General features: G+C 70.2%; 49 protein-coding genes and 1 pseudogene. 29 read left to right on the forward strand and 21 right to left on the reverse strand.

Translation table 11 applies throughout. The features are described from left to right. The 6 genes and pseudogenes from ACFT4A_RS22520 to ACFT4A_RS22545 form a co-directional block, all read left to right on the forward strand. Positions 1-759, forward strand: a pseudogene (locus ACFT4A_RS22520) (alpha-1,4-glucan--maltose-1-phosphate maltosyltransferase); the annotation flags it as partial. Continuing rightward, entirely contained in the window at positions 756-2,456 is a 1,701-nt protein-coding gene (treS, locus tag ACFT4A_RS22525; protein WP_382832754.1) for a maltose alpha-D-glucosyltransferase, read from the forward strand. The pseudogene ACFT4A_RS22520 and the gene treS, both read left to right, overlap by 4 nt. Before the next feature lie 155 nt (positions 2,457-2,611). Then, a complete protein-coding gene (locus ACFT4A_RS22530; RefSeq protein WP_382832755.1) occupies positions 2,612-4,054 on the forward strand; it encodes a maltokinase in 1,443 nt (480 codons plus the stop codon). Positions 4,055-4,085: 31 nt separating this feature from the next. Next, on the forward strand, positions 4,086-6,845 hold the full coding sequence (glgB, locus tag ACFT4A_RS22535) for a 1,4-alpha-glucan branching enzyme (RefSeq protein ID WP_382832757.1): 2,760 nt from the start codon (positions 4,086-4,088) through the stop codon (positions 6,843-6,845). A gap of 152 nt (positions 6,846-6,997) precedes the next feature. Then, entirely contained in the window at positions 6,998-7,468 is a 471-nt protein-coding gene (locus tag ACFT4A_RS22540; protein WP_382832758.1) for a hypothetical protein, read from the forward strand. Further along, positions 7,465-7,872, forward strand: coding sequence for a hypothetical protein (locus ACFT4A_RS22545; RefSeq protein WP_382832760.1), 408 nt, complete (start codon positions 7,465-7,467; stop codon positions 7,870-7,872). The genes ACFT4A_RS22540 and ACFT4A_RS22545 overlap by 4 nt, the downstream gene beginning before the upstream one ends. A 49-nt stretch (positions 7,873-7,921) precedes the next feature. On the opposite strand, the gene ACFT4A_RS22550 is transcribed toward ACFT4A_RS22545, so the two are convergent. Together ACFT4A_RS22550 and ACFT4A_RS22555 are read right to left on the reverse strand one after the other, a co-directional pair. After that, positions 7,922-10,183 carry a HelD family protein gene (locus ACFT4A_RS22550; RefSeq protein ID WP_382832762.1) on the reverse strand — a complete coding sequence of 754 codons (2,262 nt, stop codon included), beginning with the start codon at positions 10,181-10,183 and terminating at the stop codon, positions 7,922-7,924. 137 nt (positions 10,184-10,320) lie between these two features. Next, complete coding sequence (locus ACFT4A_RS22555) at positions 10,321-10,830, reverse strand: Lrp/AsnC family transcriptional regulator (RefSeq protein ID WP_382832764.1); 510 nt, start codon at positions 10,828-10,830, stop codon at positions 10,321-10,323. A 45-nt stretch (positions 10,831-10,875) separates the two neighbouring features. On the opposite strand from ACFT4A_RS22555, the gene ACFT4A_RS22560 reads away from it, so the two are divergent. Both ACFT4A_RS22560 and ACFT4A_RS22565 read left to right on the forward strand, forming a co-directional pair. After that, a complete protein-coding gene (locus tag ACFT4A_RS22560; RefSeq protein ID WP_382832765.1) occupies positions 10,876-11,790 on the forward strand; it encodes an NAD-dependent epimerase/dehydratase family protein in 915 nt (304 codons plus the stop codon). Between the two features lies 1 nt (position 11,791). Next, the gene (locus ACFT4A_RS22565; protein ID WP_382832767.1) at positions 11,792-12,709 is read left to right on the forward strand and encodes an aldo/keto reductase; all 918 of its coding nucleotides are present in this window, start codon (positions 11,792-11,794) and stop codon (positions 12,707-12,709) included. Here ACFT4A_RS22565 and ACFT4A_RS22570 read toward each other — a convergent pair. Further along, the gene (locus ACFT4A_RS22570; protein WP_382832769.1) at positions 12,706-14,955 is read right to left on the reverse strand and encodes an MMPL family transporter; all 2,250 of its coding nucleotides are present in this window, start codon (positions 14,953-14,955) and stop codon (positions 12,706-12,708) included. The two genes, ACFT4A_RS22565 and ACFT4A_RS22570, sit on opposite strands and share 4 nt — an antisense overlap. A 218-nt stretch (positions 14,956-15,173) precedes the next feature. On the opposite strand from ACFT4A_RS22570, the gene ACFT4A_RS22575 reads away from it, so the two are divergent. From ACFT4A_RS22575 to ACFT4A_RS22590, 4 genes are all read left to right on the forward strand, one after another. Then, positions 15,174-15,704, forward strand: coding sequence for a hypothetical protein (locus ACFT4A_RS22575; protein WP_382832771.1), 531 nt, complete (start codon positions 15,174-15,176; stop codon positions 15,702-15,704). A gap of 112 nt (positions 15,705-15,816) precedes the next feature. Continuing rightward, the gene (locus tag ACFT4A_RS22580) at positions 15,817-16,707 is read left to right on the forward strand and encodes a DUF4097 domain-containing protein (RefSeq protein ID WP_382832772.1); all 891 of its coding nucleotides are present in this window, start codon (positions 15,817-15,819) and stop codon (positions 16,705-16,707) included. Between the two features lie 70 nt (positions 16,708-16,777). Beyond that, positions 16,778-18,019 (forward strand): cytochrome P450, encoded by a 1,242-nt coding sequence (locus tag ACFT4A_RS22585; RefSeq protein WP_382832774.1) that lies wholly within the window; start codon positions 16,778-16,780, stop codon positions 18,017-18,019. Between the two features lie 4 nt (positions 18,020-18,023). After that, positions 18,024-18,266: a ferredoxin gene (locus ACFT4A_RS22590; protein ID WP_382832776.1), complete on the forward strand. Its 243-nt coding sequence runs from the start codon at positions 18,024-18,026 to the stop codon at positions 18,264-18,266. A gap of 98 nt (positions 18,267-18,364) precedes the next feature. On the opposite strand, the gene ACFT4A_RS22595 is transcribed toward ACFT4A_RS22590, so the two are convergent. Beyond that, positions 18,365-19,756, reverse strand: a complete 1,392-nt coding sequence (locus ACFT4A_RS22595) for a cation:dicarboxylate symporter family transporter (protein ID WP_382832778.1) — start codon at positions 19,754-19,756, stop codon at positions 18,365-18,367. Between the two features lie 177 nt (positions 19,757-19,933). Here ACFT4A_RS22595 and ACFT4A_RS22600 point away from each other — a divergent pair, with 177 nt between their 5' ends. The 5 genes from ACFT4A_RS22600 (at position 19,934) to ACFT4A_RS22620 (ending at position 25,571) form a co-directional block, all read left to right on the forward strand. Then, the gene (locus tag ACFT4A_RS22600; protein WP_382832780.1) at positions 19,934-21,604 is read left to right on the forward strand and encodes an ATP-binding protein; all 1,671 of its coding nucleotides are present in this window, start codon (positions 19,934-19,936) and stop codon (positions 21,602-21,604) included. After that, on the forward strand, positions 21,601-22,299 hold the full coding sequence (locus tag ACFT4A_RS22605) for a response regulator (protein ID WP_184590329.1): 699 nt from the start codon (positions 21,601-21,603) through the stop codon (positions 22,297-22,299). Before ACFT4A_RS22600 ends, ACFT4A_RS22605 begins: the two co-directional genes overlap by 4 nt. Before the next feature lie 105 nt (positions 22,300-22,404). Next, positions 22,405-23,796: an extracellular solute-binding protein gene (locus ACFT4A_RS22610; protein WP_382832781.1), complete on the forward strand. Its 1,392-nt coding sequence runs from the start codon at positions 22,405-22,407 to the stop codon at positions 23,794-23,796. 10 nt (positions 23,797-23,806) lie between these two features. Continuing rightward, positions 23,807-24,727: a carbohydrate ABC transporter permease gene (locus tag ACFT4A_RS22615; protein ID WP_382832783.1), complete on the forward strand. Its 921-nt coding sequence runs from the start codon at positions 23,807-23,809 to the stop codon at positions 24,725-24,727. 4 nt (positions 24,728-24,731) lie between these two features. Next, entirely contained in the window at positions 24,732-25,571 is an 840-nt protein-coding gene (locus tag ACFT4A_RS22620; protein ID WP_382832785.1) for a carbohydrate ABC transporter permease, read from the forward strand. A gap of 413 nt (positions 25,572-25,984) precedes the next feature. On the opposite strand, the gene ACFT4A_RS22625 is transcribed toward ACFT4A_RS22620, so the two are convergent. Further along, the gene (locus tag ACFT4A_RS22625; RefSeq protein ID WP_382832787.1) at positions 25,985-27,319 is read right to left on the reverse strand and encodes an enolase C-terminal domain-like protein; all 1,335 of its coding nucleotides are present in this window, start codon (positions 27,317-27,319) and stop codon (positions 25,985-25,987) included. 36 nt (positions 27,320-27,355) lie between these two features. Next, positions 27,356-28,693 (reverse strand): gluconate:H+ symporter, encoded by a 1,338-nt coding sequence (locus ACFT4A_RS22630; protein ID WP_382832789.1) that lies wholly within the window; start codon positions 28,691-28,693, stop codon positions 27,356-27,358. A gap of 170 nt (positions 28,694-28,863) precedes the next feature. On the opposite strand from ACFT4A_RS22630, the gene ACFT4A_RS22635 reads away from it, so the two are divergent. Next, complete coding sequence (locus tag ACFT4A_RS22635) at positions 28,864-29,652, forward strand: IclR family transcriptional regulator (RefSeq protein WP_382832791.1); 789 nt, start codon at positions 28,864-28,866, stop codon at positions 29,650-29,652. Between the two features lie 99 nt (positions 29,653-29,751). Here the strand turns inward: ACFT4A_RS22635 and ACFT4A_RS22640 are convergent, their stop codons facing one another. Next, a complete protein-coding gene (locus ACFT4A_RS22640; RefSeq protein ID WP_382832793.1) occupies positions 29,752-30,210 on the reverse strand; it encodes a PPOX class F420-dependent oxidoreductase in 459 nt (152 codons plus the stop codon). A 178-nt stretch (positions 30,211-30,388) separates the two neighbouring features. Between ACFT4A_RS22640 and ACFT4A_RS22645 the strand changes: the two genes are divergently transcribed. Continuing rightward, entirely contained in the window at positions 30,389-31,129 is a 741-nt protein-coding gene (locus tag ACFT4A_RS22645; RefSeq protein ID WP_382832795.1) for a helix-turn-helix domain-containing protein, read from the forward strand. A 26-nt stretch (positions 31,130-31,155) separates the two neighbouring features. On the opposite strand, the gene ACFT4A_RS22650 is transcribed toward ACFT4A_RS22645, so the two are convergent. Then, a complete protein-coding gene (locus ACFT4A_RS22650) occupies positions 31,156-32,181 on the reverse strand; it encodes an ATP-dependent 6-phosphofructokinase (RefSeq protein WP_382832797.1) in 1,026 nt (341 codons plus the stop codon). A gap of 244 nt (positions 32,182-32,425) precedes the next feature. On the opposite strand from ACFT4A_RS22650, the gene pta reads away from it, so the two are divergent. The 4 genes from pta (at position 32,426) to ACFT4A_RS22670 (ending at position 37,801) form a co-directional block, all read left to right on the forward strand. Then, a complete protein-coding gene (pta, locus tag ACFT4A_RS22655) occupies positions 32,426-34,528 on the forward strand; it encodes a phosphate acetyltransferase (RefSeq protein ID WP_382832799.1) in 2,103 nt (700 codons plus the stop codon). After that, positions 34,525-35,739, forward strand: a complete 1,215-nt coding sequence (locus tag ACFT4A_RS22660) for an acetate kinase (protein ID WP_382832801.1) — start codon at positions 34,525-34,527, stop codon at positions 35,737-35,739. Before pta ends, ACFT4A_RS22660 begins: the two co-directional genes overlap by 4 nt. Before the next feature lie 74 nt (positions 35,740-35,813). Then, the gene (pyk, locus tag ACFT4A_RS22665; RefSeq protein ID WP_382832803.1) at positions 35,814-37,241 is read left to right on the forward strand and encodes a pyruvate kinase; all 1,428 of its coding nucleotides are present in this window, start codon (positions 35,814-35,816) and stop codon (positions 37,239-37,241) included. Positions 37,242-37,390: 149 nt separating this feature from the next. Continuing rightward, on the forward strand, positions 37,391-37,801 hold the full coding sequence (locus tag ACFT4A_RS22670) for a hypothetical protein (protein WP_382832805.1): 411 nt from the start codon (positions 37,391-37,393) through the stop codon (positions 37,799-37,801). A 76-nt stretch (positions 37,802-37,877) separates the two neighbouring features. Here ACFT4A_RS22670 and ACFT4A_RS22675 read toward each other — a convergent pair whose 3' ends face one another. From ACFT4A_RS22675 to ACFT4A_RS22690, 4 genes are all read right to left on the reverse strand, one after another. Beyond that, positions 37,878-39,116 carry a hypothetical protein gene (locus tag ACFT4A_RS22675; protein WP_382832807.1) on the reverse strand — a complete coding sequence of 413 codons (1,239 nt, stop codon included), beginning with the start codon at positions 39,114-39,116 and terminating at the stop codon, positions 37,878-37,880. 91 nt (positions 39,117-39,207) lie between these two features. After that, positions 39,208-39,792 carry a DUF6114 domain-containing protein gene (locus tag ACFT4A_RS22680; protein WP_382832809.1) on the reverse strand — a complete coding sequence of 195 codons (585 nt, stop codon included), beginning with the start codon at positions 39,790-39,792 and terminating at the stop codon, positions 39,208-39,210. 188 nt (positions 39,793-39,980) lie between these two features. Continuing rightward, positions 39,981-40,625 carry a DUF6230 family protein gene (locus ACFT4A_RS22685; RefSeq protein WP_382832811.1) on the reverse strand — a complete coding sequence of 215 codons (645 nt, stop codon included), beginning with the start codon at positions 40,623-40,625 and terminating at the stop codon, positions 39,981-39,983. A gap of 622 nt (positions 40,626-41,247) precedes the next feature. Beyond that, positions 41,248-42,222: a tetratricopeptide repeat protein gene (locus ACFT4A_RS22690; RefSeq protein ID WP_382832813.1), complete on the reverse strand. Its 975-nt coding sequence runs from the start codon at positions 42,220-42,222 to the stop codon at positions 41,248-41,250. Between the two features lie 233 nt (positions 42,223-42,455). Between ACFT4A_RS22690 and ACFT4A_RS22695 the strand changes: the two genes are divergently transcribed. After that, positions 42,456-43,064 (forward strand): TetR/AcrR family transcriptional regulator, encoded by a 609-nt coding sequence (locus ACFT4A_RS22695; RefSeq protein ID WP_382832815.1) that lies wholly within the window; start codon positions 42,456-42,458, stop codon positions 43,062-43,064. Between the two features lie 176 nt (positions 43,065-43,240). Here the strand turns inward: ACFT4A_RS22695 and ACFT4A_RS22700 are convergent, their stop codons facing one another. The 3 genes from ACFT4A_RS22700 to ACFT4A_RS22710 form a co-directional block, all read right to left on the reverse strand. After that, positions 43,241-44,941 (reverse strand): methylmalonyl-CoA mutase, encoded by a 1,701-nt coding sequence (locus tag ACFT4A_RS22700; protein ID WP_382832817.1) that lies wholly within the window; start codon positions 44,939-44,941, stop codon positions 43,241-43,243. Positions 44,942-45,025: 84 nt separating this feature from the next. Continuing rightward, positions 45,026-45,364 (reverse strand): DUF3817 domain-containing protein, encoded by a 339-nt coding sequence (locus tag ACFT4A_RS22705; protein WP_382832819.1) that lies wholly within the window; start codon positions 45,362-45,364, stop codon positions 45,026-45,028. 43 nt (positions 45,365-45,407) lie between these two features. Beyond that, positions 45,408-45,917: a MarR family winged helix-turn-helix transcriptional regulator gene (locus ACFT4A_RS22710; RefSeq protein WP_382832821.1), complete on the reverse strand. Its 510-nt coding sequence runs from the start codon at positions 45,915-45,917 to the stop codon at positions 45,408-45,410. A 182-nt stretch (positions 45,918-46,099) separates the two neighbouring features. Between ACFT4A_RS22710 and ACFT4A_RS22715 the strand changes: the two genes are divergently transcribed. Beyond that, the gene (locus tag ACFT4A_RS22715) at positions 46,100-47,098 is read left to right on the forward strand and encodes a glycoside hydrolase family 6 protein (protein WP_382832823.1); all 999 of its coding nucleotides are present in this window, start codon (positions 46,100-46,102) and stop codon (positions 47,096-47,098) included. Between the two features lie 19 nt (positions 47,099-47,117). Here the strand turns inward: ACFT4A_RS22715 and ACFT4A_RS22720 are convergent, their stop codons facing one another. The 4 genes from ACFT4A_RS22720 to ACFT4A_RS22735 form a co-directional block, all read right to left on the reverse strand. Continuing rightward, the gene (locus ACFT4A_RS22720; RefSeq protein WP_382832825.1) at positions 47,118-49,073 is read right to left on the reverse strand and encodes a galactose oxidase-like domain-containing protein; all 1,956 of its coding nucleotides are present in this window, start codon (positions 49,071-49,073) and stop codon (positions 47,118-47,120) included. A 3-nt stretch (positions 49,074-49,076) separates the two neighbouring features. After that, the gene (locus ACFT4A_RS22725; RefSeq protein WP_382832950.1) at positions 49,077-50,933 is read right to left on the reverse strand and encodes a glycosyltransferase family 2 protein; all 1,857 of its coding nucleotides are present in this window, start codon (positions 50,931-50,933) and stop codon (positions 49,077-49,079) included. A 574-nt stretch (positions 50,934-51,507) separates the two neighbouring features. Then, entirely contained in the window at positions 51,508-51,801 is a 294-nt protein-coding gene (locus tag ACFT4A_RS22730; protein ID WP_382832827.1) for an MTH1187 family thiamine-binding protein, read from the reverse strand. Then, entirely contained in the window at positions 51,798-52,142 is a 345-nt protein-coding gene (locus tag ACFT4A_RS22735) for a DUF3817 domain-containing protein (RefSeq protein WP_382832829.1), read from the reverse strand. The genes ACFT4A_RS22730 and ACFT4A_RS22735 overlap by 4 nt, the downstream gene beginning before the upstream one ends. A 240-nt stretch (positions 52,143-52,382) precedes the next feature. Here ACFT4A_RS22735 and ACFT4A_RS22740 point away from each other — a divergent pair, with 240 nt between their 5' ends. The 4 genes from ACFT4A_RS22740 to ACFT4A_RS22755 all read left to right on the forward strand — a co-directional run bounded on the left by ACFT4A_RS22740 (position 52,383) and on the right by ACFT4A_RS22755 (position 55,057). Then, complete coding sequence (locus tag ACFT4A_RS22740) at positions 52,383-53,015, forward strand: AIM24 family protein (RefSeq protein ID WP_184591833.1); 633 nt, start codon at positions 52,383-52,385, stop codon at positions 53,013-53,015. Position 53,016: 1 nt separating this feature from the next. Beyond that, positions 53,017-53,667 (forward strand): AIM24 family protein, encoded by a 651-nt coding sequence (locus ACFT4A_RS22745; protein WP_382832831.1) that lies wholly within the window; start codon positions 53,017-53,019, stop codon positions 53,665-53,667. After that, positions 53,664-54,464 (forward strand): AIM24 family protein, encoded by an 801-nt coding sequence (locus ACFT4A_RS22750; protein WP_382832833.1) that lies wholly within the window; start codon positions 53,664-53,666, stop codon positions 54,462-54,464. Before ACFT4A_RS22745 ends, ACFT4A_RS22750 begins: the two co-directional genes overlap by 4 nt. A gap of 116 nt (positions 54,465-54,580) precedes the next feature. After that, positions 54,581-55,057, forward strand: a complete 477-nt coding sequence (locus tag ACFT4A_RS22755) for a MarR family winged helix-turn-helix transcriptional regulator (protein WP_184590382.1) — start codon at positions 54,581-54,583, stop codon at positions 55,055-55,057. A 32-nt stretch (positions 55,058-55,089) separates the two neighbouring features. Here ACFT4A_RS22755 and ACFT4A_RS22760 read toward each other — a convergent pair whose 3' ends face one another. Then, positions 55,090-56,499 carry a sensor histidine kinase gene (locus tag ACFT4A_RS22760; RefSeq protein WP_382832835.1) on the reverse strand — a complete coding sequence of 470 codons (1,410 nt, stop codon included), beginning with the start codon at positions 56,497-56,499 and terminating at the stop codon, positions 55,090-55,092. After that, a complete protein-coding gene (locus ACFT4A_RS22765; RefSeq protein WP_382832837.1) occupies positions 56,496-57,164 on the reverse strand; it encodes a response regulator transcription factor in 669 nt (222 codons plus the stop codon). Before ACFT4A_RS22765 ends, ACFT4A_RS22760 begins: the two co-directional genes overlap by 4 nt. Positions 57,165-57,188: the final 24 nt, after the last annotated feature.

The following is a 57,188-nucleotide window of genomic DNA, read 5'->3' on the forward strand; positions in this document are numbered from 1 at the left end:
GCCTTCACCCGCCCGGCGATGATGGCCACCCTGGCCCAGATCGGCTTCCAGCAGTCCTACACGTACTTCACCTGGCGCAACACCAAGCAGGAGCTGACCGACTACCTCACGGAACTCTCCGGCGAGGCCGCGTCCTACATGCGGCCGAACTTCTTCGCCAACACCCCCGACATCCTGCACGCCTACCTCCAGCAGGGCGGACGCCCCGCCTTCGAGGTCCGGGCCGTCCTCGCCGCGACCCTGTCGCCGACCTGGGGCATCTACTCCGGCTACGAACTGTGCGAGAACACCCCGCTCAGGGAAGGCAGCGAGGAGTACCTCCACTCGGAGAAGTACCAGCTCACCCGCCGCGACTGGGAGGCGGCCGAGCGTGAGGGGCGCACCATCACCCGGCTGCTGACCAGGCTCAACACCATCCGGCGGGACAATCCGGCCCTCCAGCAGCTGCGCGATCTCCACTTCCACGACGCGGACCAGGAAGCGGTGATCGCCTACTCGAAGCGGAAGGGTTCGAACACGGTTCTGGTGGTCGCCAACCTCGACCCCCACCACACCCAGGAGGCGACGGTCTCGTTGGACATGCCACAACTCGGCCTGGACTGGCACGAGTCGGTGCCGGTGCGGGACGAGCTCACCGGCGAGACCTATCACTGGGGCAGGTCCAACTACGTGCGTCTCGAACCGGGCCGGAGCCCCGCGCACGTCTTCACGGTGCTGCGACCGTCCACCCCGCAGATCGGAGGGTCACCCACAACATGATCGTCAACGAACCCGTTCCTGACACCTTCGAGGACACTCCTGCCAGGGACCGCGACCCCGAGTGGTTCAAGCGCGCCGTCTTCTACGAGGTGCTCGTCCGCTCGTTCCAGGACAGCAACGGCGACGGTGTCGGTGACCTGAAGGGCATCACCGCCAAGCTCGACTACCTCCAGTGGCTCGGCGTCGACTGCCTGTGGCTGCCGCCGTTCTTCAAGTCCCCGCTCCGCGACGGCGGCTACGACGTCTCCGACTACACGGCCGTGCTCCCTGAGTTCGGCGACCTCGCCGACTTCGTGGAGTTCGTCGACGCCGCCCACCAGCGCGGCATGCGCGTGATCATCGACTTCGTCATGAACCACACCAGCGACCAGCACCCCTGGTTCCAGGAGTCGCGCAAGGACCCCGACGGGCCGTACGGCGACTACTACGTGTGGGCCGACGACGACAAACAGTTCCCGGACGCGCGGATCATCTTCGTCGACACCGAGGCCTCCAACTGGACCTTCGACCCGGTCCGCAAGCAGTACTACTGGCATCGTTTCTTCTCCCACCAGCCGGACCTCAACTACGAGAACCCGGCCGTGCAGGAGGAGATGATCTCCGCGCTGAAGTTCTGGCTGGACCTGGGCATCGACGGGTTCCGGCTGGACGCGGTGCCCTACCTGTACCAGCAGGAGGGCACCAACTGCGAGAACCTCCCGGAGACGCACGACTTCCTGAAGCGGGTGCGCAAGGAGATCGACGCGCAGTACCCGGACACCGTGCTGCTCGCCGAGGCCAACCAGTGGCCCGAGGACGTCGTCGACTACTTCGGCGACTACCCGAGCGGCGGCGACGAGTGCCACATGGCCTTCCACTTCCCGGTCATGCCGCGCATCTTCATGGCCGTACGACGGGAATCCCGCTACCCGGTCTCCGAGATCCTGGCGAAGACCCCGGCCATCCCCTCGAACTGCCAGTGGGGCATCTTCCTGCGCAACCACGACGAGCTCACGCTCGAGATGGTCACCGACGAAGAGCGCGACTACATGTGGGCCGAGTACGCCAAGGACCCACGGATGCGCGCCAACATCGGCATCCGGCGCCGGCTCGCCCCGCTGCTCGACAACGACCGCAACCAGATCGAGCTGTTCACGGCCCTGCTGCTGGCCCTCCCCGGCTCGCCGATCCTCTACTACGGCGACGAGATCGGCATGGGCGACAACATCTGGCTCGGCGACCGGGACGCGGTGCGCACGCCGATGCAGTGGACGCCCGACCGCAACGCGGGCTTCTCGTCCTCCGACCCCGGGCGGCTGTTCCTGCCGACGATCATGGACCCGGTCTACGGCTACCAGGTGACGAACGTCGAGGCGTCGATGTCCTCGCCGTCCTCGCTGCTGCACTGGACCCGCCGCATGATCGAGATCCGCAAGCAGAACCCCGCCTTCGGACTCGGCACGTACACCGAGCTGCCGTCGACGAACCCAGCGGTGCTGGCGTTCCTCAGGGAGTACGAGGACGACCTGGTGCTCTGCGTGAACAACTTCTCCCGGTTCGCCCAGCCCACGGAGCTGGATCTGAGCGCCTTCGAGGGGCGGTACCCGGTGGAGCTGTTCGGCGGGGTGCGCTTCCCCGCCATCGGCGAGCTGCCGTACCTGCTGACTCTGGCGGGCCACGGTTTCTACTGGTTCCGGCTCCGCGGGGACACCGCATGAGGGCCGTGTGAGGCCCGGATCGGCCTGCTGAGGCCTGTTCCGCGGGGCAGGCCGCAAACCCCCGCGGCGGGGCGTTTCCCCTGCCCCGCCCGGGGCACGCATGAAGGACACCCCACCCGGTGACGCATCACACATGGGTGAAAGGACGCGACGTCATGTCGGAAGCCGTCACACGCACCGTCACCACCCCGCCCGGCCTTCTCGCCTCTCTGGATCCCCTGCTGCGGGAGTGGCTGCCACGGCAGCGCTGGTTCGCCGGCAAGGGACGTCCGGTCACCGGGTTCACGCTGGTCGAGGCCACGGAGCTGCTGCCCGCCAGTGCCAAGCTGGGCCTGTACCACCTGCTCGTCCGCGCCCATCAGCCGCTCGTGCCGTCCCATGGCGCGCCCGGCCATCCCGGCGACTGCTACCAGCTCCTGATAGGCGTGCGCGAGGCGCTGCCGCCTCGGCTGGCGCCCGCGCTGATCGGACATGTGCCGACGGGGCCGCTGGCCGGCCGCACCGTCTACGACGCCCTGCACGACCCCAGGCCCGCCGAGCTGCTCCTGGAGGCGCTGCGCACCCAGGCCCGTATCGGCAGGCTCCGCTTCGAGCGGGACTCCGGCCAGGACATCCGGTCCGGGCTGGTGCCGCGCGTGGTGACCGCGGAGCAGTCCAACTCGTCCGTCGTCTACGGAGATACGTTCATTCTCAAGCTGCTGCGCCGGATCGTGCCGGGGGTCAACCCCGATCTGGAGCTGCCGCTGGCGCTGGCCCGCGAGGGCTGCCCCCGGGTGCCCGCGCCCACGGCCTGGATGGTCGCGGACATCGACCCCACGGCGGACCCGGTGATCGCGGCGGGCCAGGCGGACCTCGCCCAGCAGCCGTACGTGCTGGGGGTGCTCCAGCCGTTCGTGCAGGGCGCCTCCGACGGCTGGGAGCTGACGCTGCGCGAGCTGGCCAAGGGCGAGGACTTCGGCGCCGAGGCGCGGGCGCTGGGGCGGGCCACCGCCGAGGTGCACACCGCGCTGGCCCGGGCGCTGCCGACGGTCACGCTCGGTCACATGCAGCTCCAGCTCATGGTGGACGGCATGCTCGAGCGGCTGGAGGCGGCCGTCCAGGCGGTGCCCGCGCTGCGGCCCTACGCCGACGGGCTGCGGTCGGCGTTCACCGCGCTGGGCGATCTGGCCGCCGAGGGCCGCACCTGGACCGCGCAGCGCGTGCACGGCGATCTGCATCTCGGGCAGTGCCTGCGCTCACCCTCCGGCGAGTGGTGGCTGATCGACTTCGAGGGCGAGCCGGCCCGGCCCCTGCCCGAGCGTCGTATGCCGCAGCCGGCGGTGCGGGATGTCGCCGGCATGCTGCGGTCCTTCGACTACGCGGCCCGCTCGACCGATACGCCCCAGCCGGACTGGGCCGAGACCTGCCGGTCCGCTTACTGCTCCGGCTACGCGGAGGCCTCCGGCCGCGATCCGCGCACCGACCCGGTGCTGCTGCGCGCCTACGAGACGGACAAGGCGATCTACGAGGTGGTGTACGAGGCCCGGCACCGTCCCGACTGGCTGCCGGTGCCCCTGGCCGCCATAAGCCGGCTCTCCTCGTCCGGCCACCTGACCTGACCGACCCACCTGCGCCCAGGAGGCTGCGCCCGTGACCCCCCGCTCCGAGTCCAGCGGTTCGCACCCGAAGAAGACGGCCGGGGAGAAGATCCCCGAGCAGCCGACAGCCGCCCAGCGCAAGAGCGCCGCGAAGAAGACGGCGGTACCGAAACAGGCGGCGAAGAAGGCCGCCGCCAAGAAAGCGGCCTCGGCGCAGTCACCGGCGAAGAAGACGTCTGTGGCGAAGACGACTGCCGCGAAGAAGGCCGTCGCGAAGAAGGCGGATCCCGCGAAGGGGACTGCGGCCAAGGCAACCGCCAAGAAGGTGGCCGCGACGAAGACAGCCGTCAAGAAGACCACGGCGAAGAAGACGGCCGCCAAGAAGACCACGGCCACGAAGGCTGTCGCCAAGAAGGCCACGACCGCGAAGGCCACGGCCAGCCGGACTACGGCCGCCGGCACCCCTGCCAAGAAGGCCGCGGCGAAGAAAGCCCCTGCGAAGACAGCCACCGCCAAGAAGGCCCCCGCCAAGACAGCGGGCGTCGCCAAGACGGCGGGCGCCAGGAAAGCCGCTGCCAAGAAGGCCGCCCCCGACCAGGTCGTGCCGCCGGAGATGGAGATCGCCGTCTCGCCCGCCGTCGACGCGGTGGACCGGGAGCGGCTGCTCGGCGGGACGCATCACGATCCGCACTCCGTGCTCGGCGCGCACCCCGTGCCCGGCGGGGTCGCGTTCCGGGCGTTCCGGCCGTACGCCCTGTCGGTGACCGTCGTCGCCGGGGAACTGCGGGCGGAGCTGCACGACGACGGGGAAGGGTTCTTCTCCGGGCTGCTGCCGCTGCGGGAGGTGCCGCCGTACCGCCTGCTCGTCGGGTACGAGGGCACAGTCCTGGACACCGAGGACGCCTACCGCTTCCTGCCCACGCTGGGCGACCTCGACCTGCACCTGATCGGCGAGGGCCGGCACGAGGAGCTGTGGACCGCGCTGGGCGCGCACCCGACGATCCACGAGGGCGTGACCGGCACCCGTTTCTCGGTGTGGGCGCCGAACGCGCAGGGCGTGCGCGTGGCCGGCACCTTCAACTTCTGGGACGGCACCGGCCACGCCATGCGGTCGCTGGGCTCGTCGGGCGTGTGGGAGCTGTTCCTGCCGGACATCGGCGAGGGCGAGCTGTACAAGTTCGAGATCACCCGCCCCGACGGCTCGAAGACCCTGCGCGCCGACCCGCTGGCCCGCCGCACCGAGGTGCCGCCCGCGACCTCGTCGGTCATCACGTCCTCGGCGTACGAGTGGGGCGACGCCGAGTGGCTGGACCAGCGTGCCCGGACCCCGGCGCACGAGGCGCCGTTCTCGGTGTACGAGGTGCATCTGGCCTCCTGGCGGCCGGGGCTGACGTACCGGCAGCTGGCCGATCAGCTCCCCGGGTACGTGAAGAACCTGGGCTTCACGCACGTCGAGCTGATGCCCGTCGCGGAGCATCCGTTCGGCGGCTCCTGGGGCTACCAGGTCACCGGCTTCTACGCGCCGACGGCCCGCCTCGGCACGCCGGACGACTTCCGGCACCTGGTCGACTCGCTGCACCGGGCCGGGATCGGCGTCCTCATGGACTGGGTGCCGGCCCATTTCCCGCGGGACGACTGGGCGCTGGCCGAATTCGACGGGCGGCCCCTGTACGAGCACGCGGATCCGCTGCGGGCCGCGCATCCCGACTGGGGCACGCTGGAGTTCGACTTCGGGCGCAGGGAGGTGCGCAACTTCCTCGTCTCGAACGCCCTGTACTGGTGCGAGGAGTTCCACATCGACGGGCTGCGGGTGGACGCGGTGGCGTCCATGCTCTACCTCGACTACTCGCGCGAGGCGGGGCAGTGGACGCCCAACGAGCACGGCGGCCGGGAGAACCTGGACGCGGTGGCGTTCCTGCAGGAGATGAACGCGACGGTGTACCGCAGGGTGCCCGGCGTGGTCACGATCGCCGAGGAGTCGACCGCCTGGGACGGGGTCACCCGGGCCACGCACCACGAGGGCCCGAGCGGCTTCGGCGGGCTCGGGTTCGGGCTGAAGTGGAACATGGGGTGGATGCACGACTCGCTCCAGTACATGAGCCACGAGCCGGTGCACCGCAAGTACCACCACCACGAGATGACGTTCTCGATGGTGTACGCGTACAGCGAGAACTACGTCCTGCCGATCTCGCACGACGAGGTGGTGCACGGCAAGCGCTCCCTGGTGTCGAAGATGCCCGGCGACTGGTGGCAGCAGCGGGCCGGGCACCGGGCCTACCTCGGCTACATGTGGGCCCACCCGGGCAAGCAACTGCTGTTCATGGGGCAGGAGTTCGCGCAGGGCGCCGAGTGGTCGGAGGCGCACGGCCCGGACTGGTGGCTGCTGGACCCGGGCTACGGGGCCGAGCCCGACCACCGGGGCGTGCGTGACCTGGTCCGCGACCTCAACACCGTCTACCGGGCCACCCCGGCGCTGTGGCGCCTCGACACCGACCCGGCCGGTTTCGAGTGGATCGTCGGGGACGCCGCCGACGACAACGTCCTCGCGTTCCTCAGGCTGGACCCGGAGGGCACCCCGATCCTGGCGGTGTCGAACTTCGCGCCGGTCGTCCGCCAGGACTACCGGCTGGGCGTGCCCGAGGACGTCCCCGCCTGGCACGAGGCCGTCAACACCGACGCCGCCCGCTACGGCGGCGGCGACATCACCAACCCCGACCCGGTCAAGCCCGAGGCCCAGCCCTGGCACGGCCGCCCGGCCAGCATCCGCCTGACCCTGCCGCCGCTGTCGACGGTGTGGCTGCGCCCGGCGTGAATCGACAGGTCTGCGGCGACCTGTGACATCTCTGTGACGGGAGGTGTGGCTTCCGCCACAGCCCGTCCCGTCGGGCCCTGGTGGGGTGGCGGCATGCGCCGTGCCACCCCACCGGGCCGTGGGGGTCCGCCCGCGCGGGATGGGGTCACGGCGTGCTGATCGGTCTGGGCATCTCCGTCATCTGTGCCCTCGGCGCGCTGGTCGCGGCCGCGGGAGTCGTCGCCATGGCGTTTCCCGGCCGCCCCGAACCCTGGATGCCACTGCTGCTGCGCCGCGCGGCGACGATGTTCGCCTGGGCGGCCGTGTCCGTCTACTCCCTGGGGTTCTTCGCCGTGCTGGAATCGGAGTGGGAGTTCGGCGAAGGCGCCTCCTCGGTCCCGGCCCGGGCCTGCCTCGAAGGCTTCGACCGGGACACGACCGAGGGCCTGTCCCACCACCGGGCCTCGTACCTGCCGTTGCGCTTCGACTGCGTACGCCAGGACGGCAGCCTCTACACCGCCGATCCCTCCTACCTGTGGATGAACTGGGCGAGCATGTCCTGCGCCCTGTCCGCCGCCGGGCTCGCCATCGGCGCGGGCTACGCGACCGAGTTCCGCGCGCGGAGGAGCGCGGCGGTCTCATGACGCTGCTTCCCGTCTTCGTCGGGCTCGTGGTGGTCCTGGTCGCGCTGCGCGGGCTGCTGGCGCATCCGCTGCTGCCGCTGTGGGTGCGGACCGCGGTGTTCTGGGCGGTGCCGTGCGGTGCCGTCACCTGGGTCGTGATCATGACGGCGGACGACCCCGTGCTGTTCCCGGAGACCGCGCCCTGTCCCGCCGAGCCGATGCGGGAGGGCTTCCTCGGGGACGGGAAGGCCTGGGGAGTCTCCACGCCGTTTCCGCCGCGGGCCTACTGCGAGTGGGAGGACGGCACCACCTACGGCCTCACGCCCGGCGCCGAGTTCGTGTTCTGGGTCTTCTTCGCCCTGACCGTTGTACCGCTCGCGGCCGGGCTGTGGCACGCCCTGCGGGATCCGAGGTCGCTGCTGTGACAGGCGGCCTCACGTCCCGCAGGGCGTCGGAGAGCCCGTGCCGTCCGGGCTACCCGAAGTGTTCGGCCAGCGCCTTCGGCAGCTCCCCGGTGTGCAGCACGCCGAGCCGCTGGGTGGCCCGGGTCAGGGCCACGTACAGGTCGCTGGTGCCGTAGCGGCCGGGCTCGACCACCAGGACGGAGTCGAACTCCAGGCCCTTGGCCTGGCGCGGGTCGAGGAGGACGACCGTGTGGGTGAGGTCGGGTTCGGCGCCCGCCGTCACGCCGTCCAGCCGGGCCGCGAGGCCGCGGTGGAGGTCGCGCGGGGCGATCACCGCGAGCCGCCCCTCGGCCGGGGTGAGTTCCTCGACCGCCTTGGCGACGGCGCCCGGGAGGTCGTCGGTGGCCCGTGCCCACGGCCGTACGCCCGTGGAGCGGACCGAGCTCGGCGGCTCGAACTCCGGGTGCTCGGCGCGGACCACGGCCGCCGCGGCGTCCATGATCTCGGCCGGGGTGCGGTAGTTGACGCCCAGGCGGGTGTGCTCCCAGCGGTCCTCGACGTACGGGTCGAGGATGCCCGCCCAGGAGCCGACACCGGCCGCCTCCGCCGTCTGCGCCGGGTCGCCGACCAGGGTCATGGAGCGGGTCGGGCTGCGCCGCATCAGCAGTCGCCAGGCCATCGGCGACAGCTCCTGCGCCTCGTCGACGATGATGTGCCCGAACGCCCAGGTGCGGTCGGCCGCCGCGCGCTCGGCGGCGCTGCGGTGGTCGTCCTCCTCGTGCCGCTCGGCGAACCGCTCGGCGTCGATGACGTCGTGCGCGGACAGCACCTCGCTGCCGTCGGGGTCGCTGTCCTCCTTGTCCTCGAACTCGTAGGTCCGGGAGGCGTACGACACCTCCAGCACGCCCTGCGCGTAGGCGATCTGCTCCTCACGCTCGCGCGCGGCGCGCTCCCGGGCCAGCCGGTCGTCGTCGCCGAGGAGTTCGGCCGCCTCGTCGAGCAGCGGCACGTCCGCGACCGTCCAGCGCCGCGTCACCGGGCGGCGTACGGTCTCGGCGTCCTCGGCGGGCAGGAACTCCTCGGGCGCGGCGAGGAAGTCGGCGACGAGCCGCTGCGGGGTGAGCACCGGCCAGAGCTGGTCGATGGCGGACCAGACGTCGGGGTTGTCGGCGATGTCGTCGCGGATCTGGGTGATGTCGCTGGGGTCGAGCAGGCTGGACCCGTCGAAGGGGTCGGTGCCGATCCGCTCGGCGTACAGGTCGGTGAGCGCGTTGAGGATGTGGCCCTCGAAGTGCTCGCGGGCCGCGTTGTGCGGCAGTTTGGCGGCGCGGGTGCGCTCACGGGCGACGTTCACCAGACCGTCGTCGAGCATGAGGACCTCGCGGTCGTGCTCGATGGCGATGACGGGGTCGGGCAGCGCCTGCCGGCTCCGGACGACCTCGGCGAGGACGTCGGCCATGCCGGCCCGGCCCTTCACGGCGGCGGCTTCGGGCGTGTCGGTCGCGGTCGCCTTCACTCCGGGGAACAGCTCGCCGACGGTCGCGAGGAGCACGCCCGTCTCGCCGAGGGAGGGCAGCACCTCGCCGATGTAGCCGAGGAACGCCGGGTTGGGTCCGACGATCAGCACCGCCCGCTTGGCGAGCAGTTCGCGGTGCTCGTACAGCAGATACGCGGCGCGGTGCAGCGCGACGGCCGTCTTGCCGGTGCCCGGACCGCCCTCCACCACCATGACGCCCCGGTGCGGGGCGCGGATGATGCGGTCCTGGTCGGCCTGGATGGTCTGCACGATGTCGCTCATCCGGCCGGTGCGGGCCGAGTCGAGCGCGGCGAGCAGCACGGCGTCGCCCGTCGGGTCCTCGTGGCCGGTGCGGGTCTCGTCGCCGAGGTCGAGGATCTCGTCGTGCAGATGCGTGACCTCCCGGCCGTCGGTGGCGATGTGCCGCCGGCGCCTGAGGTCCATCGGGGTGTGGCCGGTGGCCAGGTAGAAGGGGCGGGCGACATCGGCACGCCAGTCGATCAGGACGGGGGTGCGCTCGGTGTCGTCGGTGCGCAGCCCGATCCGGCCGATGTGGTGGGTGACACCCGAGGTGAGGTCGATCCGGCCGAAGCACAGGGAGCCGTCCACCGCGTTCAGCGCGGCGAGCAGCCCCGAGCGCTCGGCGACGAGGATGTCCCGCTCGAGTCTGGCCTGCATGGGCGTGTTGCCCTGGGCGAGCGCGTCCGTGACGGAGGACTCGGTGTCGCCGCGCAGGGCGTCCACGCGTGCGTACAACCCGTCGATGAATTCCTGCTCCTGCCGCAATTCATCGTCCGGAAATTCGGTGTTTGACAATTCCACTCCCGCCCGGATATACTGTGCTCACTGAACTTCGCGTGACTTCTTTCGGGTTGAAGTCACGAACAAACAAATATACGCAAGGAAATCCCCCGAGCGCAATTGCTCGGGGGATTTCCTGTTGTCCGGGCGGGTCAAGGCAACAGCGGTTTCCGCTCCACCGGGGAGGTCAGCACGATCGACGTCGTCGTGCGCCCCAGCGCGGAGACGCCCTCCAGGACCTCCTCCAGGTGGACGGTGTCCCGGACGGCGACCTTGAGGATCCAGCAGTCCTCGCCCACCACGTGGTGCACCTCGGTGATCTCGGGCCGCTCGATCAGCTCCAGGGTCCTCGGGTGCTTGAGGTTGTAGCCGCCGTGCGGGTTGACGCGGATGAACGCCTGGATGCCGTAGCCGAGCCGGGCCGGGACGACCTGGGCGCCGTAGCCGCTGATCACGCCCGCTGCCTCCAGTCGCCGCACCCGCTCGGTGACCGCCGCCGGGCTGAGCCGGACCCGGCGGCCCAGCTCGCTGAGCTTGATCCGGCCGTCGGTCTGGAGCAGGTGGAGGATCTGCCGGTCCAGCGCGTCGAAGACCACCGAGGTTTCGTCGGCGGTGGCGCGCAGATGCCGTGGTTCTTTCGGCGTGGCGGCCTGAACTCCCATGGTTCCCCCTTCAGTACGTGGATGTACGCCAGGAGAATTATGGCCATGGAAAAGGTCCGGAACGTACTGGTCATCGGTGGAAGCCGCTACATCGGAAAGCGCCTGATCGCACAGCTGCGGGACGCGGGGCACCACGTCACCGTGCTGAACCGGGGGTCCGCCCCGCCGCCGGCCGGGGTGGAGCATCTGGTCGCCGACCGGGACGACGAGCGGTCGCTGACCGAGGCGCTGGGCTCGCGCGCCTTCGATGTCGTCGTCGACCAGGTCTGCTACACCCCGCGCCAGGCGGCGCTCGCCCGCCGTGTCCTCACCGGCCGTACCGGCCGCTATGTGATGACCTCGACGGTCGAGGTGTACGAGTACGAGGACTCCCCCGCCCTCGTGCGCGAGGAGGCCGTCGTCCCGTCCACTGTGTCCGTGGACCTCGAACTGCCCTGGGACGACCCGGCGTTCCGGGAGGCGCACTACGGGGAGGGCAAGCGGCAGGCGGAGGCGGTCCTCGCGGCCGACGGCCCGGCGTTCCCGTACACGGCGGTGCGGGTGGCCCATGTGCTGGGCGGGGACGACGACTTCACCGGCCGGCTGGCCCACTACGCCAAGCGGATCCGCACCGGCGAGCCGATCGCCGTGCCTGTGGTGAACCGGCCCGCCACGTACATCCACGTCGAGGAGATCGCGGGCTTCCTCGCCTGGGCGGCGGGCCAGGAGTTCACCGGGCCGGTGAACGCCGCCTCGCACGGGACGCTGAGCACCGAGGAGTTGTGCGCGGCGGTGGCCGCGCATGTCCCGGGCGGCCGGACCGTGTTCCGGCCCGTCGAGGTCGGCGAGGTCTCGCCGTTCTCCTTCCGCCGCTCCTACGGCATGGACAACACCCGTGCCACCCGGCTCGGCCACACCTTCGGCGATGCCCGGCAGTGGTTGCCGCGTGCCGTCGCCGAGACGCTCGGAAAGGGCGACTGACATGCGGTACAGGACACTGGGCGGACTGCCGGTGAGCGCGATCGGGCTCGGCGCGATGCCGCTGTCCCTCGAGGGCCGGCCGGACGAGAAGCGCGCCCTGGCCACCGTGCACGCCGCGCTCGACGCGGGAGTGACCCTCCTGGACACGGCCGACTCCTACCATCTGCCGGGCGCCGAGCCCGGCCACAACGAACGTCTGCTGGCCCGGGCGCTGGCCACGTACGGCGGTGACACCTCCGGCGTGCTGGTGGCGACCAAGGGCGGGCGTGGCCGCCCGGCCGGCGGCGACTGGACGGTCAACGGCTCCCCGCGCCACCTCAAGGCCGCCGCCGAGGCCTCCCGCAAGCGTCTCGGGGTGGAGTCGATCGGCCTCTACCAACTCCACAAGCCGGACCCCGCGGTGCCGTTCGAGGAGTCGGTCGGTGCCCTGCGGGAGCTGCTCGACGCGGGCACGATCCGGCTGGCCGGGGTGTCCAACGCGGACGCGGACCGGATCCGCCGGGCGCGCGAGATCCTCGGCGACCGGCTGGTGTCGGTACAGAACCGGTACTCCCCCGCCGTGCGGGACAGCGAGCCGGAGTTGCGGCTGTGCGCGGAACTGGGGCTGGCGTTCCTGCCCTGGAGTCCGCTGGGCGGGCTGGCCCGCAGCTCCCTGGACGGGCCGTCGCGGACGGAGGGAGCGGACCGCTTCGCGGCCTTCCACACCGTCGCGGCGGAGCGCGGTGTCAGTCCCCAGCGGGTCGGCCTGGCCTGGCTGCTGGCGCGCTCCCCGGCCGTCGTCCCGATCCCGGGGGCGAGCCGGCCGGAGACGGCCAGGGACTCGGCGGCCGCGGCGGACCTGCTCCTCAGCGCAGAGGAGCAGGCCCGCCTGGACGAGGCCGCCGAGCCGGACCCGATCGCCCTCGACCCGGGTCGCTAGTCGACCAGTTCGTGGGCGCGGCGCGGCGGTGCCACAGGCCCGGCCTGGGCCGTGCCGGCGAGCTTCGCGCCCTCGACGTCGAGGTTCGGGAGCAGTCGGTCCAGCCACCGCGGCAGCCACCAGGCCGACGTGCCGAGCAGGGCGAACAGGGCGGGGACGATCGTCATCCGGACGAGGAAGGCGTCGAAGAGCACCGCGGCCGCGAGTCCGAAGCCGATCATCTTGACGAAGTCGTTGTCCTCCACGATGAAGCCGGAGAACACGCTGATCATGATGGCGGCGGCCGCGGCGACCACCCGGCCGCCGTAGCGGAACCCGGTGACGACGGCCTCGGCGGGCCGCGCCCCGTGGACGTAGGCCTCCCGCATCCGGGTCACCAGGAACACCTCGTAGTCCATGGCGAGTCCGAAGACCACACCGATCATGAAGATCGGCATGGTGCTCATGATCGGGCTCGGCTGGTCGACGCCGAAGACATCGGCGAGCCAGCCCCACTGGAAGACCGCGACGACGGCGCCGAGCGCGGCGGTCACCGAGAGCAGGAAGCCGAGCGCGGCCTTGAGCGGCACGAGGACCGAGCGGAAGACCACCATCAGGAGCAGGAACGCCAGGCCCACGACCAGGGCGAGATAGGGAAGCAGCGCGTCGTCGAGGGTCTCGGAGAAGTCGATGAACATCGCGGTCTGGCCGGTGACCAGGACCTCGGCGCCGGTGTCGGCCCGGAAGCCGTCGGCGAGGGAGCGCAGATGGCGCACCAGGTCCTCGGTCGCGGCGTCGGTGGGGCCGGTGGCCGGGACGACGTTCAGGATCGCGGTGTCGCCGGCCTCGTTGGGCGTGGCCGGGGTGACGGTGGCGACGCCGTCCTGCCCGGCGAGGCGCTTGCCGACGGTGTCGGCCGCGGCCTTGGCGTCCGGGCCCTCCACGGTGATCGTCAGCGGCCCGTTGAACCCGGGGCCGAAGGAGTCCGAGAGCAGGTCGTATGCCTTGCGCTGGGTGGTGTCCGGGGCCATGGTGCCCTCGCCGGGCAGTCCGAGCTCCAGGCTGGCGGCGGGCACGGCGACCGCGCCGAGGCCGAGGACGGCCAGGACCAGGACGGCGACGGGGTGGCGCAGGACGTAACCGGCCCAGCGGGAGCCGAGGTTGGGCTTGCGACGGGCGTCCTTCGCGGCGAGCTTGTCGGCCTTGCGCCGGCGGCGGGCACTGAGGGGCTTGCCGGAGAAGCGGTGGCGGTCGCGGCGGCGCAGGACCTTGACCGGTGCGAAGCCGAGCAGCGCCGGTACGAAGGTGAGGGCGACCAGGACGGCGATGGCGACGGTGCCTGCGGCGGCCAGGCCCATCTTGGTGAGCATCGGGATGTTCACCACGGCCAGGCCCGCGAGGGCCACGACGACGGTGAGCCCGGCGAAGACGACCGCGGAGCCCGCGGTGCCGACCGCCCGCCCGGCGGCGTCGGCGCGGTCGCGGCCCTCGGTCAGCTCGGCGCGGTAACGGGAGACGATGAACAGGGCGTAGTCGATGCCGACGGCGAGGCCCAGCATCGTCGCCAGGGTCGAGGTGGTGCTGGACAGGCCGAGGGTTGCGCCGAGCGCGGTGATCGCGGAGATGCCGACGCCGACGCCGATGAGGGCCGTGAGCAGGGGCATGCCGGCGGCGATCACCGAACCGAAGGTGAGGAGCAGGACCAGGGCGGAGACCAGGATGCCGATCTTCTCGCCGGTGCCGCTCATGGCGGCGTCGATCTTCACGGCGTCGCCGCCGGCCTCCGCGGTCAGGCCGGCGTCGCGGGCCTTGTCCAGTGCGTCGTCGAGGGCGTCGTGCGCCTTGTCGCCGACCTTGGTGGCGGGGACCTTGTAGGTGGCGATGGCGTAGGCGGTGGAGCCGTCCTTGCTCACCGCCTTCGTCGCGAAGGGGTCGCTCACCGAGGCGACCTGCGGAGACTTCCTCAACTCCGCGACCAGTGCGGCGACATGAGCCTTCTGCGCGGGCTCGGAGATCTGCCCGCCCTGGGGCGCACGGACCACGACCCGGGCGCTGGCACCGTCGGCGCTCGCGTCGGGGAACTTCTTCTGCAGCAGGTCGAAGGCCTTCTGCGACTCCGTGCCGGGCATCGAGAAGGTGTCCGCGGGCGGCGCCGGGGCGGCGGAGGCGGCGAAGCCCGCACCGAAGAGGACCACCACCCACAGCAACACCATCAGCCATCGGCGCCGGAAGGCGAGACGGCCCAGTTTGTAAAGGAAGGTAGCCACGGCGGGGAACTCCTGTCGGCGGGCGAGGGATGGCACCAGACTCTGGCGCTGAAGTGACGCCACAATGGCACCACTCCGACTCCATCGCAAGCCCCTTCATGCCCATCGCAGCACGATGACGCCTCAATTACAGAAAGAAGATGCAGCTCACAGCCCACTTTCACGGGGATGAGCCAAGATGGCTCGCTATGGCGCCATTCATGTGCCATCATGACGTCATGGACCTCACGCCCTACGTCGACACCCTCCGGCACGAGCTGGCCGTGGCCGCTGGGGCCGGCGGTGACGATGCCCGCGCCCTGGCCGAGCGGCTCACCGCCCCTCTGGAGTCCGCCGCCCGGCTGACTCTCCTCGACGCGCTGTCCGCCGCCATGGGCGAGGTCACACGGGAGCTGGCGCCGGGCTCGGTCGACGTGCGGCTGCGTGGATCCGACCCGGAGTTCGTGGTGACGGCGCCGCACGCCCCGGAGCCGTTCCGGGAGGCGCGGGAGCCGGGCACCGTCCCCGCCGCGCCGTCGCCGCCACCGCTGCCCGCGGACGCCGACGACGGCGCCATGGCCCGGATCAACTGCCGTCTCCCCGCCCAGCTCAAGACCCGCACCGAGGAGGCCGCGGCGGCCGAGGGCCTGTCGGTCAACGCCTGGCTGGTGCGGGCCGTGTCCCTCGCCCTCGACGGCGGGGAACGCGCGAGCCCGCCGGGCCGCGGCACGGACCCGGACAGCCGGAGCCTCACCGGCTGGGTCCACTAGACCCCCGGCCGGGCACGCCACTCTCACCGGCGGATCACCGATCCCGCCGACATCACGCATCACCCGCTCACCGGCGGGACCACCCACCCAAGCCATAGAGGACGGGACAGCCATGCCTGCTTTCGACACCCCCGAACCGATCTCCGTCACCCTCGAGTTGGAGGCCGGGACCGCCCGCATCACCGCGGGCAAGCGCACCGACACGGTCGTGGAGGTGCTGCCGCGCAACGGCTCCGACGACAACGACGTACGCGCCGTGCAGCAGACCCAGGTCACCTGCTCGGGCGGCCGCCTCACGATCAAGACACCGAAGAAGCGGTCCCTGTTCGGCAAGCCGGGCGCCATCGAGGTGAGCGTCGAACTCCCCGCCGGATCCGACCTCCGCGGCACCACGGCCATGGGCGGCTTCTTCTGCGAAGGCCGCTTCGGGGACGTCACGCTCAAGACCTCGCTGGGCGACGTCCAGGTCGACGAGGCGGCCGGTGCCGTCCTCAAGACCGACCACGGCGACATCCGCCTGGCCCGCTCGACGGGAGACGTCGAGATCATCGGCGCCGGCCGGGTCGAGGTCGGCACGGTCGCCGGTACGGCCACCGTCAAGAACAGCAACGGCGCCACCGAGGTCGGCGAGGTCACCGGCGGCCTGAGGACCAACGCGGCCAACGGCGACATCTCCGTCGGCATCGCGCACGGCGACGTCGGCGCCAAGTGCGCCAACGGCCGGATCGAGATCGGTGTGGCCCATGCCGGGGTCGACGCGATGGCCTCCAACGGCCGCATCCGCGTCGGCGACGCCACCCGCGGCCGGATCGAACTGCGCACCTCCGTCGGCGACCTCGAAGTGGGCATCCACGAGGGCACCGCCGCCTGGCTCGACCTGAACGCCAAGTACGGCACGGTACGCAACTCGCTCGGCTCCTCGGCCGGCCCCGCGGACTCCGACGAGACCGTCGAGGTGCACGCCCGGACCTCGGCCGGCGACATCATCGTCCGCCGCGCCTGACGTCGCGTCCGCCCCCGGCTCCACCCCGCTCCACGATGCGCACCGCACCCGACGACCACAGGAGGACCGCATGCCGTACGACCCGACGGACGCCGACACCACCCCGGCCGGCACCACCGCCGAGGAGCCGCCCACCCTGCCCACCGACCGGCACACCGGCTGCCCCTTCGACCCGCCCGCCGAACTCACCGCGCTGAGCGACCAACCGCTGCGCCGCCTGCGCTACACCGACGGACACACCGGCCGGCTGGCCACCGGCCACGCCGCGGCCCGCGCGGTGCTGTCCGACCCTCGCTTCAGCTCCCGCTACGAACTCCTGCACATGCCGGTACCGGTCCCCGGGATGCCGGCGGAGCTGCCACCGGCCCCGGTCGGCGACATCACCGGCCTCGACGCCCCCGAGCACACCCGCTACCGGCGCCTGCTCACCGGCAAGTTCACCGTCCGGCGGATGCGTCAACTCACCGAGCGCGTCGAGCAGTTCACCACCGAATGCCTGGACGCCATGGAGCAGTCCGGGCCCACGGCCGACCTGGTGGAGGCCTTCGCGCAGCCCGTGCCCGCGCTCATGATCTGCGAGCTGCTCGGTGTGCCGTACGCCGACCGGGAGCGGTTCCAGAGCCAGGTGGCGGTCATCTTCGACCAGACGGCGGACGCGGAGGCGAAGGGCGGTGCCTACGGGGCGCTGCTCCAGTTCCTGAACGAACTGGTCCTCGCCAAGCGCGCCGAGCCCACCGACGACCTGCTCAGCGACCTGACCACCTCCGACCTCACCGACGAGGAACTGGCCGGCATCGGCGGACTGCTGCTCGCCGCCGGGCTCGACACCACCGCGAACATGCTCGCCCTCGGCACCTTCGCCCTGCTGAGCAACCCCGACCAGCTCGACGCCCTGCGTGCCGACCCCGGCCTCGCCGGGCAGGCCGTGGAGGAACTGCTGCGCTACCTCAGTGTGGCCGACCCGATGCTGCGGACGGCGCTCGAGGACGTCGAGGTGGAGGGACAGATCATCAAGGCGGGCGAGACGGTGGCCGTTTCCGTGCAGGCCGCCAACCGCGACCCGCTCCGCTTCCCCGACCCCGACCGGCTCGACATCCACCGCAGGGCCACCGGGCACCTCGCCTTCGGGCACGGCGCCCACCAGTGCCTGGGCCAGCAGCTCGCCCGCGTCGAGATGACCGTCGCGTTCCCGGCGCTCTTCGCCCGCTTCCCCACCCTGCGCCTCGCCGTGCCGCCCCAGGAGGTGCCGCTGCGCGAACACTCCAACATCTACGGCGTGATCAGCCTGCCCGTCACCTGGGACAAGGAGTAGCACCATGAGCGACCCACGCGAACCGCTGCGCATCGAAGTCGACCGTGAGCGCTGTGCCGGCGCCGGCATGTGCGCCCTGACGGCCCCCCAGGTCTTCGACCAGGACGACGAGGAAGGCCTGGTGGTGCTCCTGCACCCCGACCCGGCCCCCGAGCACCGGCCCGCCGCCCGCATGGCCGCCGGCCTCTGCCCCGCGGGGGCCATCGTCCTCGGCGGAAACGGCGACGCCGAGCGGGCAGGTCCCTAGGGGAGGAGGACCTGCCCGCTCGGCGTCTCACAGACCGGGCGGCTGAGCGACGGGGGGACACCCAGCCGCCCGGATTCTCGCGGAGCGCGACGTGACCGTCAGGTCTTCGCCAGCTCCTTCTCGCCGCCCTGCTCGGGCACCTCGACGTGCTCCTCGGACGAGCCGCCGTGGCCGTCGTCCAGCAGTGTCTTCTCGTCGAAGGGCAGCTGGCCGGCGAGGACCTGGTTGACCCGCTCCTTGTCGATCTCCTTCGTCCAGGTACCGATCAGCACGGTGGCCACGGCGTTGCCGGCGAAGTTGGTCAGGGCGCGGGCCTCGCTCATGAAGCGGTCGATGCCGACGATCAGGCCGATGCCGTCCACCAGGGCCGGCTTGTGGGACTGCAGACCACCGGCCAGGGTCGCGAGGCCGGCGCCGGTGACACCGGCGGCGCCCTTGGAGGCGACCAGCAGGAAGAGCAGCAGCGGGATCTGCTCGCCGAGGGACATCGGCGTGCCCATGGCGTCGGCGATGAACAGCGAGGCCATGGTCATGTAGATCATGGTGCCGTCGAGGTTGAAGGAGTAGCCGGTCGGGACGGTGATGCCGACCACCGGCTTGCTGACGCCCAGGTGCTCCATCTTCGCGATGAGCCGCGGCAGCGCGGACTCGGAGGAGGAGGTGGAGAGGATCAGCAGGAACTCCCGGCCGAGGTACTTGAACAGCGTGAGGATGTTCAGGCCGGAGATGACGCGCAGCAGGACGCCGAGCACGATGAAGACGAACAGGAAACAGGTGACGTAGAAGCCGAGCATCAGCACGGCGAGGCTCTTGAGCGCGTCCACGCCGGCGGAACCGGTGACGGCCGCGATGGCACCGAAGGCACCGATCGGGGCGGCCCACATGACCATGGCGAGGATGCGGAAGACGAGCCGCTGGATGTGCTCGATGCCGCGCAGGATCGGCTGGCCGGCCGAGCCCATGCCCTGCAGGGCGAAGCCGGCGAGCAGGGCGATCAGCAGGGTCTGCAGGACCGACTCGTTGGTGAAGGCGGAGACGATCGTGGTCGGGATGATCCCGAGCAGGAACTCGGTGGTGTCCTTGGCCTCGGAATCGATCTGCGCGTGACCGGCGTCCTTGATCGCGTCGGTCACCGCGAGGCCGGTGCCCGGCTCCAGGATGTTGCCGACGACCAGGCCGATGCCCAGCGCGACCAGCGACATCACGGTGAAGTAGACCAGGGCGATGCCGCCGACGGCACCGACCTTGGCGGCCTTCCGGACCGAGCCGATGCCCAGCACGATCGTGCAGAAGATGATCGGCGAGATCATCATCTTGATCAGGTTCACGAAGCCCGTGCCGATCGGCTTCAGCCCGACAGCGAAGTCCGGTGCGGCCAGACCCACCGCGATACCGGCAGCGACCGCGATGATCACCGCGATGTAGAGATAGTGGGTGCGGTCCCGCTTGGGTTTGCGTGCGGCAGGTGCCGTATCGGCTGCGCTGGTCACGGCGGCCCTCCTTGACGACGTCGTCGGCATCACCGGCGTGCGGCTCACGTCCGGAAAAGTGGGAGCGGGGCTCCCGGAGATGCGTTATAGGGAATGCCGTGACTATGTCCTGCTCTGTGAGCGCGGTCACCCTTCCGTTCATTTAGTTCACAATCAGCCAAGAGGCAGACTGACGACATGCGCATCTCCGTCCCCCGACCCCGCAGCCTGGCGGCCCAGCTCTTCGCCATGCAGGCCGTACTGATCGCGGTCGTCGTGGCCGGATGTGCGCTGTTCACCTACGTCAGCGACCGCAGCCAGGCCGAGGAGGCCGCGAAGCGCCAGGCCAGGGCCGTGGCGCGCTCCGTCGCGGACTCCCCGTCGGTGCTGGCGGCGGCCCGCGCCTCCGACCCGACCGGGGCGCTCCAGCCGTACGCGCTGAAGGTCATGCGGGACACCGAGGTCGACTTCATCACGATCATGAACCCGCAGGGCATCCGCTGGACGCATCCCGACCCGGACCGGATCGGCCAGACCTTCCAGGGCCACACTGAGCGGGCGCTGAGGGGCGAGACCTTCACCGAGACCTACACCGGCACCCTCGGCCCGTCGGTCCGCGCGGTCACCCCGATCAACAACGGCAAGCAGATCGTCGGCCTGGTCAGCGCGGGCATACGGGTCGAGGCGATCAGCGAGCGCGTACAGAGCCAGGTCACGGCCCTGCTGGGCGTCGCCGTCGGGGCACTGGCCCTCGGCGCCGTAGGCACCTACGTTGTCAACGCCCGGTTGCGCCGCCATACGCACGGGATGAACGCGGCCGAACTCAGCAGGATGCACGACTACCACCAGGCCGCCCTGCACGCCGTACGGGAGGGGCTGCTGATGCTGGACGGGCAGTACCGTGTGGCGTTGATCAACGACGGGGGGCGGGAGCTGCTCGGCGTGGAGGGGGACGTGGTGGGCAGGTCGGTGGCCGAGCTCGGGCTCCCCGCCCCGCTGACGGGCGCGCTGCTGGCTTCGGAGCCCCGGGTGGACGAGGTGCATCTGACGGCGTCGCGGGTCCTGGTCATCAACACCTCCCCGGTCTCGGGCGGCGAGCGGCGCGGTACGGTCGTCACCCTGCGCGATGTCACCGAACTCCAGTCACTGATGGGCGAGTTGGACTCCGAGCGGGGCTTCACGCAGGCACTGCGCTCGCAGGCGCACGAGGCGGCGAACCGGCTGCACACGGTCGTCTCGCTGATCGAGCTGGGCCGGGCTGAGGAGGCGGTGGACTTCGCGACGGCCGAGCTGGAGCTGGCGCAAGCGCTGACCGACCAGGTCGTGGCGGCGGTGAGCGAGCCGGTGCTGGCGGCGCTGCTGCTGGGCAAGACGGCCCAGGCGAACGAGCGGGGCGTGGAGCTGATGGTGTCGGAGGACAGCAGCCTGGACGACGGTCTGCTGCCCGAGACCCTCCCCGCGCGGGACCTGGTGACCATCCTCGGCAATCTGATCGACAACGCCGTGGACGCGGCGCAGGGCAGCGTGCGGGCACAGGTGACGGTGGCGGCGTACACCCAGGGCACCGAGGACTGCCCCGAGCTGGTGCTGCGGGTCTCCGACACGGGCCCGGGCGTCGACCCGGAGCACGCCGAGGCGGTCTTCCAGCGGGGCTTCTCCACGAAGCCGTCCGGCCCGGGCGGGCGAGGCCTCGGGCTGGCGCTCGTACGGCAGGCGGCGCAGCGGCACGAGGGGACGCTGTCGGTGACGGAGGCCGACGGCGGCGGGGCTCAGTTCGAGGTACGGCTGCCGCTGCGCGAGTCCGGCGCGGTCGCCGCAGGCGTGACATCCGGAGGCCCGGTGTCCGAGGGCTCTGGAGGCCCCGCATGACGAGCGACACGACGCACGCGAAAGACATCCGGGTCCTGGTGGTGGAGGACGACCCGGTGGCCGCCGACGCGCATGTCATGTACGTCGGGCGGGTCCCCGGGTTCGTGGCCGTGGGCAAGGCGCACACGGGCGCGGAGGCCCGCCGGGCCCTGGAGCGCACCCCGGTGGACCTCCTCCTGCTGGACCTGCACCTGCCGGATGTGCACGGGCTGCATCTCGCGCGGTCGCTGCGGGCGGCCGGGCACCACGCGGACGTGATCGCGGTGACGTCGGCGCGCGATCTGGCCGTCGTACGCGAGGGCGTCTCGCTGGGAGTCGTGCAGTACGTCCTGAAGCCGTTCACCTTCGCGACCCTGCGGGACCGCCTCGTGCGGTACGCCGAGTTCCACGCATCGGTCGGCGAGGCGAGCGGCCAGGACGAGGTGGACCGGGCCCTGGCGGCCCTGCGCGCCCCCGGCCCGGCCGCGCTGCCCAAAGGCCTGAGCGCGCCGACGCTGGAGCGGGTGACGGTGACGCTGCGGGACAGCGCGGAGGGCCTCACGGCCGCCGGTGTGGCGGAGACCGTGGGCATCTCCCGCATCACGGCCCGCCGTTATCTGGAGCATCTGGTGGACGCGGGCCGCGCGGCCCGCCGCCCGCAGTACGGCACGGTGGGGCGCCCGGAGTTGCAGTACCGCTGGGTCACCGGTCAGTGACGCCCCATCAGCTCTCACCATCCACCATGCAACCGACGCACACGCATTGACCTGACTAGACCACTCAACTTAGGTTCACGACGCAGCCGTCCAGGCCACAAAGAAGTGCGCCCGCAGGAGGTCGTGCCCGTGCGCCCCACCGCCGCTCTCACCCCCCTCGTCGCCCTGGCCCTCGCCGCGTCCACCCTCACCGCCTGCGGCGGGGGTTCCGGCAGCGACCCGGACACCGTGAAGATCTCCTTCAAACAGTCCACGGACAACTCCGTCAAGGTGATGGACACGTATCTCGCGGACATCAAGAAGCAGTTCGAGAAGGCCCACCCGGGCAAGAAGGTCGAACTCGTCCCGATCAAGGCCCCGGACTCGGAGTACTACACCAAGCTCCAGCAGATGCTCCGCTCCCCCAAGACCGCCCCCGACCTGGTCTACGAGGACACCTTCCTCATCAACTCGGACATCACCAGCGGCTATCTCAAGCCTCTCGACCCCTATCTCGCCAAGTGGCCGGACTGGGACAAGTTCATCGACACGGCGAAGGCGGCGGCCCAGGGCGAGGACGGCAAGACCTACGGCGTCCCCGACGGCACCGACACCCGCGGCCTCTGGTTCGACAAGGACATCTTCAGGAAGGCGGGCCTCCCCGCCGACTGGCAGCCGAAGACCTGGAACGACATCCTCACCGCCGCCCGCACCATCAAACGCAAAGCCCCCGACACCACCCCCCTCAACATCTACACGGGCAAGCCGGTCGGCGAGGCCGCCACCATGCAGACGTTCGAAATGCTGCTCTACGGCACGAACGACGGCACCACGGACCCCCTCTACGACAAGTCGAGCAAGAAGTGGATCGCCGGCGGCAAGGGCTTCGAGGACGCGCTCTCCTTCGTCGAGACGGTCTACAAGGAGAAGCTCGGCCCGGACGTCTCCGACGCGCTCGACCCGAACGTCATGACCCGGGTCCGCGGCGAGTGGCTCCCCCAGGGCAAGCTCGGCATCGCCCTCGACGGCTCCTGGCTGCCGCAGGACTGGCTGCCCGGCAGCGGCCACGAGTGGCCCGAGTGGTCGCAGAAGCTGGGCCTGGCCGCCATGCCGACCCAGAACGGCCAGGCGCCCGGCAAGGTGAGCATGTCCGGCGGCTGGACCTGGTCGATCCCGGCCAAGGCGGGCAACCCGGACCTGGCGTTCGAGTTCATCAAGACGATGCAGACCAAGGCCAACGCGCAGAAGTGGTACGTCGCCAACTCCGGCATCGCGGTCCGCGAGGACGTGGCGAAGGACCCGGCGTACGCCACGGCCCAGCCCGGCATCAAGTTCTTCACGGACCTCGTGGCGAACACCCACTACCGCCCCGCCTACCCGGCGTACCCCAAGGTCTCCGTGGCCATCCAGGAGGCGATGGAGGGCGTCACCACGGGCGACACGTCGGTGGACGAGGCGGCAAGCGGCTACACGGACGCGCTGAAGGACGCGACGGACAACCAGGTGGCCGAACGGTGAGCGGCACCCGATGACCACCACCGCCCCGCACCCCCAACCCACCAAGGCGCTCACGGACACCCACCCGGCACGCGGCCCCCGCCTGCCGGTACGGGTCCTGCCCCTGACTCCCGCGATCGTCCTCCTGCTCCTCTTCCTGGCCGGCCCGATCGCCTACTGCGTCTACATCGCCTTCACCGACCTCCAGCTCACCGGCCAGGCCCAAAAGTCGTTCGTCGGCTTCGACAACTTCACCCGGGCCTTCGGGGACGAGGCGTTCCTGAACGCCGTATGGCTGACGCTGGTGTTCACCGTCCTCTCGTCCCTCATCGGACAGAACACGCTGGGCCTCGCCCTGGCGGCACTGATGCAGCGCGCGTCGAAACCGGTCCGCACGCTCACCGGCGGCATCGTCGTCACGGCTTGGGTCCTGCCGGAGGTCGTCGCGGGCTTCCTCCTCTACGCCTTCTTCCGCCGCGAGGGCACCCTGAACGCCATCCTGGACTGGCTGCACCTGCCCTCCCAGAACTGGCTGTTCACGCTCCCGATCCTGGCGGTGTCCTTCGCGAACGTCTGGCGCGGTACGGCGTTCTCGATGCTGGTCTACTCGGCGGCCCTGAACGAGATCCCCCAGGAGATCACCGAGGCGGCGGAGGTCGACGGCGCGGGCGGCTGGCGCCGCATGTGGCACATCACCCTGCCCATGATCCGCCGCTCCATCGGCACCAACCTGATGCTCAACACCCTCCAGACCCTCTCGGTCTTCGGTCTGATCTGGGTGATGACGAGAGGCGGCCCGGGCGGCAAGAGCCAGACGCTCCCGCTCTTCATGTACGAACAGGCCTTCCAGAACAGCCTCATCGGCTACGGCACGGCGGTCGCGCTCCTGCTCCTGCTGGTCGGCTCCCTGTTCTCCCTGGTCTACCTGCGCCTGCTCCGCACGGAGGTCTGACCGCATGCCCCACACCCTCTCCTCCCGCCGCACGACCCGCCGTCTGGCGGCCGACGCGGGACTCCTGGTGGTCGCCGCGGCCTTCGTGCTCCCCCTGGCCTGGGTGGTCCTGTCCTCCCTCGATCCCCACGCGGGCCTCCGGGTGAAGGCCCCCGACGGCCTCACCCTGGACAACTTCGACGCGGTCCTGACCTCCGAGATCACCTTCACCCCCCTCCTCAACAGCCTGATCCTCTGCGGCGGCGCGACCCTGCTGACAGTGGTCTGCGCGGCCCTCGCCGCCTACCCACTGTCCCGCTTCCGCTCCCGCTTCAACCGCCCGTTCCTGCTGACGATCCTCTTCGCCACCAGCCTGCCGATCACGGCGATCATGGTTCCGGTCTACGCCCTCTTCGTCCAGGTGGACCTGATCGACACCATGCAGGGCACGATCTTCTTCTTCGCCGCGTCCCAACTGCCCTTCGCCATCTGGCTGATGAAGAACTTCATGGACGGCGTCCCCAAGGAACTCGAAGAGGCCGCCTGGACCGACGGAGCGAGCCCCCTCCAGTCCCTCATCCGCATCGTCCTGCCCCTCATGGGCCCCGGCGTGGCCGTCGTGACGGTCTTCTCCTTCGTCATGATGTGGGGCAACTTCTTCGTCCCCTTCATGCTCCTGCTCACCCCCGACCAGATGCCGGCGTCCGTCAGCATCAACGACTTCTTCGGCAACCGGGGCATGGTGGCGTACGGGCAACTGGCCGCGTTCTCGATCATCTACTCGACGCCGGTGATCCTGCTGTACGTCCTGATCTCACGCCGCCTGGGAGGGGGCTTCGCACTGGGCGGGGCGGTCAAGGGCTGAGGGTGCTTGTGGCTGGGGCGGGTGAATCCACAGCCCGGCGTTGGCAGGTGCCCGGCGTCGGTCTGGGGCCGGGTGGGTCCGCAGCCCGGCGTAGCGGGGTGCCTCCCCCACCGCCCACCCGTGCCGCCCTGGGGGCACCTCCCAGGCCCTTAAGGCACTGGGGGAGGCACGCATGCCCGCAGCTGGGGCGGGAGCCACGACGCGCCCGCACCCGCCGGATCACGGAAGGGGACGTGTCGGGGGGTGTCCGCCCGCAGCGGTTGGCGCGTCAACGGACAGTCAGTCGGTATCCGGCCCCATCGCGCCGTTCCGAGGACGGACACCCCCCGACGCGGCCCCGACCCACCACCGGCGAGAAGGCGCTACACGCACCCCCACCAAAGCCGCACAGGCGCCGCAGGCATCCGCCCCACTCACCGCACCAGACACGGCCGCTTCCCATCGAACTCCCACCCCGGAACCAGGTACCGCATCCCCACCGCATCGTCCCGCGCCCCCAGCGCCTTCTCCCGGTACAGCTCGTGCGCCGCGAGCAGCCGGTCCATGTCGAGCCGTACGCCCAACCCCGGAGCATCCGGAACCGCGATCTCGCCGTCGACGATGCGCGGCGGGGAAACGGTGAGCCGCTCCAGCCCCTCCTGCCAGATCCAGTGCGTGTCCAGCGCGTTGTACTCCCCCGGAGCCGCCGCCCCACAGTGCGTCACCATCGCCAGCGAGATGTCGAAGTGGTTGTTGGAGTGGCACCCCCACGTCAACCCCATCGCGTTGCACAACTGCGCCACCCGCACCGACCCCCGCATCGTCCAGAAGTGCGGATCGGCCAGCGGAATGGACACCGACTGCAGAGCCAACGCATGCGCCATCTGCCGCCAGTCCGTAGCGATCATGTTCGTAGCCGTAGGCAACCCGGTAGCCCGACGAAACTCCGCGAGCACCTCCCGCCCCGAGTAACCCCCCTCCGCCCCACACGGATCCTCCGCATACGCCAGCGTCCCCACCAACGGCCGGCACAGCTCAACCGCCTCCCGCAACGACCACGCCCCGTTCGGATCCAGCGTGATCCGCGCCTCGGGAAACCGCGCCTTCAGCGCCCGCACCGCCGCGACCTCCTCGGCCCCCTCCAGCACACCCCCCTTGAGCTTGAAGTCCCGGAACCCGTACAGGTCGTACGCCGCCTCCGCCTGCCGCACGATCGTCTCCGGAGACAACGCCTCCTCGTGCCGCACCCGGTACCACTCCACGTCCGAGTCCGGCTCCCGGACATACTCCAGATCGGTCCGGTCCGGATCACCCACGTAGAAGAGATAGCCCAGCACCCGCACGGACTCCCGCTGCTGCCCGTCCCCCAGCAGCGCGGCGACCGGCACCTCGAGATGCTGCCCGAGCAGATCGAGCAACGCCGACTCCACCGCCGTCACCGTATGAACCGTGGTCCGCAGATCGAACGTCTGCGCACCCCGCCCACCCGCATCCCGGTCGGCGAACCGCTCCCCGATCTCCCGCAGCACCCGCTGGTAGTCCCCCACCTTGGCCCCGACGACGAGCGCCTCGGCATCCCGCAGCGTCTGCGTGATCTTCTCGCCGCCGGGCACCTCCCCCAGCCCGGTACGCCCCTCGGAGTCGGTGAGAACGACGATGTTGCGGGTGAAGTACGGCCCGTGCGCACCGGACAGATTGAGCTCCATGCTGTCCCGCCCGGCGACGGGGTAGACGGCGAACCCGGTGACGGTCGGCTGGTTGCTGCTCATGCTGGTCCAAATCCCTTGTGTAGTGGATGAAACGGTCTACAGCCCGAAAACGTCCAGCGCCCACTCGACCGCGAGCACGCCCCCCAGCCCGAGCACGGCAAGCACCGTCGTATAGGACGTCCGCACCTTGATCGCCTCGATGACGGACAGGTTGAAGTACTCCTTGAAGAGCCAGAACCCGGGGTCGTTCACGTGCGAGAACGCGATGGAGCCACACGCCACGGCCAGCACCATCACCTCCGGATGCACCCCACCCCCCGCCAGCAACGGCAGCGCCACACCTGAGGCCGTGACGACGGCGACCGTCGCCGAGCCGAGCGCGATCCGCAGGATGACGGCGACCAGCCAGGCGAGGACGATCGGCGAGATGGACCAGCCGTCGGTGACGTCCTTGATGTAGTCGGAGATGCCGCCCTCGACGAGGACGTTCTTGAAGGCCCCGCCCGCGCCGATCACCAGCAGGATCATCGCCATCGCCTGGGCCGCCGACGAACAGGAGGCGCCGACCTCGCTCAAGCTCCGCCCGATCCGCGGCCCGAACACCCAGATCGCCAGGCACAGGGTCAGCAGCAGCGCGATCGGCGCCGACCCGACGAACGCCACGACGTGCAGGAACGGACTGTCTCCCGAGGCGGCCATGTCGGTCACGGCCGCGGCCACGATCAGCACCACGGGGAACAGCGCCACGAACAGCGACCACCCGAGCCCCGGCATCTCCTCCTCGGTGAACTCGCGCTCGCTGACCAGCCCCTTGGGGATGGACGGCGTCATCCTCGCGACGAACGGAAGACGCGGCCAGGCCAGGGCGATGAGCGCCCCGGCGGGTACGGCGATGAACAGGCCGTAGAACAGCGTCAGTCCGACGGAGGCGTGGAAGGTCGCGGCGACGGCGGTGGGGCCGGGGTGCGGAGGCAGGAAGCTGTGCATGGTGGACAGGGCGATGGACATCGGCAGCCCGACCCACAGCAGCTTCGCGCCGGTGACCCTGACCAGCGTGAACGCGATCGGCACGATGATGACGAACGCGACCTCGTAGAACATGGTCACGCCGATGAGCATGGACGTGACCACCATCGCCACCTGGACCCACCGCGGGCCGAAGGCGTCGAGGAGTTTGCCGGCTATGCGCTGTGCGGCGCCCGAGTCCCCCATCACCCGGCCGACCATGGCACCGAGTCCGATGGTCAGCATGGTGTCGCCGATCTGGTCCCCGATGCCCTCGGAGAGGACGTCCGGGATGGTCGCGACCGGAATGCCACGGACCAGCGCGACCCCCACCGCGACGAGCAGCAGGGCCGCGAAGCCGTTCATTCTCAGCCGGGTCATGAGGAGGAGCAGGACCAGAACGCTGATCCCGACGACGAGCAGAGGCAAGGCAGTTCCCCTTTGAACTGGTGGGAGCTCTGAACTGGTGGGGCTCTCATCCCTGTATGCAGATGGCGTCCACGTATGCAGATGGAGGCTAAGTGCGTGAACGGAGCGGGTCAATGGCCCGGGCGATCACAGATTGATGTGCACGATCAGCGCGGACCTACGATGAGCCCATGCAGGAGAGCAGAGGCGTCCGCGGTGTGAAGTCGGCGGCCAGAACCGTCGCGCTGCTGGAAGTGCTCGCCGAGCGGGGCGAACAGCCCTCCCGCCTCGACCAGCTCGCGGAGGACCTGGACGTGCCGCGCAGCAGCATGTACCAGCTGCTCCAGACGCTCGTCGACTCCGGCTGGGTCCGCACCGACGCCACCGGCTCCCTCTACGGCATCGGGATCCGCGCGCTGCTCACCGGCACCGGCTATCTCGACGGGGACCGCCGTATCCGGGTGGTCCGGCCGTACCTGGACGAGGCGTCGGACGCGCTCGGCGAGACGATCCACATGGCCCGGCTCGACGGCCGGGACGTCGTCTACCTCGCCACCCGCGAGTCCCACGAGTACCTGCGCACCATCAGCCGGGTCGGCCGCCGCGTCCCGGCCCACGCCGGCGCGCTGGGCAAGGCACTGCTCGCCGAGCGCCCCGACGGCGAACTACCCCTCGGCGAAGAGCCGTTGACCGGCCTCACGGAGAACACGCACACCGACCGCGCCGCCCTGCTCGCCGACCTGGCCCGGGTGCGCGAGCGCGGCTACTCCGTCGACCGCGAGGAGACGGTGCCGGGCATCGCCGGCTTCGGCTTCGCCCTGCGCTACGGAACACCGGCCGTCGACGCCATCAGCTGCTCGGTCCCGGTGGCCCGGCTGACCCCGGAGCACGAGAGCCGCATCGTCTCCGTGATGAGCGACATCCGAGCGAGGATCGAGTCCCGGCTGCCACCGGTCTCGGGCGTACCGGACTGGCGCTAGGGCCGCCCCCCCAACCGCCCACGGCACGGAAAAAGCGCCGGCCACATGACCGTGACCAGCGCTTCCCCAACTCGCCCGAGACTCAGGCGGACATCCCGCTCAGCCGGTCGCCCCGTCCGGCAGGACCCCGGGCCGGAACGGCTCCACGCCCTCGAGCGTCCGCACCCGCGTCGGCTCGATCAGCAGCATCACCCGGCGCTCGCCGGGGAGCATCCACGGATACCGGTCCTGGCCGAGGTACTTGCGCGTCAGCCGGTCCATGCCCCGCTCCGCCTCCTCGCCCTCCACGAACCGGACGACCTTCCCCCGGATCTCGGCCCGGTCGTACGGGTTCTCCGGGTCGTGATGGGACAGCGAAACGTACGGATTGCGCCGCAGATTCTGCTCCTTCACCCGCCCGATCGAGGTGTTGACCATGACGTACTCGTCTTCGATGTCCGCCCACATGGGCGATACCTGAGGCGCCCCGTCGGCCCCCACCGTCGCGAGATGCCAGAAGTTCGGCGCGAGAAGCCGCTCGCGAATATGCCCGTTGAGCTTGCCGTTCACGTGAGTCACTGCCTTTCCGGACCCAAGATCATCGGGCCCGGGGTCATCCTTACCCGCAACCCGCCCCGACCGACAAGCCGATCTCCGGCCCCGGTCGAACCCGCCGGTAGCCGTAGCTTCCTACAATCCGTGATCCTGGCCGAACAGACCGTAGTCATCGCACCCCCGTCCCCCTAGCTTGTGGCCCGTGCGCCGACCTTCAGCCCGCCCGAGCCAGTCCGCCGCCACTCCCCCTCCACAGTCCGCCCCGACTCCCCCGCCCTTCAACGCCCCGGCCGCCCGCCGTCTGCGCGCGGCCCTCGGCATGACGCCCGAGCACGTCGCCCACGGCATGCGCGTCTCGTACGGACACCCCCGCATCACCCCGGACCACGTCATCGACTGGGAGCGCGGGGCCTCGGCCCCGTCGAACTCGGAACTCACCGCTCTCGCGGGCGTGTTGTGGTGCTCCCCCGGCGAACTCATCGGCAGACCCCGCACCCTGCGCGAGCACCGCATCGCCCGCTGCCTCGCCCCCGAGGACGTGGCCCGGGCCGTGGGACACGAGGTCCACGCGTATCTGCGCATGGAGGAGACCGACACCTGGCGCGGCACGGACCGCCAGTCCGGCGCCCTCGCCGACCTGCTCGGCCTGGGCCTCGCCGACTTCGTCACCGTCACGGGCCGCGACGCCAAGCTCGGCGAACTGCTGCGCAGCGCGGTCAGCACCCGCTGGCAGGCCTATGTGCGCCCGGTGGCCAAACTCGTGCCCCTGGACCGGCCGTTCCTGGAGGGCGCCCTGCGGGCGCTGCACGAGGACTACCAGGGTCATATGGCCGCCACCCTGAGCTGGGGCGGCGGCAGCGGCGACGCGGGCGACACCGCCCGCGACTTCCTGAACCGGATCGTCGAGCACTTCTGGACGAGAGTCCAGGAGAGCCCGGTCTAGAACCTCTGGAACACCGACGGGAAGGTCTAGAAGACCGACTCGGCCTCGTCCATCCGGTCCTTGGGCACCGTCTTCAGCTCGGTCACGGCCTCCGCGAGCGGCACCATCACGATGTCCGTCCCGCGCAGCGCGGTCATCCGGCCGAAGCGGCCCTGGTGCGCCGCCTCCACCGCGTGCCAGCCGAACCGCGTGGCGAGCACCCGGTCGTAGGCGGTCGGTGAGCCGCCGCGCTGGACGTGGCCGAGAATGACCGGCTTGGCCTCCTTGCCGAGCCGGCGCTCCAGCTCATGGGCGAGTGCCGCGCCGATGCCCTGGAAGCGCTCGTGGCCGAACTTGTCGATCGCGCCCTTGCCGTAGTCCATGCTGCCGTCCGCGGGGTGGGCGCCCTCGGCGACGGCGATGACCGCGAACTTCTTGCCGCGGGCGAAGCGCTCCTCGACCATCTTGACCAGATCGGCCGGATCGAACGGACGCTCCGGCAGACAGATGCCGTGCGCACCCGCCGCCATGCCGGACTCCAGCGCGATCCACCCGGCGTGCCGGCCCATGACCTCCACCACCATCACGCGCTGGTGGGACTCGGCGGTCGTCTTCAGCCGGTCCATCGCCTCGGTGGCGACCCCCACCGCCGTGTCGAAGCCGAAGGTGCGGTCCGTGGAGGAGATGTCGTTGTCGATGGTCTTCGGGACGCCCACGACGGGCAGGCCCGCGTCGCTCAGCATGCGCGCGGCCGTCAGCGTGCCCTCGCCGCCGATCGGGATCAGCGCGTCGATGCCGAACTCGTGGATCATGTCGGAGGCGTTCTCGCAGGCCTCACGGAGCCGGTCGCGCTCCAGCCTGGACGATCCCAGGATCGTGCCGCCGCGGGCCAGGATGCCGCTGACGGCGTTGAGGTCGAGGGCGCGGTAGCGGCCGTCCAGCAGGCCCGAGTAGCCGTCCTCGAAGCCGATGACCTCATCGCCGTAGTTGTCGACCGCCCGGTGCACGACCGACCGGATCACGGCGTTCAGGCCGGGGCAGTCGCCGCCTGCGGTGAGAACTCCGATACGCATCGTGCTGTGTCTCCTGCTCGCTGTTGACACCGGTGAGCTTCTGCCGATTGTTTCACGCTGCCCGGCCCGGCGGGGTACCCGACTCTGACGGGCGCCTTATCCATCGGCGGAGGTATTGTCAAGGCGGTTCCGCTCACCTCGATGGGCGATTTTTCGACGTCCCGCAGAGAAATCCTCACAGAGACATCCCGGACAGAGTCATCCCGAACAGAGACATGCCACCGAGACGAAACGGAGAGCGCGCGTGACCCGCAGCGTGTACGTGACCGGCATCGACCGAGGCGACGGCCGCCAGGTCGTCGAACTGGGGGTCATGGAGCTCCTCACCCGGCAGGTCGACCGGGTCGGCGTCTTCCGGCCCCTCGTCCACGACGGGCCCGACCGCCTCTTCGAGCTGCTGCGCGCCCGCTACCGGCTCGCCCAGGACGCGTCGACCGTCTACGGCATGGACTACCAGGAGGCGTCCGCCCTGCAGGCCGAGGCCGGCACGGACGAGCTGGTGTCCACGCTGGTGGAACGGTTCCACCTGGTCGCCCGCGAGTACGACGTGGTCCTGGTCCTCGGCACCGACTTCGCCGACACCCAGCTCCCGGACGAGCTGTCGCTGAACGCCCGGCTGGCGAACGAGTTCGGCGCGTCCGTGATCCCGGTCGTGGGCGGCCGCAAGCAGACCGTCGAGTCGGTGCTCGCCGAGACGCGCAACGCCTACCGGGCCTACGACACACTCGGCTGCGACGTGCTGGCCATGGTCACCAACCGGGTCGCCCGCGAGGACCGCGACGAGATCGCCCGCCGGCTCGAATCCCGGCTCCCCGCGCCCTGTTACGTCCTGCCCGACGAGCCCGCGCTGTCCGCCCCGACCGTCTCGCAGATCAGCCACGCGCTCGGCGGCAAGGTGGTGCTCGGCGACGACTCGGGGCTCGCCCGGGACGTGCTCGGCTTCGTCTTCGGCGGTGCGATGCTGCCGAACTTCCTGGGCGCCCTGACCCCCGGCTGCCTCGTCGTCACCCCGGGCGACCGTGCCGACCTGGTCGTCGGCGCGCTCGCCGCGCACAGCGCCGGCACCCCGCCGATAGCCGGCGTGCTGCTCACCCTGGACGAGGTGCCCGGCGCCGACATCCTCACCCTCGCCGACCGCCTGGCGCCGGGCACCCCGGTGCTGTCGGTGGCCGGCACCAGCTTCCCCACCGCCGAGCAGCTCTTCTCCCTGGAGGGGAAGCTGAACGCGGCCACCCCGCGCAAGGCGGAACGGGCACTCGGCCTGTTCGAGCGGTTCACCGACACCGGCGAACTCACACGCCGGGTCTCCGCGCCCAGCAGCGACCGCGTCACACCGATGATGTTCGAGCACAAGCTGCTGGAGCAGGCCCGCTCCGATCTGCGCCGCGTGGTGCTGCCCGAGGGCACCGAGGAGCGGGTGCTGCACGCCGCCGAGGTACTGCTGCGCCGGGGCGTGTGCGAGCTGACCCTGCTCGGCCCGGTCGACCGGATCCGCAAGAAGGCCGCCGACCTGGGCATCGACCTCGGCGAGTCCCAGCTGATCGACCCGGCCACCTCCGACCTGCGCGACTCCTTCGCCGAGCAGTACGCGGCCCTGCGCGCCCACCGGGGCGTCACCGTGGAGCTGGCGTACGACGTCGTCTCCGACGTGAACTACTTCGGCACGCTGATGGTCCAGGAGGGGCTCGCCGACGGCATGGTCTCGGGCTCGGTGCACTCCACGGCCGCGACCATCCGCCCGGCCTTCGAGATCATCAAGACCAAGCCGGACGCCGACATCGTCTCGTCGGTGTTCTTCATGTGCCTGGCCGACAAGGTCCTCGTCTACGGCGACTGCGCGGTCAACCCCGACCCGAACGCGAAGCAGCTCGCGGACATCGCCATGCAGTCGGCGACCACGGCGGAGCAGTTCGGTGTGGAGCCGCGCATCGCGATGCTGTCGTACTCCACCGGCACCTCCGGCTCCGGCGCCGACGTCGACAAGGTCCGCGAGGCCACCGAGCTGGTCCGTTCCCGCCGGCCCGACCTGAAGATCGAGGGCCCGATCCAGTACGACGCCGCCGTGGAGCCGTCGGTCGCGGCGACCAAGCTGCCCGGCTCGGAGGTCGCCGGGCAGGCGACCGTGCTGATCTTCCCCGACCTGAACACCGGCAACAACACCTACAAGGCCGTGCAGCGCTCGGCCGGCGCGATCGCCGTCGGCCCCGTGCTCCAGGGTCTGCGCAAGCCGGTCAACGACCTGTCCCGGGGCGCCCTCGTCCAGGACATCGTCAACACCGTCGCCATCACGGCGATCCAGGCCCAGTCCCCGGCCCCGTCCCCGAGTGAGAAGGCAACCGCCCAGTGAGCCCGTCCCGTGTCCTCGTCCTCAACTCCGGCTCCTCGTCGCTGAAGTACCAGCTGCTCGACATGGGCGACAGCAGCCGGCTGGCGGTGGGTCTCGTCGAACGCATCGGTGAGCAGACCTCCCGGCTCAAGCACACCCCGGCCGGCGGCGAGAGCCGCGAACGCGGCGGCGCGATCGCCGACCACGACGCCGCGCTGAAGGCCGTGGCGGAGGAGCTCGCCAAGGACGGTCTCGGTCTGGACTCGCCCGAACTGGCCGCGATCGGGCACCGCGTGGTGCACGGCGGGAAGACCTTCACCGAGCCGACCGTCGTCGACGACGCCGTGCTCGCCGAGATCGAGCGGCTCATCCCGGTGGCCCCGCTGCACAACCCGGCCAACCTCACGGGCATCCGCACGGCGCAGGCGCTGCGGCCCGACCTGCCGCAGGTCGCCGTGTTCGACACCGCGTTCCACACGACCATGCCGGAGTCGGCCGCCCGCTACGCGATCGACGTGAAGACGGCCGACGAGCACCGCGTCCGGCGCTACGGCTTCCACGGCACCTCGCACGCCTACGTCTCCCGGGCCACCGCCGAACTGCTGGGCAAGGACCCCGCCGAGACGAACGTGATCGTGCTGCACCTGGGCAACGGGGCGTCCGCCTCGGCCGTTCGGGGCGGCAAATGTGTGGACACCTCCATGGGACTGACGCCTTTGGAGGGGCTCGTGATGGGTACGCGCTCCGGAGACATGGACCCGGCCGTCATCTTCCATTTGATGCGTGTTGGTGGAATGTCCGCGGACGAGATCGACACTCTTCTCAACAAGAAGAGCGGTCTGATCGGTCTGTGCGGCGACAACGACATGCGGGAGATCCGCCGTCGCGTCGACGAGGGCGACGAGCAGGCGGAGCTGGCGTTCGACATCTACATTCACCGCCTGAAGAAGTACATCGGTGCCTATTACGCCGTACTCGGACGGGTGGACGCGGTCGCCTTCACCGCCGGTGTCGGCGAGAACGCGGCGCCCGTACGGGAAGCCGCCCTGGCGGGCCTGGAGGAGCTGGGCCTGGTGGTCGACGGCGAGCGCAACGCCGTACGCGGCGACGAGGCGCGGCTGGTCTCGCCCGAGGGTGCCCGGGTGGCTGTGGCGGTGGTGCCCACCGACGAGGAATTGGAGATCGCGACGCAGACCTACGCGCTGGTAATTGGTTCGGGGAATCACACCTGAGCGGCATGCCGCCCTTTTGTATTTTCCGCCAGACGGAATATTCCGTTGCGAAACAAACCGATAGGATCGCCCCCATGCGCCGTTCGAAAATCGTCTGTACTCTCGGCCCCGCGGTCGACTCCCACGAGCAGCTTGTCGCGTTGATCGAAGCCGGTATGAACGTGGCCCGCTTCAACTTCAGCCACGGCTCGCACGCCGAGCACCAGGGCCGGTACGACCGGGTCCGTGCCGCCGCCAAGGAGACCGGCCGGGCCATCGGTGTCCTCGCCGACCTCCAGGGCCCGAAGATCCGCCTGGAGACCTTCGCCGAAGGTCCCGTGGAGCTGGTGCGCGGTGACGAGTTCACCATCACCACCGACGACGTCCCGGGCGACAAGACGATCTGCGGGACGACCTACAAGGGCCTGCCCGGCGATGTGACCAAGGGCGACCAGGTCCTGATCAACGACGGCAACGTCGAGCTGAAGGTCACCGAGGTCGACGGCCCCCGGGTGAAGACGATCGTCATCGAGGGCGGCGTCATCTCCGACCACAAGGGCATCAACCTGCCCGGCGCGGCCGTCAACGTGCCCGCGCTGAGCGAGAAGGACATCGAGGACCTCCGCTTCGCGCTGCGCATGGGCTGCGACCTGGTCGCGCTGTCCTTCGTCCGCGACGCCAAGGACGTCCAGGACGTGCACCGTGTGATGGACGAGGAGGGCCGCCGCGTCCCCGTCGTCGCCAAGGTGGAGAAGCCGCAGGCGGTGCAGAACATGGAGGACGTCGTGATGGCGTTCGACGGTGTGATGGTCGCCCGTGGTGACCTCGCCGTCGAGTACCCGCTCGAGAAGGTCCCCATGGTGCAGAAGCGCCTGATCGAGCTGTGCCGGCGCAACGCCAAGCCGGTGATCGTGGCGACCCAGATGATGGAGTCGATGATCACCAACTCCCGTCCGACCCGCGCCGAGGCCTCCGACGTGGCCAACGCGATCCTGGACGGGGCCGACGCGGTCATGCTGTCGGCGGAGTCCTCCGTCGGCGCGTACCCGATCGAGACGGTCAAGACGATGTCGAAGATCGTCACCGCCGCCGAGCAGGAGCTGCTCTCCAAGGGCCTGCAGCCGCTCGTCCCGGGCAAGAAGCCGCGCACGCAGGGCGGTTCGGTGGCCCGTGCCGCCTGCGAGATCGCCGACTTCCTCGGCGGCCGGGGCCTGGTGGCCTTCACCCAGTCCGGCGACACCGCCCGCCGCCTGTCCCGCTACCGCGCCCAGCAGCCGATCATCGCCTTCACCACCGACGAGGGCACCCGCAACCAGATGGCGCTGAGCTGGGGCGTGGAGCCGTACGTGGTCCCGTTCGTGAACAGCACCGACGAGATGGTCGACCTGGTGGAGCAGGAGCTGGTCAAGCTCAACCGCTTCAACGACGGCGACATCGTGGTCATCACCGCCGGCTCACCCCCCGGCGTCCCCGGCACCACCAACATGGTCCGCGTCCACCACCTGGGCGAAGCCAAGTCCTGACCCGCCGGGCCCGAGAAGCCCCCTGAACGGCACCGAGGGCGCCCCCTGCGATCCAGGGGGCGCCCTCGTCTCGTACGCGGCCTATGCCGCTGACGGCATCCGCACCATCAGGGAGAACATCCGAGTGTCCATCGAGAGGCACGAGTCGCGTGGTTGCTGAACCCTCCCCGGCCCTGGTCGAGCTGCTGCGACGGCTCGGCCGGGCCGCCGGCCGCACCGAAGCCGAGGCGCCCTTCGCCGACGGGCACGACCGCTGGTCTCTCTACCGTGCTGCGATGAAGGCCCCCGGCGCACTGCCGCTGCTGTTCGAGGCGCTGTCCCTGGAGCCGGACGGGCCCCTGGCATCCGGGGTCGTCGGCGAGGTACTCGAACGGGTACCCGCGGACGAACGCGAACGATGGGTGCGGATCCTCGACCTCATCGACGGCTGGTCCGACTGGCTGCAGCTGAGGGCCGTGCAGGCGGCCTCCGACACGGCGGTCCTGCACGTCGTCTCCCGGAAGGGCCGGACCAAGAGGATCCGGCAGGCGGCCGTGGAGGCCCTCAGGCCGGCGAAGTAGCCCGCACAGCACTGTGCCCCGCCTGGTCGCGGCCCGGCGGGGCACAGTTCTTTCGCGGCTCCGGGAGAAGACCCGGTCAGTCGGTCACGTACTGGTGCAGCCCCGGCACGGTCAGCGTGCCGCCGAACTGGCCGGCCTGGACGACCTTCACGTTGGTGAAGTAGATCAGCGGGATGTTCAGGGGCGGCGGGTGCTCCGGGTCGAAGGTGACCGGGATCAGGCCGAGCAGGTTGCCCGAGATCTTCTCCGTGTACATCACCGTCTTGCCGTCGGTGATGGTGGACTTCGAGCCCTTCGCCGCCTGGACGTGGTGGGTCTTGCCGGACTGCTTGTCCGTGACGAGCTGGTGCAGGTCGCCGATGTCGGTCCCGTCGTTGATGACGTACTTCAGGACCTTCTTGGTGGCGCCGCTCGCGGTCTTCACCTGGACGATGCCCTGGTAGTCGGCACCCTTCAGCGTCAGCGAACTGGCCTCCAGGCGCCAGGGCTCGTCGGGGACGAGGAGTTCGTTGTCCACCCCGCCCTCGGCGTCCGTGGCGGCCGGGCAGTCCTCGGGGTCCACGGAGGGGCTCGCGGACGGGCTGGGAGAGGCGGTGGCCTTCTCCGCCGCGTCCTCGGCCGCCTTCTCGACAGCCTTGCTCGTGTCCCCGGCCGCCTTCGACGCCGCGTCCGTCGTGTCCTTGACGGTGTCCTCGACCGTGTCGGTCGTCTTCTTGACGGCGTCGGAAGCGTCGTCCCCGCTCGCGTCCGAGGACGTCTCGGTGTCCTCGGCCTCGCCCGTGTCGCCGGACGGCGAGGCGGACGCGGAGGGCGTCGGGCTCGGGCTCTCGGTGGACTTGCCGCCCTTGAAGATGCCGCCGATCGCCTCGCCGATGTCCTCGAGGACGTTGCCGCCGCTCTTGGACTCCGACGGGCTGGGCGTCGCCTCGTCGTCCTCGCCCGACGCGCCCTCGGATGCCGAAGGGGTCGGGGTGGGCTCGGTCTTGTCGCCCTTGTCGTCGGAACCTGAATCCGACGAAGAGGACGAGTCGTCCTTGTCCGCACCCGTGCCCGAACCGGCGGACGCCGAGGGAGTCGGCTCGGACGCGTCCTTGTCCTCGTCGCCCGCGGCCTCGCTCTCGCTCGCCGAGGGCGACGGGGAGGCGCCGTCCTTGTCGTCCTCCATCGCCGCGAGGCAGTCCTTGTACTCGTCGGCCTTCAGGCTGTTGGAGGTCGACGGCTGCTCGTCGGCGAGGGCGAGCGTCGGGGTGAATCCCATGCCCATGAGGACGGCGGTGGGCATCGCCGCCATGGCTATCGCCTTGCCGGCGGGCATCTGGAACCGGGTGAAGAGCGGCTTCTTGGGAGCCGCGTGACGTGGCCCCGTTCTCGCTTTCGCCTGGGCGGCGGGAGAACCGTCGCGGGGGTCAGCCGACACGGTACCCCCCGTTGTGGGCCTCGGACCGGACGCCGTCCGCCGGACCGCCGTCGCCGGTCCCGTACGGAGGGTGCGTCCCGCCCGTCTCACCGGCCGGGCTCTCGGGAGAGGGCTCCACGGCTCCTTCTCCCGTCGGTCCCTGACCGGCCGCCCGGTGCCCCTTCCCCGTGTCCTCCGTCTTGCCCGGCACCCAGGCGACGGCGAGGGCACCGCCGAGCATCGCCAGCAGGAAGCCGATGAGGAAGCCTCCGATGTTGGAGACCACCAGCGACACCAGGGCGAGGATGATCGCCGCGACACCGGCGAAGACCCGCGTCGCCTGCTGGAACCACATGGTCAGACCCAGCGTGATCAGCAGGACCCCGATGATGAGGGAGCCGGCACCCGCGGTGGTCGCCATGGTGAGCGACATGGTCCCCAGCTTGAGGGTGGCGTAGGGGAAGTAGGCGATCGGCACCCCGCCGAGGATGGTGAACAGGCCTGCCCAGAACGGCCGGGTGCCCCGCCAGTCACGGAATCGCCGACGCAGCCGGGCGAAAGTCCCGGCGCTCTGGACCGGAGTCTCGGCACTCATGGAAAACAGCTCCCTCGGTCCGGTGGAGGTACGTACCGGCTCGGCCGTAGGCGTGGAGAAGCCGGAAAGTCTAAGTCTGTGAAGTGGCCCGGCGCGGAGCCGGGCCCGAGGGGCGGGGAAGTGACGGCCTCCCCGCCCCTCGAAGGGGGCGGGTCAGCCGCCCCCGGACACCCGTGGGACGGAGGCCGTCAGAAGCACTCCATGCCCTTGTCCATGCCGAGCTTCATCGACAGGCCGCTGAGCTTGAACGTGCCCGCCGTGGTCGCCCACGCCGTCTGCTCGACACCGGTGAGGTCGGCCGTTTCCGCCTGCTGGGCGAAACCGCCCGGCAGCACGTTCTCGCCCTTCTTCACCGCGGGGCCGCGGGTCTTGTCCTTGACCGCGACGCCGATGTCGATGTTCTTGAACTCCGCATCGGCGTCGAGCTGGGCGACGTCGATGTAGAGGTTCTCGGCCGTGACCGGCTTCTTGGCGTCGTTCCCCGCCTCAAGACGGAGGTAGACCGTCTTGCCTATGAGGGGGATCGGCGTCGCGACCGACTGGCACATCTTGCTGATCGTCGCGTTGTCGAACGACGAGATCGCGACGGGAACCGGCTTCTTGTCCTTGCCCTCGGGCGAGGTGTAGACAGTGTCGATTCCGCCGTACTGCGCGAAACCCTCACCGTGCAGGTGATTGGCCGACACCTTGAACTGCTGGCCGGAAACGCTGAACGAAGCAGCCAGCGCACCCTGTGCGAGACCGACACCCACACATGCCGCAGCGGCGACGCTGGGCACCATGACCACAGCGAACCGCTTCCATCTGGTCCCGCCACGCACCTGGGACTCCATATTTCCTCCTTCTCGGACGTACATCTCCTGTCCCGACTCGCCCCAAGTAGCGGCTCAGCCGGGCAGGGATGGGAGAAGTGCTACGTCCTCGGGAAGGAGAGCGCCTGCACTCGGCGGCGCAACTAGCGCCCGAATCACCGGCGATCACCCCCGAGCGACAACCACTGGTCGCGCCTGACACGCATCACGCACAACCCTGCTGGACAGGCTTCGCCGGGTGGGCGAAGACCCCCCTGTCCAAGAGCCGGCGCCACTGCCGCCGGCTCTGCTCGGTGGGGACCCAGGATGTCCCGCGACCCAACCGGCTGCCGGGGTACGGGAATGGACCGAGCGTGGCCGATCGTGGTGCATTCTCGCCGCCCGCACAAGGGGGTTCGTTACTGGCTAGTAACGGCCGTATAACCGAACAACGACCCATCGGTCTCGGCCGACGACGCAGGGTGTTCCCCACCGGCGGTACAAAGCTGTTGATCGATGGACAGAAACCGACAGATCAACGCCCGTGACTTACTCGCAGTAACAGCGGCCGCGATTACCAAGTTTTGGTAAAGCGCGGCCGCAGTGACGTTCCGAGGGCAAATCTTTCACGTGGGCACCACAAGCCCGCGTGTTTAACGACTGGTCAGAACAGGGCGCGTGCCAGGGCCCTGCGCGCCGCGATCACCCGCGGGTCCTCGGGTCCGACCACCTCGAACAGCTCCAGCAGCCGCATCCGCAGGGTGTCCCGGTCGTCACCCACCGTGCGCTGCACCGTCTCGATCAGACGGCCGAAAGCGTCCTCGACATGACCGCCCACCAGATCCAGGTCGGCGGCGGCGATCTGCGCCCGCACATCGGCCGGCTTGTCGGCCGCGTCCTTGCGGACCTGCTGCGGGTCGACGCCCTGCACCCGCTGGAGCAACTCGGCCTGGGCGAGACCCAGTTTGGCCTCCTCGTTGGCCGGCTCCTCGTTCAGTACGTTCCTGTACGCCTGGATGGCACCGTTCAGGTCACCCGAGTCCAGCGCCTGCACGGCGGCTTCGAGGAGCCCGTCGTACGGACCGGCCGGGCGCTCGGGAGCCGCCTGGGCGTCACCCGCCTCGGCGTCGGGGTCGACGGTGAGGCCGGTCAGACCGAAGCGCTGCTCGGCGACCTGCACCAGCTGGTCCAGGGTTCCCCGGATCTGCTCCTCGCCCGCGGCCCCCTGGAAGAGCGGCAGCGCCTGCCCCGCGACGACCGCGAACACCGCGGGGATCCCCTGGATGCCGAACTGCTGCATCAGCATCTGGTTGGCATCGACATCGATCTTGGCGAGCAGGAAGCGGCCGTTGTACTCGACGGCCAGCCGCTCCAGGAGCGGGCTCAGCTGCTTGCAGGGCTGACACCACTCGGCCCAGAAGTCGATGACGACGGGCACTTCGGCGGACCGCTGCAGGACATCGCTCTCGAACCCCGCCTCATCGACGTCGATGACGAGGTCGGCCGGGGAGATTCCCCCCGCACCGCCGTCCCGGGCGGCTTGGGCACGTGCCTGCTCCGCCTTCGCCTTGGCCTCCTGGGCCGCCTTCACCGCGGCGAGGTCGACGACTCCGCTCATGGACATGTTCCGTGGCTGCATGCGTCTATCCTCCCCCGTACTGCGCGCGCGTGTGAAAAACGGCGTGAAAGCCGGGCTGGTCGGGTCCCGTTCGGCGCCGGGTCCCCACCCCACGCCATGTCTTCGAAGCCCGCGTACGTCCTTCACGGGCTTTCGCTACGAGACGTAGCGTAATGCCACGCCGGGCCGCCGGACCACCACCCCCCGGTGATCTCCCTCACGGCCACACAGGAACCGCCCGTTATGGTCATGGCATGCAGAGCCGCAGCCCAGCCAGCCGCACGGGGCGCCCGCGCAGCGCCGCGGCGGACGCCGCGATCCTGGCCGCCACCCGGGCGGCGCTGGTGGAACTGGGCTGGTCCAAACTCACCCTGGGAGATGTCGCGACCCGCGCCGGGGTTGCGAAGACGACCCTCTATCGCCGCTGGGCGGGCAAGAACGAGCTGGTCGTCGATGCGGTGGCGGAGCTCTTCGACGAGCTGGAGCTGCCGGACAGCGGCTCGCTGGCCGCGGACATCGAGGGCGTCGTCCTCCAGTTCGCCATGATCCTGGCCCGCCCGGAGGCGAAGAGCGGCCTGATGGCGGTGGTCGCGGAGGCCACCCGCGACGACGCCCTGCGCGAACGCATCCGCGCGTCGGTGGTCGAGCGCCAGAAGCGCCTGGTCCTGGAGGGCCGCTCCCGGGCCCAGGCGAGGGGCGAGCTGCCGCCCGAGCCGGACCCCGAGTCGGCGGCCCGCACGGCAGACCTGATCTTCGACATGGTGGCGGGTGCGGTGGTCCACCGCACCCTGGTCAGCGCGGAACCGGCGGACGAGGAGTGGGTCCGCAGCTTCACACGGATTCTGCTCCAGGGACTGGCCTAGTCACCCAGCTGCGGGCATGCGTGCCTCCCCCAGTGCCTTAAGGGCCTGGGAGGTGCCCCCAGGGCGGCATGGGTGGGCGGTGGGGGTCCCCCCGCTCGAGCGAAGCCGAGAGTGGGGGAGGCACCCCGCCACGCCGGGCCGCGCACCCACCCGCCCCCAGCACCAACACCGAGCACTCAGAACCCGGCAGGCTCCGTGTACACCCCCCATTCGTCCCGCAGCACCCCACAGATCTCCCCCAGCGTCGCCTCGGCGCGCACAGCCACCAGCATCGGCTCGATCATGTTCGCGCCACTCCGCGCAGCAGCCAGCATCCCGTCCAGCGCGCTACGCACAGCGGCATCGTCACGCCCCGCCTTCCGCCCGCCGAGCACCCGCACCTGCTCCCGCTCCACCTCGTGACTGACCCGCAGGATCTCCAGATCCCCGGTCACGGACCCGTGGTGGGCGTTGACCCCGACGACCCGCTTGTCGCCCTTCTCCAGCGCCCGCTGGTACTGGAACGCCGACTCGGCGATCTCCCCGGTGAACCATCCGTCCTCGATGCCGCGCAGGATCCCGGAGGTGATCGGCCCGATCGGGTGCTGCCCGTCGGGGTGGGCCCGCAGCCCCCGCTCCCTTATCTGCTCGAAGATCTTCTCCGCGTCCGCCTCGATCCGGTCGGTGAGCTGCTCGACGTACCAGGAACCACCCAGCGGATCGGCCACGTTGGCGACCCCGGTCTCCTCCATCAGCACCTGCTGCGTCCGCAGCGCGATCTCCGCCGCCTGCTCGCTGGGCAGTGCGAGCGTCTCGTCGAGGGCGTTGGTGTGCAGCGAGTTGGTCCCGCCGAGCACGGCCGCCAGGGCCTCCACGGCCGTCCGTACGACGTTGTTGTACGGCTGCTGCGCGGTGAGGGAGACGCCGGCCGTCTGGGTGTGGAAGCGCAGCCACTGCGCCTTCTCGCTCTTCGCCCCGTACACGTCCCGCATCCACCGCGCCCAGATCCGGCGCGCCGCGCGGAACTTGGCGATCTCCTCGAAGAAGTCGACGTGCGCGTCGAAGAAGAAGGAGAGCCCGGGGGCGAAGACGTCGACGTCCAGGCCGCGCGAGAGCCCCAGTTCCACGTACCCGAAGCCGTCCGCGAGCGTGTACGCCAGCTCCTGCGCGGCCGTCGCCCCGGCCTCGCGGATGTGGTAGCCGGAGACGGACAGCGGCTTGTACGCGGGGATGCCGGCCGCGCAGTGCTCCATCAGGTCGCCGATGAGCCGCAGGTGCGGCTCGGGCTGGAAGAGCCACTCCTTCTGGGCGATGTACTCCTTGAAGATGTCCGTCTGGAGCGTGCCGTTCAGGACGGCCGGGTCGACGCCCTGGCGTTCGGCGGCGACCAGGTACATGCAGAAGACGGGGACGGCCGGGCCGCTGATGGTCATCGACGTCGTGACGTCGCCCAGCGGGATGTCCTTGAACAGGATCTCCATGTCGGCGGCCGAGTCGATGGCGACACCGCAGTGCCCGACCTCGCCCAGGGAGCGCGGGTCGTCGGAGTCGCGGCCCATGAGCGTCGGCATGTCGAAGGCGACCGAGAGCCCGCCTCCGCCGTTGCCGAGGATCATCTTGTAGCGCTCGTTGGTCTGCTCGGCGTTGCCGAACCCGGCGAACTGCCGGATGGTCCACGTGCGCCCTCGGTAGCCGGTCGCGTACAGGCCGCGGGTGTAGGGGTACTCCCCGGGCCACCCGATCCGCTCGAACCCGTCGTACCTGTCTCCGGGCCGCGGCCCGTACACCGGCTCCACGGGGTCGCCGGAGAGCGTGGTGAAGTCGGCCTCGCGCTTGCGCGCGGCGTCGTACCGGGCCTGCCAGCGACGGCGGCCCTCCTCGATGGCGTCAGCGTCCATACCTTCGAATTTACTAGGACGTCCTAGTAAATGTCGATGGGAGACCGCCGTACGTTCGTCCGTACGGCGGTGGGGTCGCGCGAGCTACGCCTCGGCGGGCGCGGGCGAGTCCTCCGCGAGCCGGGACTCCAGCTCGTGGCTGATCTTGCGCTCGACGAAGAAGGCGGCCGTCGGGACGGTCCCGGCGAGCAGCACCCAGACCTGCTTGCCGACCGGCCACTTCGCCTTGGAGCCCAGGTCGAAGGCGAAGACCAGGTACAGGACGTACAGCCAGCCGTGCGCGATGCTGACGACGCGCGTGAAGTCGGCCGCGCCGTTCAGGTCGAGCACATACTTGCCGATCATGCCCAGGGTCAGCAGGACCAGCAGCACGCCGGTGACATAGGCCATCACGCGGTAGCGGGTCAGCACGCTCTTTTTCATGCCGTCGAGCGTAACGACCCGTTCCGGGGGATCTTGCCCCGGGTCAGTGCTCCTCGAAGTCCCCCGCCGCGATCCGCAGCGGCCGCAGCATCGCGAAGATCTCCCCGCACTCCTCGGCGTCGTACGCCCCGAGCCCGAAGTCCATCGCCATCAGGTCACGGGTGGCCGCCTCGACCACCTCGCGGCCCTTCTCGGTGATGCTGGCGAGGGTGCCGCGCCCGTCGTTGGGGTTGGGCCGCTTGCCGACGAGACCCGACCTCACCAGCCGGTCCACGGTGTTCGTCACGGACGTGGGGTGCACCATGAGCCGCTCGCCGATCTTGGACATCGGCAGCTCGCCGGACTTGGAGAAGGTGAGCAGCACCAGCGCCTCGTAGCGCGCGAACGTCAGCCCGTACGGCTTGACCACCGAGTCGACCTCGGCGAGAAGGATCTGCTGGGCGCGCATGATCGAGGTGATCGCGGCCATGGACGGCACGTTTCCCCAGCGCTGCTTCCAGCGTTCGTCGGCGCGCGCGATCGGATCGAAGGAGAGACTGAGCGGCTTCGGCACGAACCAGACCTTACCGGCCGGTCACATGGTGGTCAGCCCCGTCTCGCTCTTCGGTCCGGCGCCTCCGGCTCCGCCATCCGGGGGCAGGGCGAGGCCATGTCCTTTACATGGCGATTCATACGAGTATGTAACTATTGATAACGACTCCATCACTGAACGTCACCTTCCTCACAGGGAGCGGCATGAGACGGCTGATCCACGCCCTCGCGGCACTCTCGGTGCTCGGTCTCGCTGCGGGCTGCTCGTCCGCTCACGGCCGCGCCGAGACGGCCGACACCGGCGACGACACCACGAAGGCCGGCTACACGGCCGGCTCACCCTTCTGGGTCGACCCCGAGAGCCCCGCGGCCCAGCAGGCGCGGCTCTGGGAGCAGCAGGACCGGGATTACGACGCCGAGTTGATCCGGCGGATCGCCGACCGGCCGGCCGCGCTGTGGCCGCCCGGCGAGACCGATCCGGCACCGACGGTGCGGGCGGCGGCCTCGGCCGCGAGCGACGAGGGGCAGACGGCGGTCTTCGTCGCGTACAACATCCCGCACCGGGACTGCGGCCAGCACTCGGCGGGCGGGTCGCAGGACGCGGACGCCTACCGGGAGTGGATCGGGCAGTTCGCCGACGCCCTCGGCGAGGCGGAGGCCCTGGTCGTCCTGGAACCCGACGCGGTCGCGCACATGGTGGACGGCTGCACGCCCGGCGAGTACCACGCCGAGCGCGAGCAGCTGCTAGGCGAGGCGATCACCCGGCTGAAACAACAGCCGAACACCAAGGTGTACCTGGACGCGGGCAACGCGGACTGGATCCGGGAGCCGGACAAGCTGGTGGAGCCGCTGCGCCGGGCCGGGATCGACCAGGCCGACGGCTTCGCGCTCAACGTCTCCAACTTCCAGACCGACGACGAGACCACGGAGTACGGTCTCCGGCTCGCCGACGCCCTCGACGGCAAGCACTTCGTCATCGACACCAGCCGCAACGGCAACGGGCCGCTGCCCGGCGTCTGGTGCAACCCGCCGGGCCGGGCGCTCGGCACCCCGCCCACGACCCACACCGGCGAACGGACCCTGGACGCCTATCTGTGGATCAAGCGGCCCGGCGAGTCGGACGGAGACTGCGAGGGCGGCCCGGACGCCGGGCGCTGGTGGCCGGAGTACGCCCTGGAGCTGGCGCGCAACGCGGAGGACTGAGCCGGCCCTCCGCTCACGCTCACTTCACGTGGATCCACTTGGCCCGCGAGGGCGTGCCCTGGCCGTCCGTCACGAACAGCATGTACCAGCCGGGCGGGACCAGGGCCGGGTCGCGGGGCACCTCGAACGTCACCGCGCCGCCCTTGCGGGTGATGTCCAGCTCGATGGAGCGCTGCTCGACGTCGGTCGTGTGCGTGACCGCGCTGGGCCGCATCAGCCGCGCCGCGACCACGCGTTCCGGATGGTCCGTACGGAACGTGATGGTGTGGTCCTTGTTCAGCTTCTCCGGACCGCCCTTCAGTACGGGGCGGTTGCGGAGGTTCTTGTGCAGCGCGGGCGGGGTGAAGACCTCCATGCGCTGCTCGAAGTGGCCCAGCTTGGTGTTCTGCTGGTTGTCGAAGAGCGGGTCGGAGCCGAAGGTGGCGATCCTGCCGTCGGGCAGCAGCAGCGCCTCGGAGTGGTAGTTGCGGCCCACCCTCGGCGCTGCGGCCTCCCGGAAGGCGTTGCTCTTCGGGTCGTAGAACTGCGCCTTGAGGATGTTGCTGGCGCTGCGGCCGCGGTAGTCCCTGGAGCCGTTGGACGTGAACACCGTGTCGTCCGGCATGATCACGCTGTTCAGGTAGCGCGTGCCCTGGGGCAGGTCGGGGCCGTCCCGGAAGGCCGGCTTGTCGTTGTTCAGGTCCACGACGGCCGTGCGCGGGGTCGCCTTGCTCGACTCGCCGACGCCCCCTCCGCCCATGATCATCACCTTCTGGTCCTGCGCCGGGGGCAGCAGCAGGGAAGCCGAGGTCTCGGTCTGGTCGAGGTCCGTCAGCCCCGGCACCTTGCGGAACGTGTTCTTCTCCAGGTCCCACAGGCCCGGCTCACGGCCCCGGTCGGCGGGCCCGTACCCGGCGTTGGAGGCCGGGTAGAACAGCTTGCCGCCCTTGGTGAGGAACAGGGCGGGGTACGTCGGGAAGTACCGCTTGGGTCCCGGCGTCCACTTCTTGGTCTCCGGGTCGTAGATCTCGTTGTCGCCCGGGTCGATCATGCCGACGTCGTCCAGGCCGGACACCGCCAGGACCCGGCCGTCGTCGAGGCCGACGAGCGTCGGGTACCAGCGGGCCTTGTCCATCGGGTCGACGGGGATGTACTTCTCGGCCTTCGGGTCGAACTCGTAGGCGCCGCGGATGCCCTGGAAGTCCTGCTTGTCGAGGGTGATCTTCTCCGACAGGCCGTACACGTTGTCGCCGGCCTTGCCCGTCAGGCCGACGACGGCGTACTGCGCCTGCTTCCGGGTGGCCGACAGGGAGCCCTTGTCCACGGCATCCACCCAGACGCGGGCCTCGCTGGCGGTGACCTTGGTCTTCCAGGGCTTCATCACACCGCGGCTGTTGTACGTGATCTTCTGGCTGCGCTTGGCCTTCGGGACGGTGACGTCGAACTTGGTGACGTACTCGAAGCCGGACGGTGAGCGGAAGCGGGTGCCCTTCTTCAGGAACACCGCCTTGTCGGGGCTCTCGTTCTTCACGCGCATGCCGCCGCCGGCCCGGGTCACCTCGGCGCCCAGGCGTTCGTAGCGGGCGGTGCCGCCGGCCACCAGCAGCCGGCCGTCGGGCAGCTGGGCGTGCCCGGCGCAGAAGAAGTCCTCCGGGGTGGGGATCTTCTTGTAGGTGTTCTTCTCCGGGTCCCACAGGATGGTGTCGAACTCGCCCGCGTCGAACTTGCGCTGCTCGTTGCCCGACCCGGCGACGATCAGCACCTTGCCCGTGTGCAGCAGGGCCGCGTGGATGGCGTTGGTGCGGAACTCCTCCGGGATGTCGAGCTGGGTCCAGGAGCCGTACTTCGCCATGTACTCCGGCTGGGCGATCTTGTACTCGTGGTACTGCGTGGAGACGAAGTCCAGCGCGGCCGGGGCGTTGAGGCCCGCCAGGACCGCGATGCCGCCGATGCCCAGGACGGTTTTCTTGGTCTTCTGCGAGAGCTGGTAGGCCATGGCCTAGCTGCCTCCTGTCGTGGTGCCGGAGACCGGGACCGCGGGGGACGCGGTGGCGAGGGCCGGGGCGGGGGCCGGCTCGTTGCTCTCCGGCAGGCGTGGGTGCGGGTGCGGGGGTGCCTGTTCCTGGACCTGTTCCTGCGCCGGTGCCTGCGCGTCGGCGTGGGCGAGCCGCCGTTGCCGCTCCCGGTGGTCCTTCCAGGCCGTGGCGGCCCACACCGCGGCCGGTGCCAGGGAGATGGCCACGCCGAGCAGGGCCCAGGTGCGCATCGCGGCATGCGTGTGGTCCAGGGCCACCGAGGCGGCCAGGGACGTGGCCAGCAGGGCCGCCCAGAAGAGGTGGATACGGAAGGTGGCCAGCTGGTCGGGGGAGGCGTCGTCGCCCTTGGGTGTGACGACGAACCGGCTGGGGCGGCGCATGACCGCCTCGGTGAGGGACTTGAGGTAGATCGGCGCGGACAGGGCCGACATCCCCATGCCGGCCAGGCCGCCCGAGCCCTCCGGTTCGTGCGGTGAGACGTTGTGCCGGCGGTTCCACAGGTACAGCCCGATCTGGCAGGCGGCCGCGTCGCTGTAGAGCATCATCCAGACCGATACGGCGACCTCGGTGCCGGAGGCGCCGAACCAGAGGAAGAGGAAGCAGCTGAAGATCCCGAGGAACCAGTTGACGGCCGTCATCGGGTAGTACACGAGCATGAGCGTGTAGGACAGCAGGCGGCCCGGCGGCATGCTGAGGGGCGCCTTCCAGTACTGCGTGATGAGCGTCTCGTAGGTGCCGCGCGACCAGCGCATCTGCTGGGTGAAGAAGTCGGTCCAGGAGGCGGGGCCCTCGCCGACGGCGAGTACGTCCGGGGTGTAGACGGACTGCCAGAAGCGGTTGGTGTCCGGGTTGCGGTGCTGGTGGATCTCGAAGCCGGTGGCCATGTCCTCGGTGATGGAGTCGTGCAGCCCGCCGATCTGTTTGAGGACGGAGATCCGTACGACGTTGTTCGTGCCGACGAACATGGGGGCGCGGTAGTGGTTGCCCGCGCGCTGGATGAGGGCGTGGAAGAGGAACTGCTGGGACTCGGCGGCCTTGGTGACGGGGTTGTGGTAGTTGCCGTACACCTGGGGGCCGACGACGAAGGCCACGTCGGGGTCCCTGAAGTACCCCATCATCCGTTCGAGGTAGTTGGGCATGGGGATGTGGTCGGTGTCGACGGACGCGAAGAAGTCGTACGCGTCGCCGTGCATGGCGATCCAGGCGTTGTAGTTGCCGTGCTTGGTGCGGGCCTTGTGGACGCCCGTGTCGCGGTTCCACTCGGGGATGCCGCGGCGGGTGAAGTGGCGTACGCCGAGTTCCGCGCACATGGCCTTCACCTCGGCGTCGTCGCCCTCGTCGAGGAGCCAGACGTCGAGAGGGCCGGTGTGGTGGATGCGGGTGGCTCCTTCCAGGGTCGCGCGGACCATGGCGAGGGGTTCCTTGCCGGGCACGTACGTGGTGAGGAAGGCGACGCGGGTGCCTGGTTCGGGGACGACGGGGACGGGGTCGCAGGCGACCATCGTGGCGTGGGCGACGGAGGCGACGTTGACGAGCATGAAGAGCTCGATGAGGCCGATCGCCATCAGCATGGTGACGTCGAGTCCGATGAGCCAGCGCTGGGCGCCCTCGCGTTCCACCCAGTGGGTGGGCCAGACGAGGTAGACCAGCAGGGCGCCGGTGAGCAGCGGTGCCAGGCACATCAGGAGGACGGCTCGTATTCGACGGGGCTCACGGGCGAGGAGCGAGACGTACTGCACCCGGTACTCCTCACCGGACGGCTCCGTGAGCGGTCCGGCGAGTCGGCTGTAGGAGTCGTAGTCGTAGCCCTCCGGCCGCACAGCGCCCTCCAGGTGATTGAGGCCTGACCGGAGCACCGATACCCCGATACTCATACAAAAGTGGACCTTTGACGCGGTGTCGAACTGGGGGCGTCCAGGTGGGTGGGGCCACGCATATGCCTGCGGCAGCCTCATCGGCTTCGGTGGGGGTGCGCGTAGCGCCTTCTCGCCGGTGGTGGGTCGGGGCCGCGCCGGGGGGTGTCCGTCCTCGGAACGGCGCGATGGGGCCGGATACCGACTGACTGTCCGTTGACGCGCCAACCGCTGCGGGCGGACACCCCCCGACACGTCCCCTTCCGTGATCCGGCGGGTGCGGGCGCGTCGTGGCTCCCGCCCCAGCCGCGGGCATGCGTGCCTCCCCCAGTGCCTTAAGGGCCTGGGAGGTGCCCCCAGGGCGGCACGGGTGGGCGGTGGGGGAGGCACCCCGCTACGCCGGGCTGCGGACCCACCCGGCCCCAGACCGACGCCGGGCACCTGCCAACGCCGGGCTGTGGATTCACCCGGCCTCGACACGAAAGAACCCCGGCCCGCATCGGACCAGGGTTCCCGGCGTCGCTTCTGTTCTCGGATACGCCTACTCGGCGAGATACCGCTCCACCGTCTCGACCTTGGAGGTCAGACCATCCGTCACCCCGGGCCGGATGTCCGCCTTGAGGACGAGGGAGACCCGGGGCGCGCGCCGTTCGACCGCGGCCACCGCGCGATGGACGACGTCCATGACCTCGTGCCAGTCACCTTCGACGGTCGTGAACATGGCGTCGGTCCGGTGGGGCAACCCCGACTCACGCACCACCCGCACGGCGTCGGCGACGTACTCCCCCACGTCCTCACCGACCCCCAGCGGCGTCACGGAAAAGGCGACGATCACGCGCTCACAGCCCCTTCCTTGCGCGCCCGGGACGCGATGACCGCGTCCTCGGCCTCACGCCGCAGCTTGCGGTCGGCGAAGAAGCCGCCGGCGGGCAGCACCGAGAGGACGAAGTACAGCGCGGCGGTCTTCACCGGCCACTTCGTCCGGTTCCACGCGTCGGCCCAGAAGATGACGTAGAGCACGAACAGAACACCGTGCACCATGCCCATCACCGGCACGGCGTTGAACTCCGTGGTCCGCTTCAGCACCGAGCAGACCAGCAGGAGAAGGAAGGAGATCGCCTCGGGTGCCGAGACCAGGCGGAGGCGGCGGAGGGCGGTGGCGGTCTTGAGGTCCACGGGTCACCTTCGGTGGGAGAGACGCGGCGGTCTGAACGGATCTGAACGGATCTGGACGGGCTTGGCAGGCTGAGGGTTTGTGAACGCACGCACAAGCGTCCGGCCCATTGTGGCAAACCGCCGAAGGGCCCTCGGCCCGGGGTCCGGCTCCCCGGCCCCTAAGGGTGCGATCAGGGACTTTCTCCACCCACGGGCTCTGTCCACAGGGCCCGGCCTGGGGCTACCTTCCCGTACGTGGCGATGTTCCGACTTCAGAGCAACAAGGTGCTCGCCGTCGACATGACCGGAGATGCCGTGAAGGCGAAGAACGGCTCGATGGTCGCGTACGACGGCGAGATGGCCTTCAAGAAGCTCAGCGGCGGCGGCGAGGGCATCCGGGGCATGGTGACCCGGCGGCTGACCGGTGAGCAGATGACGTTGATGGAGGTGAAGGGGCGCGGCACCTGCTGGTTCGCGGACCGCGCCTCCGAGATCAACCTGGTCGGCCTCCAGGGCGACAAGCTCTACGTCGAGTCGAGCAACCTGCTCGCGACCGACGGCGGGCTGCGCACGGGCACCGAGTTCACCGGCCTGCGCGGCGCCTCGCAGGGCAACGGGCTGTTCACGACGTCCGTCGAGGGCCACGGCCAGGCGGCGATCATGTCGGACGGGCCGGCGGTGGTGCTGCGGGTGAGTCCGCAGTATCCGCTGACCGTCGACCCGGGGGCGTATGTGGCGCACCAGGGCAACCTCCGGCAGTCCTTCCAGTCCGGTGTGACGTTCCGCACGTTGCTCGGGGAGGGCGGCGGCGAGGCCTTCCAGATGCGGTTCGAGGGGGACGGGCTGGTGTACGTGCAGCCGAGCGAGCGGAACACGATCGCGGGAGACGTGTGACATGGCCTTCCGGGAGATCAACGCGAAGATGGTCGAGGCGACGGTGACGCCCGGTCAGCGGCTGTTCAGTCAGCGCGGCGCGATGCTCGCGTATCGCGGTGAGGTGTCGTTCACGCCCAATACGGCGGGCGGGCAGGGCGGGATCGTGTCGATGATCGGGCGCCGGGTGGCGGACGAGGACACGCCCCTGATGACCGTGGAGGGCAGCGGCACGGTCCTGTTCGGGCACGGCGGGCATCACATCCAGGTGATCCGGCTCACCGGCGACACGCTCTACGTCGAGGCGGACCGCCTGCTGGCCTTCGAGGGCTCGCTCCAGCAGGGCACGATGTTCCTCGGCTCGCAGGGCGGCGTCATGGGCATGGTCCGCGGCCAGGTCAGCGGCCAGGGGCTGTTCACGACCACGCTGAAGGGGCACGGGGCCGTCGCGGTCCTGGCCCACGGCGGAGTGATCGAGATCCCGATCACACCCCAGCGGCCGGTGCATGTGGACCCGCAGGCCTACGTCGCCCACCACGGCGACGTCCGCAACAAGCTGTCCACCGCCCTGGGCTGGCGCGACATGGTGGGCCGTGGCTCGGGCGAGGCGTTCCAGCTGGAGCTCAGCGGCAGCGGTGCGGTGTACGTCCAGGCGTCGGAGGAGAAGCTGTGAGCACCTACGGAACTCCGGGCGCCGGCCCCGCGGTCTTCGACCCGGCGTCGCTGCCGCCCGACGACAACGTCAACCCCTACACCTTCTGCGTGGAACTGAAGGGGAGCCAGTGGTTCCTGCAGAAGGGGAAGATGATCGCCTACTACGGCTCGATCGACTTCAACGGCGTCGGGCACGGCCGGCTGGACCGTCTGGTCCGTACGTCGTTCCATTCGCCACTGCACGCCAGCGACTGGGTCGTGGCGGAGGGCTCGGGCAAGATGCTCCTCGCCGACCGGGCCTTCGACGTGAATTCGTTCGACCTCGAGGACGGCAACCTGACCATTCGCTCGGGCAACCTCCTCGCTTTTCAGCCAACTCTCGCGCTGAAGCAATCAATCGTGCCGGGTTTCCTGACCCTCATCGGAACCGGAAAGTTCGTGGCCGCGTCGAACGGTCCGGTGGTGTTCATGGAACCCCCGATCCGGGTCGACCCCCAGGCCCTGGTCGGCTGGGCCGACTGCCCCTCGCCCTGCCACCACTACGACCACGGGTACATGACCGGCGTCATGGGCGGTCTACGTGCGCTGACTGGCCTCGGAGGGGTCTCCGGCGAGGAGCACCAGTTCGAGTTCGTCGGCGCCGGCACGGTGCTGCTCCAGTCGTCCGAGACCCTGATGGCCGAGCAGGCCACGGGGACCGTTCCGCACCAGGCCGGTGTGCCCGGCGGCGGGGCATCCGGGCCCCACCCCGGTCAATCCGGCGCACCGCGTCTTCCCGGACAGCTGGGGGACCTCCAGCGTCGCTTCGGGCTGTGAGCGGTAGTCTGCGGAGTGTGACATCGAACGCCTGCGCACCACTGTTCGGCAGGTGTGCGCCGTCACACGAAAACCCTCACTAGTTCGCCTTTCAACCTTTTAGGTAGACTTCATTCATGGAGACCGAGACGGCCACGCGCTGGCTGACCGATGCGGAGCAGTGCGCTTGGCGCACCCACCTGGAGGTCAACAGGCTGTTGACGTACCAGCTCGAGAAGGACCTGCAGCCGTTCGGACTGACAATGAACGACTACGAGATCCTGGTGAACCTCTCCGAGTCGGAGGACCAGCGGATGCGGATGAGTGACCTCGCCTCCGCCACCCTCCAGTCCAAGAGCCGCCTCTCGCACCAGATCACGCGCATGGAGAACGCGAACCTGGTCCGGCGGGAGAACTGCGAATCCGACCGCCGGGGGCTCTACGCGGTCCTCACCGACCACGGCATGGCGACGATGCAGAAGGTCGCGCCCCACCATGTGGCGTCCGTGCGGAGGCACTTCATCGACCTGCTGTCCCCCGAGGCCCTGACGGAGCTCGACAAGGCCCTCAAGCCCATCGCGGAGCACCTGCGCGGACAGCGCGGGCGCCCCTGACCCGAACGGCACACCCGCGCCGGCCGCGGGGCCTAGGCGAGCGGCAGGCGGAGTTCGAACAGGGCTCCGCCTGCGGGCCCCTGTCCGGCCGTGAGCGTGCCGCCGTGCCGTACGGCGACGTCCCGGGCGATGGCGAGCCCCAGCCCGGCACCGCCGTCGTCCCGGCTGCGGGCGGCGTCCAGTCGTACGAACCGTTCGAAGATCCGCTCCCGGTCGGCCTCGGGAACCCCGTCCCCGTCGTCGGCCACGCCGACGACGGCCCGGTCACCCTCCCGCCGCACGCTCACGGTGACGGCCGACCGGGCATGCCGCTGGGCGTTGTCGAGCAGATTGGCCAGCACCCGACCCAGCTGCCCCCGCGATCCGGCCACTTCCACCGGCTCCGCGTCCACCGTCACACCGGTCCGCCCCTCGGCCTCCTCCCGGGCCAGCGCGGCGAGGTCGACCCCCGCGTCGTTGGGCCGCTCCCCCGCGTCCAGCCGGGCGAGCAGCAGCAGGTCGGCGGCGAGCCGCTGGAGCCGTACGGTGTCCTCCACGGCCCCGTCGAGGTCCAGCAGCTCGGGATGCGCGGCGGCCACCTCCAGCTGCGTACGCAGTGACGCGATGGGACTCCGCAGCTCGTGGGACGCGTCGGCGACGAAGCGCCGCTGCCGCTCCACGGAGGTCTCCAGCGCCGCGAGCGTCTCGTTGGTGGTGCTGGCGAGCCGGGCGATCTCGTCGTGCGTGTCCGGCTCCGGGACGCGCCGCGCGAGGTCCTCGGACTGGGTGATCGCGGCCATCTCGCTCCGGATTCCCTCGACCGGCCGCAGCGCCCGCCGGGTGACCAGCCAGGTCACTCCCGCGACGACGCCGAGCAGCAGCGGGAACCCGATCAGCATCACCGTCAGCGCGGTCCGCACGGCCCCGTGCTCGGCGGCCAGCGGCGATCCGGCGTAGACCTTGAGGGTCCCCCGGTCCTGGGTCTCGACCTCCACGGCGGCGAACCGGTAGTCCTCCTCGTCACCGTCGATCGTCGCGGACCCGTTGCTGAAGACGCTCTCCCCGGCGATCTCCCCGGGTTCGAGGGCCTCTTCGTGTTCGTCGGCGTCGTCGTCCTCGTCCCCGCGGGGCGTGGCCGGCGGCTGCGGCTTCACCTGGTCGGAGTCGGTGCCGCTGATCTGCTGGAGATCCTCACTGGCCGCGACCAGCCGCTTGTGCTCGTCGAGGACCTGCACCGGCCCGTCGTCACCGTCCAGCCCGGACAGCTTGTCGTACGGCGTCCCGGCGGCGAGCTCGGAGGCGACGGCCCGGGCGGACTGCTCGGCCTGTGTCCCGGCCTCGCCGATCAGATTGGACCGCAGCGACAGCAGCACGGCGGCCCCGGCCGCGACCAGCGCCACCGCGACCACGAGCGTGGCTCCCAGCGTGGCCCGCGCCCGGACGGACCCGAACAGCCGCCTCATGGCGACTTCTCCAGCCGGTACCCGGCCCCGCGCACGGTCCTGATCAGCCCCGGCCGCAGCTTCCGCCGCAGGGTGCTGATGTACACCTCGACGATGTTCGGGTCGCCCTCGTAAGCGAAGTCCCACACGTGTTCGAGGATCTCGGACTTGGACACGACCTCCCCGGCCCGCAGCACGAGATGCTCCAGCACGGAGAACTCCTTGGTGGTCAAGGAGACCTCCTCCTCCCCCAGGAACACCCGCCGGGCAGCCGTGTCCACCTTCAGCTCACCGTGCACATGCACGGGCGAGGCCCCGGCGCCCACCCCGCGCCGCCGCAGCAGCGCCTTGATCCGGGCGACGAGCACGACGTACGAGAAGGGCTTGGTCAGATAGTCGTCCGCCCCCGTGTCGAGCCCCTCGGCCTCGTCGTACTCGCCGTCCTTGGCGGTCAGCATCAGGATCGGCACCTCGTGCCCGGCGGCGCGCAGGGCGGCGCAGACCCGGTAGCCGTTGAGGCCGGGCAGCATGATGTCGAGGATCACCAGGTCGTACGTCCCCTCCGAGGCCTGGTGCAGCCCCTCCCTTCCGTCGTGGACGACGTCCACGGCGTACCCCTCGGCCGTCAGGCCCCTGGCGAGCGACAGGGCCAGCCGCTTCTCGTCCTCCACGATCAACAGGCGCATGGGTAAAGAGTCGCAAAACCAAGC

The sequence above is a fragment of the Streptomyces sp. NPDC057099 genome, assembly GCF_042671245.1.
Classification (GTDB): domain Bacteria; phylum Actinomycetota; class Actinomycetes; order Streptomycetales; family Streptomycetaceae; genus Streptomyces; species Streptomyces purpurascens.

What these genes read in the sequence shown, in the direction of transcription:
- ACFT4A_RS22675 (WP_382832807.1), bottom strand. Translation starts at nt 39,116, where the DNA reads ATGCCCGCCGGCAAGGCGATAGCCATGGCGGCGATGCCCACCGCCGTC.
- ACFT4A_RS22575 (WP_382832771.1), top strand. Translation starts at nt 15,174, where the DNA reads ATGGACCTCACGCCCTACGTCGACACCCTCCGGCACGAGCTGGCCGTG.
- ACFT4A_RS22605 (WP_184590329.1), top strand. Translation starts at nt 21,601, where the DNA reads ATGACGAGCGACACGACGCACGCGAAAGACATCCGGGTCCTGGTGGTG.
- pyk (WP_382832803.1), top strand. Translation starts at nt 35,814, where the DNA reads ATGCGCCGTTCGAAAATCGTCTGTACTCTCGGCCCCGCGGTCGACTCC.
- ACFT4A_RS22650 (WP_382832797.1), bottom strand. Translation starts at nt 32,181, where the DNA reads ATGCGTATCGGAGTTCTCACCGCAGGCGGCGACTGCCCCGGCCTGAAC.
- ACFT4A_RS22625 (WP_382832787.1), bottom strand. Translation starts at nt 27,319, where the DNA reads ATGAGCAGCAACCAGCCGACCGTCACCGGGTTCGCCGTCTACCCCGTC.
- ACFT4A_RS22590 (WP_382832776.1), top strand. Translation starts at nt 18,024, where the DNA reads ATGAGCGACCCACGCGAACCGCTGCGCATCGAAGTCGACCGTGAGCGC.
- ACFT4A_RS22720 (WP_382832825.1), bottom strand. Translation starts at nt 49,073, where the DNA reads ATGGCCTACCAGCTCTCGCAGAAGACCAAGAAAACCGTCCTGGGCATC.
- ACFT4A_RS22615 (WP_382832783.1), top strand. Translation starts at nt 23,807, where the DNA reads ATGACCACCACCGCCCCGCACCCCCAACCCACCAAGGCGCTCACGGAC.
- ACFT4A_RS22690 (WP_382832813.1), bottom strand. Translation starts at nt 42,222, where the DNA reads ATGCAGCCACGGAACATGTCCATGAGCGGAGTCGTCGACCTCGCCGCG.
- ACFT4A_RS22765 (WP_382832837.1), bottom strand. Translation starts at nt 57,164, where the DNA reads ATGCGCCTGTTGATCGTGGAGGACGAGAAGCGGCTGGCCCTGTCGCTC.
- ACFT4A_RS22745 (WP_382832831.1), top strand. Translation starts at nt 53,017, where the DNA reads ATGGCCTTCCGGGAGATCAACGCGAAGATGGTCGAGGCGACGGTGACG.
- ACFT4A_RS22740 (WP_184591833.1), top strand. Translation starts at nt 52,383, where the DNA reads ATGTTCCGACTTCAGAGCAACAAGGTGCTCGCCGTCGACATGACCGGA.
- ACFT4A_RS22600 (WP_382832780.1), top strand. Translation starts at nt 19,934, where the DNA reads ATGCGCATCTCCGTCCCCCGACCCCGCAGCCTGGCGGCCCAGCTCTTC.
- ACFT4A_RS22585 (WP_382832774.1), top strand. Translation starts at nt 16,778, where the DNA reads ATGCCGTACGACCCGACGGACGCCGACACCACCCCGGCCGGCACCACC.
- ACFT4A_RS22685 (WP_382832811.1), bottom strand. Translation starts at nt 40,625, where the DNA reads ATGGAGTCCCAGGTGCGTGGCGGGACCAGATGGAAGCGGTTCGCTGTG.
- ACFT4A_RS22580 (WP_382832772.1), top strand. Translation starts at nt 15,817, where the DNA reads ATGCCTGCTTTCGACACCCCCGAACCGATCTCCGTCACCCTCGAGTTG.
- ACFT4A_RS22635 (WP_382832791.1), top strand. Translation starts at nt 28,864, where the DNA reads ATGCAGGAGAGCAGAGGCGTCCGCGGTGTGAAGTCGGCGGCCAGAACC.
- ACFT4A_RS22705 (WP_382832819.1), bottom strand. Translation starts at nt 45,364, where the DNA reads ATGAAAAAGAGCGTGCTGACCCGCTACCGCGTGATGGCCTATGTCACC.
- ACFT4A_RS22620 (WP_382832785.1), top strand. Translation starts at nt 24,732, where the DNA reads ATGCCCCACACCCTCTCCTCCCGCCGCACGACCCGCCGTCTGGCGGCC.
- ACFT4A_RS22560 (WP_382832765.1), top strand. Translation starts at nt 10,876, where the DNA reads ATGGAAAAGGTCCGGAACGTACTGGTCATCGGTGGAAGCCGCTACATC.
- treS (WP_382832754.1), top strand. Translation starts at nt 756, where the DNA reads ATGATCGTCAACGAACCCGTTCCTGACACCTTCGAGGACACTCCTGCC.
- ACFT4A_RS22715 (WP_382832823.1), top strand. Translation starts at nt 46,100, where the DNA reads ATGAGACGGCTGATCCACGCCCTCGCGGCACTCTCGGTGCTCGGTCTC.
- ACFT4A_RS22695 (WP_382832815.1), top strand. Translation starts at nt 42,456, where the DNA reads ATGCAGAGCCGCAGCCCAGCCAGCCGCACGGGGCGCCCGCGCAGCGCC.
- ACFT4A_RS22755 (WP_184590382.1), top strand. Translation starts at nt 54,581, where the DNA reads ATGGAGACCGAGACGGCCACGCGCTGGCTGACCGATGCGGAGCAGTGC.
- ACFT4A_RS22565 (WP_382832767.1), top strand. Translation starts at nt 11,792, where the DNA reads ATGCGGTACAGGACACTGGGCGGACTGCCGGTGAGCGCGATCGGGCTC.
- ACFT4A_RS22530 (WP_382832755.1), top strand. Translation starts at nt 2,612, where the DNA reads ATGTCGGAAGCCGTCACACGCACCGTCACCACCCCGCCCGGCCTTCTC.
- ACFT4A_RS22545 (WP_382832760.1), top strand. Translation starts at nt 7,465, where the DNA reads ATGACGCTGCTTCCCGTCTTCGTCGGGCTCGTGGTGGTCCTGGTCGCG.
- ACFT4A_RS22700 (WP_382832817.1), bottom strand. Translation starts at nt 44,941, where the DNA reads ATGGACGCTGACGCCATCGAGGAGGGCCGCCGTCGCTGGCAGGCCCGG.
- ACFT4A_RS22555 (WP_382832764.1), bottom strand. Translation starts at nt 10,830, where the DNA reads ATGGGAGTTCAGGCCGCCACGCCGAAAGAACCACGGCATCTGCGCGCC.
- ACFT4A_RS22680 (WP_382832809.1), bottom strand. Translation starts at nt 39,792, where the DNA reads ATGAGTGCCGAGACTCCGGTCCAGAGCGCCGGGACTTTCGCCCGGCTG.
- ACFT4A_RS22760 (WP_382832835.1), bottom strand. Translation starts at nt 56,499, where the DNA reads ATGAGGCGGCTGTTCGGGTCCGTCCGGGCGCGGGCCACGCTGGGAGCC.